41 protein-coding genes, 3 tRNA genes and 1 pseudogene (1 of these 45 running past the window's edge) are annotated in these 57,671 nt (G+C 53.9%); 31 read left to right on the top strand and 14 right to left on the bottom strand.

Annotated features, from left to right (window positions below; genetic code table 11):
- The first annotated feature begins 358 nt into the window (after positions 1-358).
- Positions 359-1,646 (top strand): annotated as a pseudogene (locus BMX66_RS14160) (IS110 family transposase).
- 36 nt (positions 1,647-1,682) lie between these two features.
- Here BMX66_RS14160 and BMX66_RS14165 read toward each other — a convergent pair.
- The 7 genes from BMX66_RS14165 to BMX66_RS14195 form a co-directional block, all read right to left on the bottom strand.
- A complete protein-coding gene (locus BMX66_RS14165) occupies positions 1,683-1,889 on the bottom strand; it encodes a hypothetical protein (protein WP_090883340.1) in 207 nt (68 codons plus the stop codon).
- Between the two features lie 174 nt (positions 1,890-2,063).
- On the bottom strand, positions 2,064-3,242 hold the full coding sequence (locus BMX66_RS14170) for an HAF repeat-containing PEP-CTERM protein (RefSeq protein WP_090883341.1): 1,179 nt from the start codon (positions 3,240-3,242) through the stop codon (positions 2,064-2,066).
- Positions 3,243-3,492: 250 nt separating this feature from the next.
- Positions 3,493-3,909 carry a hypothetical protein gene (locus BMX66_RS14175; protein WP_090883343.1) on the bottom strand — a complete coding sequence of 139 codons (417 nt, stop codon included), beginning with the start codon at positions 3,907-3,909 and terminating at the stop codon, positions 3,493-3,495.
- A gap of 515 nt (positions 3,910-4,424) precedes the next feature.
- Positions 4,425-4,604, bottom strand: coding sequence for a hypothetical protein (locus BMX66_RS14180; RefSeq protein WP_143058249.1), 180 nt, complete (start codon positions 4,602-4,604; stop codon positions 4,425-4,427).
- A gap of 343 nt (positions 4,605-4,947) precedes the next feature.
- Positions 4,948-5,883, bottom strand: a complete 936-nt coding sequence (locus tag BMX66_RS14185) for a pyridoxal-phosphate dependent enzyme (RefSeq protein ID WP_090883347.1) — start codon at positions 5,881-5,883, stop codon at positions 4,948-4,950.
- A gap of 116 nt (positions 5,884-5,999) precedes the next feature.
- Complete coding sequence (locus tag BMX66_RS14190; protein ID WP_255398973.1) at positions 6,000-6,398, bottom strand: hypothetical protein; 399 nt, start codon at positions 6,396-6,398, stop codon at positions 6,000-6,002.
- A 387-nt stretch (positions 6,399-6,785) separates the two neighbouring features.
- Positions 6,786-7,886 carry an ADP-ribosylglycohydrolase family protein gene (locus BMX66_RS14195; protein WP_090883350.1) on the bottom strand — a complete coding sequence of 367 codons (1,101 nt, stop codon included), beginning with the start codon at positions 7,884-7,886 and terminating at the stop codon, positions 6,786-6,788.
- A gap of 855 nt (positions 7,887-8,741) precedes the next feature.
- On the opposite strand from BMX66_RS14195, the gene BMX66_RS14200 reads away from it, so the two are divergent.
- Positions 8,742-12,848, top strand: coding sequence for a chemotaxis protein CheB (locus tag BMX66_RS14200; protein ID WP_158593429.1), 4,107 nt, complete (start codon positions 8,742-8,744; stop codon positions 12,846-12,848).
- A gap of 165 nt (positions 12,849-13,013) precedes the next feature.
- Here the strand turns inward: BMX66_RS14200 and BMX66_RS14205 are convergent, their stop codons facing one another.
- The 3 genes from BMX66_RS14205 to BMX66_RS16080 all read right to left on the bottom strand — a co-directional run bounded on the left by BMX66_RS14205 (position 13,014) and on the right by BMX66_RS16080 (position 16,710).
- Positions 13,014-13,556 (bottom strand): hypothetical protein, encoded by a 543-nt coding sequence (locus BMX66_RS14205; protein WP_090883354.1) that lies wholly within the window; start codon positions 13,554-13,556, stop codon positions 13,014-13,016.
- A gap of 481 nt (positions 13,557-14,037) precedes the next feature.
- Positions 14,038-14,859, bottom strand: coding sequence for a methane monooxygenase/ammonia monooxygenase subunit C (locus BMX66_RS14210; RefSeq protein WP_090883356.1), 822 nt, complete (start codon positions 14,857-14,859; stop codon positions 14,038-14,040).
- Between the two features lie 918 nt (positions 14,860-15,777).
- The gene (locus tag BMX66_RS16080) at positions 15,778-16,710 is read right to left on the bottom strand and encodes a PEP-CTERM sorting domain-containing protein (protein ID WP_090883358.1); all 933 of its coding nucleotides are present in this window, start codon (positions 16,708-16,710) and stop codon (positions 15,778-15,780) included.
- 721 nt (positions 16,711-17,431) lie between these two features.
- Here BMX66_RS16080 and purL point away from each other — a divergent pair.
- The 12 genes from purL to der all read left to right on the top strand — a co-directional run bounded on the left by purL (position 17,432) and on the right by der (position 34,192).
- Positions 17,432-21,469, top strand: a complete 4,038-nt coding sequence (gene purL, locus BMX66_RS14220) for a phosphoribosylformylglycinamidine synthase (protein WP_090883360.1) — start codon at positions 17,432-17,434, stop codon at positions 21,467-21,469.
- A complete protein-coding gene (locus tag BMX66_RS14225) occupies positions 21,466-21,735 on the top strand; it encodes a hypothetical protein (RefSeq protein ID WP_090883362.1) in 270 nt (89 codons plus the stop codon). The genes purL and BMX66_RS14225 overlap by 4 nt, the downstream gene beginning before the upstream one ends.
- A gap of 28 nt (positions 21,736-21,763) precedes the next feature.
- Positions 21,764-23,020: a ChaN family lipoprotein gene (locus BMX66_RS14230; protein ID WP_255398975.1), complete on the top strand. Its 1,257-nt coding sequence runs from the start codon at positions 21,764-21,766 to the stop codon at positions 23,018-23,020.
- A 26-nt stretch (positions 23,021-23,046) separates the two neighbouring features.
- The gene (locus BMX66_RS14235; RefSeq protein WP_255398976.1) at positions 23,047-25,101 is read left to right on the top strand and encodes a M1 family metallopeptidase; all 2,055 of its coding nucleotides are present in this window, start codon (positions 23,047-23,049) and stop codon (positions 25,099-25,101) included.
- Between the two features lie 201 nt (positions 25,102-25,302).
- Positions 25,303-25,728 (top strand): nucleoside-diphosphate kinase, encoded by a 426-nt coding sequence (gene ndk / locus BMX66_RS14240; RefSeq protein ID WP_090883366.1) that lies wholly within the window; start codon positions 25,303-25,305, stop codon positions 25,726-25,728.
- 21 nt (positions 25,729-25,749) lie between these two features.
- The gene (gene rlmN, locus BMX66_RS14245; RefSeq protein ID WP_090883369.1) at positions 25,750-26,847 is read left to right on the top strand and encodes a dual-specificity RNA methyltransferase RlmN; all 1,098 of its coding nucleotides are present in this window, start codon (positions 25,750-25,752) and stop codon (positions 26,845-26,847) included.
- Between the two features lie 123 nt (positions 26,848-26,970).
- Positions 26,971-27,933: a RodZ domain-containing protein gene (locus BMX66_RS14250; RefSeq protein WP_090883370.1), complete on the top strand. Its 963-nt coding sequence runs from the start codon at positions 26,971-26,973 to the stop codon at positions 27,931-27,933.
- A 39-nt stretch (positions 27,934-27,972) separates the two neighbouring features.
- Positions 27,973-29,217, top strand: a complete 1,245-nt coding sequence (gene ispG, locus BMX66_RS14255; RefSeq protein ID WP_090883372.1) for a flavodoxin-dependent (E)-4-hydroxy-3-methylbut-2-enyl-diphosphate synthase — start codon at positions 27,973-27,975, stop codon at positions 29,215-29,217.
- Complete coding sequence (gene hisS / locus BMX66_RS14260) at positions 29,207-30,508, top strand: histidine--tRNA ligase (protein ID WP_090883374.1); 1,302 nt, start codon at positions 29,207-29,209, stop codon at positions 30,506-30,508. Before ispG ends, hisS begins: the two co-directional genes overlap by 11 nt.
- 13 nt (positions 30,509-30,521) lie before the next feature.
- Complete coding sequence (locus BMX66_RS14265; RefSeq protein WP_090883376.1) at positions 30,522-31,148, top strand: tetratricopeptide repeat protein; 627 nt, start codon at positions 30,522-30,524, stop codon at positions 31,146-31,148.
- 55 nt (positions 31,149-31,203) lie between these two features.
- Complete coding sequence (bamB, locus tag BMX66_RS14270; protein ID WP_255398977.1) at positions 31,204-32,655, top strand: outer membrane protein assembly factor BamB; 1,452 nt, start codon at positions 31,204-31,206, stop codon at positions 32,653-32,655.
- Positions 32,656-32,791: 136 nt separating this feature from the next.
- Positions 32,792-34,192 (top strand): ribosome biogenesis GTPase Der, encoded by a 1,401-nt coding sequence (gene der / locus BMX66_RS14275; protein ID WP_090883378.1) that lies wholly within the window; start codon positions 32,792-32,794, stop codon positions 34,190-34,192.
- A 127-nt stretch (positions 34,193-34,319) separates the two neighbouring features.
- Here der and apaG read toward each other — a convergent pair whose 3' ends face one another.
- Positions 34,320-34,703: a Co2+/Mg2+ efflux protein ApaG gene (apaG, locus tag BMX66_RS14280; protein WP_090883427.1), complete on the bottom strand. Its 384-nt coding sequence runs from the start codon at positions 34,701-34,703 to the stop codon at positions 34,320-34,322.
- 168 nt (positions 34,704-34,871) lie between these two features.
- Here apaG and rpe point away from each other — a divergent pair, with 168 nt between their 5' ends.
- From rpe to trpE, 3 genes are all read left to right on the top strand, one after another.
- Positions 34,872-35,555 carry a ribulose-phosphate 3-epimerase gene (rpe, locus tag BMX66_RS14285; RefSeq protein WP_090883380.1) on the top strand — a complete coding sequence of 228 codons (684 nt, stop codon included), beginning with the start codon at positions 34,872-34,874 and terminating at the stop codon, positions 35,553-35,555.
- Between the two features lie 159 nt (positions 35,556-35,714).
- The gene (locus tag BMX66_RS14290; RefSeq protein WP_090883429.1) at positions 35,715-36,398 is read left to right on the top strand and encodes a phosphoglycolate phosphatase; all 684 of its coding nucleotides are present in this window, start codon (positions 35,715-35,717) and stop codon (positions 36,396-36,398) included.
- A gap of 141 nt (positions 36,399-36,539) precedes the next feature.
- Positions 36,540-38,018, top strand: coding sequence for an anthranilate synthase component I (gene trpE, locus BMX66_RS14295; RefSeq protein ID WP_090883382.1), 1,479 nt, complete (start codon positions 36,540-36,542; stop codon positions 38,016-38,018).
- Between the two features lie 243 nt (positions 38,019-38,261).
- Here the strand turns inward: trpE and dacB are convergent, their stop codons facing one another.
- Positions 38,262-39,866 carry a D-alanyl-D-alanine carboxypeptidase/D-alanyl-D-alanine endopeptidase gene (dacB, locus tag BMX66_RS14300; RefSeq protein ID WP_177168800.1) on the bottom strand — a complete coding sequence of 535 codons (1,605 nt, stop codon included), beginning with the start codon at positions 39,864-39,866 and terminating at the stop codon, positions 38,262-38,264.
- Between the two features lie 126 nt (positions 39,867-39,992).
- Positions 39,993-41,303 carry an adenosylmethionine--8-amino-7-oxononanoate transaminase gene (bioA, locus tag BMX66_RS14305; RefSeq protein ID WP_090883384.1) on the bottom strand — a complete coding sequence of 437 codons (1,311 nt, stop codon included), beginning with the start codon at positions 41,301-41,303 and terminating at the stop codon, positions 39,993-39,995.
- Positions 41,304-41,460: 157 nt separating this feature from the next.
- Here bioA and groES point away from each other — a divergent pair, with 157 nt between their 5' ends.
- From groES to BMX66_RS14370, 13 genes are all read left to right on the top strand, one after another.
- Complete coding sequence (gene groES, locus BMX66_RS14310) at positions 41,461-41,751, top strand: co-chaperone GroES (RefSeq protein WP_090883385.1); 291 nt, start codon at positions 41,461-41,463, stop codon at positions 41,749-41,751.
- A 50-nt stretch (positions 41,752-41,801) separates the two neighbouring features.
- Positions 41,802-43,460, top strand: coding sequence for a chaperonin GroEL (groL, locus tag BMX66_RS14315; protein ID WP_090883387.1), 1,659 nt, complete (start codon positions 41,802-41,804; stop codon positions 43,458-43,460).
- Positions 43,461-43,831: 371 nt separating this feature from the next.
- Positions 43,832-44,677, top strand: a complete 846-nt coding sequence (hpnD, locus tag BMX66_RS14320) for a presqualene diphosphate synthase HpnD (protein ID WP_090883389.1) — start codon at positions 43,832-43,834, stop codon at positions 44,675-44,677.
- A gap of 250 nt (positions 44,678-44,927) precedes the next feature.
- Entirely contained in the window at positions 44,928-45,674 is a 747-nt protein-coding gene (locus BMX66_RS14325; protein WP_090883391.1) for a YciK family oxidoreductase, read from the top strand.
- 129 nt (positions 45,675-45,803) lie between these two features.
- A tRNA-Leu gene (locus BMX66_RS14330) sits at positions 45,804-45,888 on the top strand.
- Between the two features lie 96 nt (positions 45,889-45,984).
- The gene (tig, locus tag BMX66_RS14335) at positions 45,985-47,289 is read left to right on the top strand and encodes a trigger factor (protein ID WP_090883394.1); all 1,305 of its coding nucleotides are present in this window, start codon (positions 45,985-45,987) and stop codon (positions 47,287-47,289) included.
- Position 47,290: 1 nt separating this feature from the next.
- Positions 47,291-47,935, top strand: a complete 645-nt coding sequence (clpP, locus tag BMX66_RS14340; RefSeq protein WP_218142103.1) for an ATP-dependent Clp endopeptidase proteolytic subunit ClpP — start codon at positions 47,291-47,293, stop codon at positions 47,933-47,935.
- A 71-nt stretch (positions 47,936-48,006) separates the two neighbouring features.
- Complete coding sequence (gene clpX / locus BMX66_RS14345; RefSeq protein WP_177168801.1) at positions 48,007-49,284, top strand: ATP-dependent Clp protease ATP-binding subunit ClpX; 1,278 nt, start codon at positions 48,007-48,009, stop codon at positions 49,282-49,284.
- Positions 49,285-49,374: 90 nt separating this feature from the next.
- Positions 49,375-51,798: an endopeptidase La gene (gene lon, locus BMX66_RS14350; protein ID WP_090883399.1), complete on the top strand. Its 2,424-nt coding sequence runs from the start codon at positions 49,375-49,377 to the stop codon at positions 51,796-51,798.
- A 226-nt stretch (positions 51,799-52,024) separates the two neighbouring features.
- On the top strand, positions 52,025-52,297 hold the full coding sequence (locus tag BMX66_RS14355) for an HU family DNA-binding protein (RefSeq protein ID WP_090883401.1): 273 nt from the start codon (positions 52,025-52,027) through the stop codon (positions 52,295-52,297).
- A 14-nt stretch (positions 52,298-52,311) separates the two neighbouring features.
- Positions 52,312-52,387, top strand: a tRNA-Val gene (locus BMX66_RS14360).
- 15 nt (positions 52,388-52,402) lie between these two features.
- Positions 52,403-52,479, top strand: a tRNA-Asp gene (locus BMX66_RS14365).
- A gap of 25 nt (positions 52,480-52,504) precedes the next feature.
- On the top strand, positions 52,505-54,427 hold the full coding sequence (locus BMX66_RS14370) for a SurA N-terminal domain-containing protein (protein ID WP_369826996.1): 1,923 nt from the start codon (positions 52,505-52,507) through the stop codon (positions 54,425-54,427).
- Positions 54,428-54,614: 187 nt separating this feature from the next.
- On the opposite strand, the gene BMX66_RS14375 is transcribed toward BMX66_RS14370, so the two are convergent.
- The gene (locus tag BMX66_RS14375; RefSeq protein WP_090883405.1) at positions 54,615-55,403 is read right to left on the bottom strand and encodes an enoyl-ACP reductase FabI; all 789 of its coding nucleotides are present in this window, start codon (positions 55,401-55,403) and stop codon (positions 54,615-54,617) included.
- Positions 55,404-55,685: 282 nt separating this feature from the next.
- On the opposite strand from BMX66_RS14375, the gene BMX66_RS14380 reads away from it, so the two are divergent.
- On the top strand, positions 55,686-57,671 hold the 5' portion of the coding sequence (locus BMX66_RS14380) for an ABC transporter substrate-binding protein (RefSeq protein ID WP_090883406.1). It continues 177 nt past the right edge of the window; 1,986 of the gene's 2,163 nt are visible here — the first part of the coding sequence; the start codon lies at positions 55,686-55,688; its stop codon lies beyond the right edge, outside the window.

Genomic DNA, 57,671 nt, shown 5'->3' on the forward strand with positions numbered 1-57,671 from the left:
TGTCCTCACGGGCAAGGGTTGGGAATGGGTGGGGTAGGTGGACGATGAAGCAACAGGCCGCTGTTTCCTGCCCGTTGCGTTCTGGTTATCCCCCCACAATATAGTTACTCCGTCTCGTTTTCCTTGATACTGAAATGGCTGACAGGTAGCTGTCGGTGAAGGCGGGACATGCATTCGAGGATTACGAATACCCCCCACTAAACATTCGATGTTTTGGGACTTAGCTTCGAATCCGCGGATGCGCTTGCGTTCGTCAACGAATACTCAGGGCATGCCGATCGATCGACTCACTATATTGCCTTCGCAGAACTCAAGCATGCACGTCTCCTCCATTAATTTTTCGCTTCGGGAGAATGGGATGAATTCTTTAACAAGCACATCATTCACAGCCTTCATCGGCATTGATTGGGCAGACACCAAACATGATGTCTGCTTGCAGGCTTCGAACAGCGACAAAAGGGAGTTTGCTGTTATCCCTCACCAGGTTGATCGTATCGAGCAATGGGCGCACGCGATGCACCAACGTTTTGGCGGAACCATTGCCATAGCGGTTGAATTAGCGAAAGGTCCGATCGTCTATGCTTTGCAGAAGTATGATTTTTTTGTGTTATTTCCAATCAATCCGTCGACGCTGGCAAAATATCGAGAAACCTTTAAACCAAGTCGGGCCAAAAATGATCCGACCGATGCTGAACTCGCACTGGATCTGATCATGCGCCATCCAGAACGATTTAAACCGCTCAAGCCGCAGAGTGTTGCGATGCGCACATTGGCCGCCCTGGTTGAGCAGCGCCGTGCTTTGACAGACGACAAGACGCGATTTACCAATCGCCTGGGCGACACGCTTAAGCAATACTATCCGCAAGCGCTTGAGTGGTTCGATCATCGGGATACGATCTTATTTTGCGATTTCGTGACACGTTGGCCAACGCAAAATGCATGCAAGGAAAGCCCGCAGGTCTGTGCTGGAAGCCTTTTTCAAGGCGCATAACCTGCGTTCCGCCACGCTCATTGCCACGCGAATCGAAGCGATCAAAGCGTCAAAACCCTTGACCCAGGACGTTGCCGTTATCACGCCGCATCGTTTACTGGCGCTGGTGCTGGTCGAGCAGATACGCATTACGTTGCAGGCAATTGATCGGTTTGACCAGGAGATTGCGGCGCTCGCGCCGACACTACCGGACTATATGCTTTTCATTAATTTGCCTAGCGCCGGCCAGGCTCTGGCGCCACGCCTGCTTGCCGCCTTTGGTGAACAGCGTGAACGCTATGCAACTGCCGGTGAATTGCAAATGTATTCGGGCATTGCGCCGGTCCTTGAAAGAAGCGGTCAAAAAAGCTGGGTACATTGGCGGTTGCGGTGTCCAAAGTTTGTACGGCAAACGTTTGTTGAATGGGCTGCGCAAACCGTTAATAAATCTTTTTGGGCAGGCGCTTTTTACCAGCAGCAGCGGAGAAAAGGTAGCTCTCATCAAGCTGCCTTGCGCGCACTGGCATTCAAGTGGATTCGGATCCTTTTCCGTTGCTGGAAAAATCGCACACCTTATGATGAATCCACGTACCTGAATGCGCTGAAAAAACGCAGCTCACCGTTACTCGCGATACTCGGCACGAAGAACACGGAACCAAAATTGGCAAAAGCGTGAAAGGGAGAATCCGTGAACATTCACGGCCTTGACGGATCAACTCAGGGAGTTCCCCTCGCGAAACGTTGGGGGCATTGTGGGGGATTGCGCGGGGGAGCTAGTAGGGCCCCCCATGCCATCAGGGGTGTTGAGGTCGACAAGGTATTGGCGTTCTTGTGCGGTAGCATGGGTAACAAGGCCGAGGCTGCTAATCAGGACTGCGGCCAGAATGAAGCTGCGGGCTTTGAAGCAGTTGGGTGTCATAAGGTACCTCCCGTGCGGGGTTATCCATTGCCTCAATTAGAAGGAATGGAGATGGAACCTGCCCCATGCTTAAAGCTGCGATCAGGAGTAATCCAGGAGCTGGGAATCTTCCCACCCTGTCCTTCAGCAAGAGGGTGTTTAGCAACGCTATTCCTTCAAAGTAGGCGATGGAATTTACGCTGTCAAAGGCAGGCTTTTATTCCTCCATCCTGGATTTTCCGCCTTCTTACGATGCGCAATGAATCCAACCAGCGTCAACCCAACGAGCATTAAGGCATAGGTTTCAGGTTCGGGAACAACGCCCATGACAACGAGTTGTCCATTGTTATTGATGTCTATGGCTTCCGTCAGAATTACCGCCTCGGGCAGGTCAATCAGCGAATTAAGATCTTTCATGTCCTCACCGTTGGGACCGGTGATGAAGGCGTGCCAATGGCCGTCGGCTATAGTCGAACTACCCACTACCTGCCCCACATCATTGATGGCGGAAGCCCGACTCAAATCGCCGCCTAAAGTGCCAAGGTCCTTCATGGCCCCGCCATTGGAGACAGTAATGAAGGCACGCGAAGTATCGACGTCAAACACGGATTCCCCCACCGCCTGTCCAATATCGTTGATGTCATGAGCGTAAGTGTAATCACCACCTAAAGAACCAAGATCCCTCATGTCAACGCCATCGGGGCCGGTAATGAAAGCACTCTTATAGCCTGTAAACGAGTCGGAGTAAACTCCCACCACCTGTCCCGCATTGTTTATGGCAGAAGCATAGCTGTAATCTCTGCCCAAAGCACCAAGATCCCTCATCCCCATGCCATTGGGACCAGTGATGAAAGCATGGTATGCTCCTTCTCCAAAAGGCTCGGTAGAAGAGCCTCCCACCACCTGTCCTGTATCGTTGATGCCATAAGCAACGCTGTCATCACCGCCTAAAGCACCAAGATCCCTCATGCCCGTGCCGTTGGCGCCGGTAATAAAAGCATGCCTAGAGAACGTAGGCGCGTGGGCTTCTCCCACCACCTGCCCGGCATCGTTGATGTCGTAGGCCCAACTGCCACTCACACCCAGCGTGTCCAGTTCTGTCATGCCTCTGCCATCGGGACCGGTGATGAAAGCGTGGCCATTATAATCCTCAGGCAGGTAGAAGAATCCCACCACGTGCCCTGCATCATTTATGCCATTAGCATATGTGTACTGGGCGCCCAAAGGGCCAAGATCGGTCACGGTCCTGGTGTTGAGATCGACAAGGAGTGCGCGTTGTTCTTGGGCAGCAGCATGAGTAACGAGGCCTAGACCGCTAATCAGGGCTGCGGCCAGGATGAGGCTGCGGACTTTGAAGCAATGGTTGAGTGTCATGATAACCTCCGGCAAGGTAGCGTTTAGCATCTATTACTTCAAATTAGGTGATGGAATTCAAGCTGTCAAAGGTCATTCGGAGGTAATGGATGCTCCCTGAGATATGGCAGGGCTTTATCCTTGACGGTGCGGTAGCCGGGCTTGAGAATTGGAACAGCAAATAGCCCGCATCCGCGTCAAGGGATAGTTGATGCGCCTGGGATGCCTGTGATAGGCAAACGGGAAGGCACCCGATAACGTCTTTCAGACGCTATCTTGTTTGCGGCAGGCTCCATCCGTAAATTCCTTCATTGGGGACGCTGTGCACGTAGCAATTGCCGTTTTGGACTACCCATCCCTTGCCCTGACAGCGGGCCAACCTTTGCAACTCGCCTGATTGCGCAAACCGATAAGCCATCAGCCATCTGCCCTTCTGGCGTGTTGGCCCATGCAGTTGCTGCTTTCTCGTCCTGGGCTTCGCCATATCCAGCGCCATAGCCTGCCTCGTATCCGGCGTGGGACCGGTTGCATACCAGCCAATCCAGCTAATGCAAACCAATGCGACAACAATGCACATAGCCATCCATTTCCACTTCTGTCTGGCGGACGTGTTGTCGGAGGCATCTTGGGCGATGGAGCCCACCGCCCGGGCAAGCTCTGCCCAGGTTGCTTCCGCTGGCGCTTTCACAGTTGCATCCGCTGCCGTCCTGAAGTGAAGCGGTGAAGGGTCTCAGTCGCGGATTGCGCTATCGCCCGTGAACATTCATGGCCTTGACGGACCAACTCAGGGGCGTGAGTCCCCCCTCACAAAGGGATGGGGCGCTTGCTGGGGGATTCGTGCGGGCCGGGCTTTCGGCCTGTGACGTCAGGGGTTGGGGTTCAAGGGGCGCTGCGGCCGCAGGCAGGGCTTGCGGATCACAGGGCATGACAGGTGAAGCACACCGCCATCAGGCGGCTGGCGTGGCCTGTGATAGCGGCAAACGGGATGGGAGAAATTTTCGCGGACGCGAAAATCTATTCTGCCTTGGGGATGGATGAGTTCATAGGGGTTGCCTGGTCTGAATGGACGAGGCCGCTAATCGAGTTGTTGCAAAAGGGATCGTTACCAGATGGCCGGTACTAAAGGCCCGGTGCGCGCAGCCCATAGAGCCCTTCCCGCGGCCAGCATGGAGGCGGGTTTGCCAAAGAGCTAATGGAAGGGAATCAGGTCAACAAGAGATATCCACCGAGACTCATAAGGGCCACCGCCACTGGCCACATCATCAAGCCGTCTTCGGTGAAGAAGAACGCATATATCACTCCAATTATGAGTATCAACAGCATCATCGAGCTTACAAAAGCTGTGCCATCATTATCCATCCCCAGCCGAAGAAGTCGAGCCATGCCGTCGTCAGTCATCGTTTTGAGGTCCATCAGAGGCGTCCATACCTATTCTCGCAAAATGTTATAGATTATTATATGTTCAGTTAGCTTCATGAATTAATGCACTTTCCAGGGCTTCATATGTGAGAACAACCATTACCGGCAAAGAGTCTCCTTTATTCACCTAAGCGCAACTGTATTACGTAATAAGAATGGGTAGCGATAATCACCAGCAGCGCACAAAAGGTGGAGGTGGCAAGGTTAAAATCCCAATAATTGAGGCGGTGCGCCGATGAACCAAGAAAAAACATAAGCGCAAACGTTTTCTCCCTTGTCCCCCTTGGGAATGAGGCACACTGGATACTTAACATTTTGCTACGGCACATTCCACACGTGCCAACTCGACTAAGTCATCCGCAGTAGAACCAACGCCGCCGCATACGATAACTAATACCGTTTTATACCCTGATAACGCTGCAACTCTTTCGTACACCGCAGCGAGCGCAACGCCGCAAGCGGGCTCAACGACAGTTCCATGATCTTGCAGAAACTGCAAAGAAGCAGAAACGGCCAACTTGTCCGGCAACACAACGCTTTGGATACGGTGATTTTTGGAGTACGCCAATGCTTGTTCACAAACAATGCGCGCTCCTAACGTCGTCGCAATACTCGATATGTATGCAAGCTCGACAAGGAATCCCGCGGTTAGCGATTTCCCATAGGAGTCGGCACCTTCAGTTTCAACAGCGATGATGGGCACGTCGGCCCCTCCATTCCGCTTCAATCCTTCTATAACACCGCATAGGAGGCCGCCACCGCCGACTGACAGAACGATTGCGTCAGGCTTTAGACCAGCACGGAATATTTCATCAATTAGACTGGCATGACCCCTCCAAACCAGAGGGTCATCGAAAGGATGTATATATGCATCGGTAGATTGCATGATTGACAGCGCAAATCGGTGTGCTTCGTCCAAAGACTTCCCATGGACTATCACTTCCGCACTCTCTAAACGCATCAAGTTCACCGCCCGCTTTGAAGCTGTCTCAGGTACCACGATGATCACAGGTACCGAAAGGCAACGTCCAGCAAACGCAACTGCTAGCCCGGCATTACCGCCCGATGATGCAATGAAACGTTTTGCTCCTCGTTTTAGATATTCTTCGCATGCGTAGCCGATCCCTCGGGTTTTGAAAGAGCCGGATGGTTGCTCGGACTCCATTTTCAGCCAAATGGATTGGCCCACTTTATGGCTGATCGAATGGGATTCAATTAGCGGTGTTTCAATATATAGCGGCATTCCGAAGATATCTCCATGTAATGCGAACAGCTAATCTGCGGGCCAGTGCACAGAATCAATCCTACTGTTTCACCCCGTCCAGCCGGGTTCACCGCTGAGCTTTTGGGCAATCCAAATCAATGTGACGCCCTCGAAGCAATATAATCGCGTTTCGCGAGCTGCGACACCATCCTGTGGTGAAAAGCAGATTCGGCGGCTTTCTCTGCCGCCCGCTTGTATTTTTGCACCAGGGCGATGGCATTCGCTTGTGAATCCTGCCCGTGTCTCCCGTAGCGGTAGCTTTTGTCCTCGTAATACTGGAGCCGTTTCTCATGTTCCGCTGCTATTTTCAATAGTGTCCTGGCCCGGTTTTCATACCGCCTGGCGAGGCCGTCGTGGTCGACAAAAGGCCTGATATTTTGTGCGGACACACTCGTGTCGTCCTTCTTTGCTTCGATTGCACCGGTCTCCGAGCAGCCTGCGAGCAGGCCCAGCGTGGATATAGCCGCTACAAACTTCCTTATTTCTCTTTGCATGATAGGTACACTCCAATGAAATGGGTGAAGTGAAAGCCGCTTCATCCTATGCGGCCCATGCTTCAGAATTGTACCCAGTATTACTATAAATAAAAGTCACTTGTTTTGATTGTAAATATAATGTTTTGTTTATATATTATCGGACCTTAAATCCTAACTGGAATACCCCGGAATATGCCAAAAATTGGTATCCCTGCTCACTTTTGCTGCTCGAGCTTTACGAAGGCAGGGTGTGAGAGATCGTTTAAACCTCTCAAAATCCTCTCAATAGACACCGATCTGATTTTTGATTGATCATCTATCACAGCATTATTAAACCTGTGAGGACCGATATTCCATTTCAGCCACGCGCTCGTTGCCTACCTCTCCGATCGTTCTCCGGGCTTTTTACTCTCCCCGGCGTACGGGCGGTGTGCCTACCTGCGTGGCCAAATCCATTGCAAGCTGTCTGAGCGTTTCGCCTTCTTCCAGACCGTCGAGGAAGCGCTGGGGGATGCCCCGCAGCCCGGCTTGGGCTCCGGCTAGCGCCCCGGTCAAAATTGCACGCGCCTGGTTTTGCCCTCCACCATTCACGGCGTGCAACACAGCCGATTCGAAGTCCTGAGGAAAGCGGGCGGCCAGGTAGTAGGCTGCTGGAAGCTGGTGATAGATGGCACAAGGCATGCCGTATACGAGGGACACCTTCCAGGGGGGCTCTATCGGGATCCCCGGATCCGTGGCCGCGGTGGAAACATACGAAGGTGTCAGCAGGGCGTCAGGTGATGCAAACCGCCCGGCGAGGGGCGGGTCAGGGTCACCGGGACGCGGCGGTTGCAGATCTGAATGCGTTACCGCATGAAAAGGCAGTTCGCCGGTCTTCACCAAATGCATCAGCTTGCCAGACAGGTTTTTGTCGAGCTCGTGCCCTTGCACCAGGAGGCTCAGCACTGCCCCGTAAGCAACCGTCATCGAAAGCACGATATCGTCGACCTGGGTAAGCCGGGTATTATTGGAAATAGCTGTCGCCAACTCGTGGGGCTGAGTCGCGTAGCGGACGGCTAAGGCAAGTGTGCGTTCGATGGCTTCGGTAGTATCGGCGTGGCCACCCGTCTGTCCCCAGGGCCGTTTCTGCTGGACGCGCTTGCGCCAGGTGTTGCGGATGGATTGGCTTGTATACCCGCCCGGTCCGTTCGCTGGAGTGCCATCAAGCAAAGGAAACAGTTCTTCATCCATGCGCCTGCAGAAATCCGCTTCGTCATAGCCGCCTCGCTCGACGAGCGAACGGAGCATAAGCCTGAGAATAATGCCTGCCTGCGACAACTGGCCTGCCTTGAGGCCGTCATGGTAACGACCCGGTTTGGGGTCGGTATAAGTTGTGATCCAGTCGCCGTAGTCGCGGCGAAGCTCCTCCAGGTCATAGTACCAGTGAGGGCCCAGGCCCAGGGCGTCTCCGATAAAGGCGCCCATGATGGCGCCGGCAGCACGGTCTTGAATGGTGGATTCGGACATGACTCTGATCCTCCTCGTTAGACTGGATTTATGAACAAATAGGTCAAATAGGTTGGAAACGTACGTTTGTGCCAGACTGCACCGGTCCACTTCCGTGGAGATGGCTATCCGCGAGTAGGCTACTATCAATTGCGCTAGAGCAAGCCTATTTTCGTGCGTGAGCTTCTCCTTGGTGCTAAATCCCTCGCCGTGAGTGGTACTGTCAAAAAAGAGCGACTCCCGCGTCGGATGGTCGTGGGGCGAGACTCCGCTGCAGGAAGATCCTCGGCGCCATTCCCGACAGATGCTCTTTTACCTTCTTTTTCCTCTCTTTCCTCTTTAGTTTCAGCACTGATCGAAACCCGGTTACCATCTATTTGTACCCTGACATCCTCTTTCCTTCCCGGAATTCTCGGCTCGAACAGTATTAGGCCATATCATTTTCAGTCAAATCCACTTTAGTAAAGCTGGTATTTACCATTTCCGTCAATTATGATGGCTTTCCGAAGTTTTGGAGTAGATCTTCTATGTTGTAAAAGGGATCAAAGCGAGCAACATAGCCGAAGCGAGAGAGCCGCGGAATAATATTTGCCATGATATTTCCTCTCTTTAAAGTTATGAAGTTTATGCTTGACAACATTATCATTTCACCTGAACGTCCTTAATAGCTACCCTGGCTCAGCCTTTCCGCTTCATGACATGACCCCCTGGGTTTGTTGCAGACGCATCGACAGCGCTAGCTGGAAGGCCAAAATTAATTTTTCACGCTTTCTTAGAGAAGCCTTCTGTTCGGTCGCGAATATTAAATCAACCACCTACACCTCAGTTCATATTCCGCATCCTTCAAGGCGCAGCTTTTAGATGGAGGCACAGGCAATGGAAAAATCCACATCACCGATCAAGGTGAAAAAATCCGATCCTGGTTCGCCAAAACCAGACAATTTCCCGCCCACGGAAAGCAATCTTCCAGATGCTAAATTGGACGATTGCTTGAGGGACAATGAGGCGGCACTGTTTCCAATAATAGGAATCGGCGCCTCGGCGGGAGGGGTGGAAGCGCTGCAAAGATTATTTAAATCCCTGCCTCCGGATAGTGGAAATGCATACGCAGTTGCCGTGCATCTCGCGGCGGACCATCCAAGTCGGCTCGCCGAGGTTCTGGCAAACACTACCTCCATGCCGGTTGTACAGATCCTGGAGGATACTGCTGTCAAGCCTGATACTGCTTATGTAATCCCGCCCAATCATTATATGGTTTTCGATGCCGGGTTATTGCGCCTTCAAAAATTACCTCAACCGCGCTCAATGCCCAAGGCGATAGATCGTTTGTTCATATCGCTTGCAGAAGATCAGCAGGAAAGGGCAATTTGTATCATTTTGACCGGAGCCGACCACGACGGCACGGTCGGCCTCAAAGCCATCAAGGCGGCCGGCGGGATGGTCATGGCGCAATTACCCGAAACGGCACAGCATCCGTCGATGCCGGAAAGTGCCATTGATACGGGTCTGGTTGATTATGTATTACCGATTGAAGAGATGGGGAGCGCGCTCGCGCAATATATTGCCCGCTCGGATCTATGGCAGCGCAAGAACGAGATACCGAAAGCCGATGACATCGAGGTATTGAACGAAATCATTTCACTCCTGCGCATGGGGGGTGGGGGAGACTTCCGGGGGTATAAGGAAGGCATGCTCATTCGCCGTGCAAAGCGGAGAATGGCATTAAAAGGAATAACGATTCTGGGCGATTATGCCGCTTTCCTTCGTGGCAATCCTCAGGAGATTCTCGCGCTCGGCCAGGATTTTTTAATCAAGGTCACCGAATTTTTTCGTGAGCCCCCGGCATGGAAAGCGCTTGGGGAAGAGGTTTTGCCAAAAATAGTTAAAACGCTGGCTCCCGAAGAACCATTACGCGTCTGGGTAGCGGCGTGCTCGACAGGTGAAGAAGCTTACAGCGTTGGCATTGCCCTGCTGGAGTTGATAAGCAGGGGCGGCCTGGACTTGAAACTCAATATCATCGGTTCTGACCTCGATCGCGCCGCGCTTGAGTTTGCCCGCGCTGGAAGCTATCCAGAAAGCATTTTGACGGTGTTAAAGCCGGAATTGCTGGCTCGCTACTTCATTAGAGCCGATGATGGTCGATTTGTAGTCCGAAAGCGGCTTCGTGAGTCAGTCATGTTTTCACAGCATAATCTGATTGCCGACCCCCCGTTTTCGCACATGCACCTGATCAGTTGCCGCAACCTTCTGATCTATCTAAAGCCCGAAGTGCAAGATAAATTGCTCCGTATGTTCCACTTTGCGCTCAATCCTGAAGGGTATCTTTTTCTCGGAAAATCCGAAACGGTGGGGGAGAGCAGTGAACTCTTCATTCCCGTTGACAAGCAGCACCGCATCTACCGGTCGTTGCCTGTCATACGCAAGACCCCAGTCAAACTCCCGCTGGTACCCGATACCTCTACAACGAGGCTCGTCGGAAGCATTATGGGGGGTGAGCAGCGCCGTGCGACTTATGCCGAACTGGTGCGCGAACTTCTGCTGAAACAACGCTCGGCGACCGCCGTTTTAATTGATCGCGATGGGCAGGCGCTGTATTTTTACGGCCCCACCCGCAACCTCCTATGGCAGCCCGAAGGAGCGGCAACCCAGAACCTTTTATCCATGGTATCAGACGAGGTACGCGCCGCCTTGCGGGCGGTAATTCATTCTGCCCGGCAGGAAGGCAAAACAGGCGAAATGATACTCTCGCCACGGCCGGGCGGCGAGGAGGCCAATCGTCAGTTGCGGATAAGAGCCATCAGGGCGGGTGGAGAAAACAGTGGGCTTTTGCTGATAACATTCGAATACGAGGCACTCAGCAAAGCCCCCGACCAGGCGACGTACGATGCCGCGTCCTGGGCAAGACGGCAGCTCGAGGATGACCTTCGTACGACACGGGAGGACCTCGAAGCCTCGATTCAGGCACTCGAAGCGAACAATGTGGAGCTTCGCATCGCACATGAGGAGGCGTTGTCGATGAACGAGGAGCTTCAGTCCGCCAATGAAGAACTGGAGACTTCGAAAGAAGAGCTGCAATCCGTTAATGAAGAGCTGAATAGCGTCAACGGTGATCTGGAACAAGCCGTCGGTCAACTTCAGACCGCCAACGACGATCTGGCGAATCTGTTGGCAAGTAGTGAATTGCCCATCCTGTTTCTCGATCAGGAACTCAGAGTCAAGCGCTTTACTCCTGCTTCTCGCGGATTATTCAACCTTATCCCATCCGATATCGGCCGCCCTATCAGCGATCTTGCCTCGCCGCTTGAGTCCAGGGATATCGTAGGCGTTGCACGGGAGGTGCAAAGTTCCCGCGCTATCAATGAAACCGAGGTTCGCACTGCCGATGGACATTTTTACCTGCGCCGTGTTTTGCCGTACCTTGTTGAAGACCGTGCCGAAGGAACAGTAATTTCCTTTACGCCTATGGATGGGATCAAGCGCGCGGAGGATGAGTTGCGGGAAAGCGAGAAACGCTTTCGCACGCTTGCCGATAGCGCACCTGTCTTTATCTGGATCAGCGGCTTGGGCGCGAAGCTCGAATTCGCAAACCGGCGATTTGTCAACGATACCGGATGGCCTGTAGAAAACCTGCTCGGCACAAGATGGCATGGCCTTGTTCATGAAAACGACCTGACGGGTTATCTCGCGGCATGTTCGGGTGCAGAAGTGGCAGGGAGGGGCTACGACCAGGAATTAAGGATGCGCCAGGCAAATGGCACCTATCGCTGGATGCGTTTTGTAGGTGAACCGCGGTGGGACGGACAGCGGCTTGTGGGCTTTGTAGGTTCAAGTATCGATATTCAGCATCACAAGGATGCAGAGGACAAACTGCGTAACGCTGATAGACGGAAGGATCAATTTCTTGCCATACTGGGACACGAACTGCGTAATCCTCTCTCGCCCATACGCAATGCGGCTCAGGCTTTGCAGTTCGTGGAGTCTGGCGACCCGCGCCTCACCTGGGCGCAGGAAACGATCAGCCGTCAGGTCGGTCATATCACTCGTCTGGTGGACGACCTGCTTGATATCTCGAGACTCACGAGTGGCAAGCTGGCGCTGCAGAAAGAAACGGTAAATATGGCAGATATTGTTCGTCAGTCGGTGGAATCAACCAAGGCGCTTGTCGACGCACGGAAGCATCAACTGGCCATAGCAATCAGGGATGAGCCTCTTTTAGTCAGAGGCGACCCGGTTCGCCTCATCCAGATCGTTGAGAATCTCCTGGCAAATTCGTTCAAATTCACTGAACCAGGCGGCAAGATTTCATTGGAGGCCCACCGTGAAGATCAGGAGTTGGTGCTATCCGTGGAGGATAACGGAATCGGCATACCCCCGCACGCGCTGCCGAAGATTTTCGAACTATTTATGCAGGAGGAACGTGATGTCAGGAAGTCGAGCAACGGACTCGGCATTGGCCTCGCGCTGGTGTCTCAGCTCACTTCCCTCCATGGCGGCTCTGTTAAGGCATCGAGCCAGGGACCTGGTAAGGGCAGCAGGTTTGAAGTTCGGCTCCCTCTGGCTGATACTGAAACCTCGGCGACCCCGGCTGAGGCCACGGTGGCAGAGGCTGGTAAAGAACGTGTGCTGATCGTGGATGACAACGTCGACAGTGCTGATTCACTCGCAATGCTGCTGGCTATTTTTGGGTATCAGGTACGTGCAGCCTATGACTTTGAATCCGCTATTCGAGAGGCAGTTTCATTTGTTCCGCACGTCGCACTGCTTGATTTAAGCAAGCCTCAACCCGACGGACTCGAGTTGGCGAAGAGGTTTCAGGAAATGACTGAAACCCAAAATACTATACTAATTGCGTTCACCGGCTACGGACAGCCTGATGATCTTGCGCGAAGCAGGAATGCGGGATTCATGCATCATCTGGTGAAGCCGGTGGATGCTGACGCGGTCCACAAGCTAATAAAATCGATGAGACTTGTTGATGGTTAGCATGTCTACCTTTGACCCGCCCCTGAAATCAGTCCCGGTCTAAAGGACAATTCCGGCTCCATAGGCCTGCCTCCAAGGTTTTTCCCTTGCTTTGGCGGGCAAATTTACCGAGGCCAACCGCAATGCAGGGTGGGGACGCATCTCATCATAGTACTGCCGCCTTCATCAGCTCATCGGTATTGATGGTGGGGTATTGTCCGGCGGCGGGGGCGGCGGAGATGAAGTGCCTGGCAGAGGTTGGGATGGGTCTCCTTGTGGCTGATTGCCAGAGTCATCCAAGCGGCCTGATATGGGAATACGATGGCCCTTGCCGTACATGCATTGCGTATAATTCATGTCATAACGTCGCTGCTCAATATTACCTGAAGCCTCGGCAGTGCTCCTTCCCGCCAACCCTCCGGCCAGCAGGCCGCCACCTGCGCCAATAGCGGCACCGCGTCCTCCTCCAAAAATGGCGCCTGCCGCTGCACCCAGCGCTGTTGTAATGGCGGCGATTCCTAATCCGCTTTGTATTGAGGCTCTATTCGGTGTCTGTCCTTTGACTTGTTCGTTGGCATACTGCTTACAGTAGGCGTCATCTTCACGAAACTGATCGAATGTTTTGCCGGAACCAGGCAAGGCCATTACACTCGGTCCGCTGGGGATGCTTGCACATCCCGCTAATAAAGCTGCCAGCAGGAGAGGAGTCGATCTATAAGGGAACGTCATGGGGCTTCGATGCGTGCTAACGCTCAAGGGAGCTATAATTATTCCAGGCAGATTGCTGTATTGAGATGATACGCCCGTTCCTGGGTTGTTCTGTACGTTTCCACACGAACGCAAAACAAGCCAGGCAAGGTGGAACATTTTTTTCAATGCCTGGCTGAAGCTATCAATTTGAAATTTAAGCAGGGCCGGGATTCTGCTATGTGTAAATTCATTCCGTTCCTGGCACGACCAAGCCAGGCAGGTAGTTGACGCTCAGTTGCCTAATGCCCGGTTCAAGTGCTTTACATACCACTCGATTAATGGCTGGGAAACTTTTTGAAGTCGGCGCATCGAGTGCCTGAATTAAGGGCGCTCCATAGGAAGGGAAATTGCGGCATGCATTTGGAGGAATGCCTGACGCTGGTTAACTGGGCTTTACAAAAAACCCCATCCCCCACTAGGAAAGGGGATGGGGTTGTACAACAACGGTTACCGTCTGGACTTATATAACGTTATCCAGAATCGCTCTACTCTGTTTGTTCCATTGCACGTCCATGAGGTTGGAGAAGCGTGCAATGACCTGAATGGCAACTCCGCCGGAAAACAGGGCCGCCCATGCCAGCACCACGAAGCCCCAATGCAACGGCGCGCTGAAGAGCTCTTCCATGAACCAGAAGGCGTGACCCCATTCATTGAGGCCAACATTCGGCAGGCTCATCAGCGGACCGGCGATAGCCATCACCAGGGGAAACGAAGTTCCCTTGTTGTAGAGCGGCAACCGCGTCCTTGCATACAGGAAGGTTGATACGCCCATAATGATATACATCGGGAACGCCCCATAGAACAGCGGAATATGGCTGGGCGTGAAACTGGTGTCGCGAATAATCACCTGGTGCCAGGAAGCATCCTGTTCGGTGAAGAAGCTCGACCCCCAGTAGACGGCAAACATGTAAACGCCAAGCCACATCAGGAAATAGAAGTACCGCTTGATTTCCTTTTTCACCGGCAGGCTTGCCAGTTGTTCCCTGGTGTCGCCTGTCTTCCATACCCAGCCCCAGACCGTCAGGGCCAGGATCGGCCAGAGCATCATCTGAAAACGCCACAGGCCCATCCAGATTTTCTCAAATTCCGGTTCCATGGAGTCCATCCCATGGGAGTAGGCGTAGGTCTGCTGAAACCAGACCCAGAAAACGGCTATTCCCAGTATAGGCAGAAGACCCAGCTTGTAGTACCTGGAGTCATACCACTCCGACATGTCGAAGGCAGGACTGCCCGCCTTCGCGGCTTTATCTGCCGCTCTGTTTCCAAGTATCGTTGTAGACATCTAACTAGCTCCTTTTTGCAAATAATCAAAAATTCCGAAAGGAATTAAGAATTAAGAACAAAAACCAAAACTACCGCGGTTGCCACGATGCCGAGGAAATATGAAATGGCAAGAAGTTTTCCTGTTGTCATCATCGTCTCCTTTTGTCAGCTTGAGTCCACCTACAGCAAAAAGATCACAGTGTGAAGTTTTTGTGAAGTTTATGTGATCTATATGTGAAGACTCTTTCTCAGCGGACAAGTTCCCTTCAAAGGAACCTTCCTGATGAGCCAGAGCTTCAAGTCTCAGAGGGGGCGTACTGATGGCACAGATCCTTCCACTCTAGCGAGAGGACCTGCCTTTGCAATCTGCACGGTGATTATTCTGCTTTATCAGAGGGGCAAAGGAAGCAACAAGGAGGGGTAAGTACAATATGGATGAGGCTACGGAAGCAAATGATGTCGAATTTAGACAGCGATCAAAATGATTGACGATCAATTCAAACAGGTCTTTTTATTGCATCTGCTGCTCTTGCGGCACCGGTTTGGAGTTATGGCGGATTTGCTGAGGGATTGACACGAGGCATACAGTAAGGGATGCGGTTGCGGTTAACGACTTCGGGTGGCAACGCCCTTTCTCCGTTCCGCCTGGAAAAACTGGCGCAGGCCTTCAGAACCGGCGCTCCCCGGATACCCCGCATTTACGCGGGATATTGGTATTTTTTGCGCGGTTGCACGCGATAGCAGGTAAGCGAAGTTGCCGTTCTTGTTCAATATTCCCTTGCTATGCCTGCGAGTGTAGACGCCACTTCAGTTTTTGGAAGTTGATCAGTTTGGGGATGAATCTACCTTGCATAAAAATTATTGGCTTAGTGCTGAACGGGGCGCTTGAGCAAACCCAAGCACCCCGGGGGCGCACCTCAGCAGACTTTCTATATTTCTATTTCAGCTTTTCCTTTCTGCGGTTTACCATGAAACCCATCAGGCCGAGCCCCGCCAACAGCATTGCATATGTATCGGCTTCCGGAACTGCCGAAACCGCAGCATCTGCCGTGACTGACAGTTGGACGGGAAGCACGTTGTCGATTCCCGCTGTTGCACTCAAATCAAAGTTGCCAGTTGATTGAGCAGCTATATCAGCACCTGCATTTGCGATATCTGTACCGAGCACGGCAGATATTCCAGTGTTGGTAGTTGCAGTTGCCGCTGAGGCCCACATGCTGGCCGCGGTAGAGGTTGAGGTATCTGCGTCAGCAGTGAGGCCAAGCGTTGGAGCCGTGACTTCACCCTTGGTGATCGCGGCGACAGCAGGTGCGCCTACGGTGATCGTGCTTGTGCTATTTACCGCTTGTGCGGCGACGACTTCGCTCGTGACGTCAAGCGCGGGTGAGGCCAAAGTTATCTTGGTTGTCGCCGGCGCCGGAACGGTGGCTGCCAAACCGGCGTTGACATCAAGCGCGGTTAGACGGGATTTGCTGGCTAAAACTCCGGTTCCTGCGGAAATCCCTAAGTCAGTAGAGACTCCTAGATCATTAGAAACTCCCAAGTCTATGTCGGAGTTGGTAGAAGTTCCTACGTCCGAGGAAATTCCTAGGCTGTCAAAGGTTCCTATGTTAGTGGAAGTTCCTACGCCGGTAGAAGTTCCTGCGCCGGTGGAAGTTCCTACACTGGTGGAAGTTCCTAAGCTTCTAGAGGTATCTAAGTTCGTAGAAACGTCCGACCCGGCAGAAGCGCCTGAGCCTGTGGAAACGCCAAGTCCCGTAGATGTTCCCAATCCTGCAGAAACTCCTAATCCGCCAGATGCTGACGATTCTGCCACGAGCCCAAATATTGCAAGCAGGGCGAGTACAACCTTTTTTTTGTTCATTTTCATAATGCTTATTCTCCAGGTTTTAATATTATTTTAAAAAATTGAAGTTACAGCCGGCCAAATGGCGTTTAATCGAACAAACACAGCAATAACACGGCTATAGGCGGTAAAGCAATTTGTATGCCAGAAAATATCCAACACAAAGCTGAGGCATTACGTCGATTTTTGCCAGTTTTAACCAGAATTTTGTCCCCCACGGGTGACGCGTGTTCTTGCGCTTCAATTAACCACATGAACTGGAAGAGTTTTTCCTGTCGTTATATCAAGACAAATTTCCCCTTCCTGTGCTTGGGAGCATAAGCGCCACTTTCAGTTTTTTAGAAGTTGAATCAGTTTGAGAGAGGGAACTTATCTTTCACCTCGGCAAAAGGCGCCGCGTGACGCGCCTTCGGGTCTTGCCGCGGCTGATTTGATTTTTTTTAAAGGCTTCTTCTGCCTTTAACCACGAGCTCCAACAAGGGAGTACCGCCAGACAATGTGCGAAATAACGCCTGGTCGCTCAAAATCCCGTACAGCTCCTGCCAGTGCGTATAGCCAAAAGCAGGGCGGTCGAAGCCCCATACCGCGCAGCTTGCTATAGAGAACCCACCGTCGTTCCAATCCCGCAATGGTTAACGCGGTCGGTTCGTCTATCCTCGGGCACCAGAAACAGCCGGGCGCTACGGATGGAATGCCTTCTCGTGTAAAATCCCGTGTTTCAACTTGCCGACTAACTAGGTAGCCGATGCTTCGACTTCGGGGTGGCAACGCCCTTTCTCCGTTCCGCCTGGAAAAACTGGCGAACGTCCTCAGAACCGACGCTCCCCAGATATCCCGCATTTATGCGGAATATTGGTATTTCTGCGCGGTTGCACGCGATCTGCAGGTAAGTGAAGTTGCCGTTCTTGAGAAGCTGCTCAAGTGCTCCCCCAAGGGGCAGGCGGCCGGGCAGGCAGGACATGCCGATGAACTGCTGTTGGTCATACCCCGACCCGGAACCATTTCCCCATGGTCCACCAAAGCCACCGATATTGTCCACCATTGCGGGCTGGACGCAGTGGAACGGGTGGAGCGCGGCGTAGCATTTTATATTCGGACGGGGGACGGAGTTTCCGTCGAGTTATCCCAAAGCGCCAGGATTGCCCTGCTTGCGCTGATACACGACCGCATGACCGAGGCGGTGTTTGGCTCGTTCGATGATGCGGAAAAACTGTTCACGCATTTCAGCCCCCAGCCACTGAAAACGGTGGATGTGCTGATCGGTGGAAAAGATGCGTTGCAAAAGGCTGATACCGAAATGGGCCTCGCGTTGTCGCCGGATGAAATCGACTATTTCGCGGCATATTTCATCCACATCCAGCGCAATCCCACAGATGTGGAATTGATGATGTTTGCCCAGGCCAACTCGGAGCACTGCCGACACAAGATTTTCAACGCAGACTGGGTGATAGACGGCAAGCCCCGTACACAATCGCTGTTTTCAATGATCCGCAACACGCATCAGCAGCATCCGCAGGGTACCGTGGTGGCGTACGCCGATAATTCCTCCATTATCGAAGGGGCGAAGGTCGCGCGCTTCTATCCCGGCAAGGACAATGCCTATGGCTATGCCGACGAACAGACGCACATCCTGATGAAAGTGGAAACCCATAATCATCCGACAGCGATTTCCCCTTATCCGGGCGCTGCAACCGGGGTGGGTGGCGAGATTCGCGACGAAGGCGCCACAGGCCGGGGAGCCAAACCCAGGGCTGGCCTCAGCGGCTTCTCTGTTTCCAATCTGAATATTCCCGAATTTGTTCAGCCTTGGGAAGTGCAGTCACAGGGGCAGTTGCAGGGCGGAGCCAATCATTCTCCTTCCTATGGCAAACCGGCGCGTATCGCATCAGCATTGCAGATCATGCTGGAAGGCCCTATTGGCGGCGCCGCGTTCAACAACGAGTTCGGGCGGCCCAATCTGGCGGGTTATTTCCGCACGTTTGAGGAAAGCGTTGCCGGCGAGATGCGCGGGTATCACAAGCCCATCATGCTGGCTGGCGGTATAGGCCATATTGCCGAGCGCCATTCTTTCAAGGAAGAGTTTTCTGCCGATGCCCTGCTGATTCAATTGGGCGGGCCGGGAATGTTGATCGGTCTGGGCGGCGGCGCCGCTTCCAGCATGGATACGGGAAAGAATGTGGAAAGCCTGGACTTCGATTCAGTGCAGCGCGGCAACCCGGAAATGGAGCGGCGGGCACAGGAAGTCATCGACGGCTGCTGGCAGATGGAGAGACGCGGCGAGCCTAACCCGATTCTTTCGATTCACGATGTCGGCGCTGGTGGTTTATCGAATGCGCTACCTGAACTGTTGCATGGTTCAGGACGAGGAGGCTCATTCAATTTGCGCGATATTCCCTCGGAAGAGCCAGGCATGTCGCCGATGCAGATCTGGAGTAACGAGGCGCAGGAGCGTTACGTGCTTGCCATCAGGCCGGAGTCGCTGGAATTGTTCCGCGCGATCTGCGAGCGCGAACGTTGCCCGTTCACGATGGTGGGCACGGCAACGGCGGACGGTCGGCTCATTGTGAGCGATCCTCTGTTCGATAATCGGCCGGTTGATATGGACCTCTCTGTACTGCTGGGCAAGCCGCCGAAAATGACGCGCGAGGTAGCGCATGTCAAAAAAATGCTGACATCATTTGATACAGCGGGATTGAATCTGCGAGAATCGGCGTATCGTGTGCTTCGGTTGCCCGCGGTTGCAGACAAGACCTTTCTCATCAGCATCGGCGACCGCAGCGTTGGCGGTATGACCGCGCGCGACCAGATGGTAGGGCCCTGGCAGATTCCCGTTGCGGATGTGGCGGTAACACTGATGGGTTACCGCACGAATCTGGGCGAGGCCTTCGCCGTGGGCGAGCGCACCCCGGTGGCGTTGGTTGATCCCGCTGCTTCGGCACGCATGGCGGTTGGCGAAGCCATTACCAATATCGCCGCCGCGCTGGTTGAAGATATCGGAGAGATCAAGCTTTCCGCCAACTGGATGGCTGCGGCGGGGCACCCTGGCGAAGATGCAGCGCTGTTCGATGCAGTGCACGCGGTAGGCATGGAATTGTGCCCCTGGCTTGGAATCAGCATTCCCGTGGGTAAAGATTCGATGTCCATGAAAACCGTCTGGGAAGCGGACACTGGTCAAGGCGCTGCTGCAGCCCGAAAAGAAGTCATTGCACCTCTGTCCCTGATCGTTTCCGCGTTTGCAAGAGTAGCGGACGCGCGCAAAACGCTTACCCCGCAATTGCGCATGGATTGTGGCGCGACAGAACTCATTCTGATCGATCTTGGAGTTGGGAAAAACCGGTTGGGCGGTTCGGCGCTTGCCCAGGTTTACAAGCAGGTAGGGGATGAAGCGCCGGACATAGATGGTCTGGAAGGAGCTGACCGACTCAAGGGCTTTTTCGCAGCCATACAGCGTCTGAATCGCGAAAACAGGATAATCGCATATCACGACCGCTCCGACGGCGGCGTGTTTTCGACCTTGTGCGAAATGGCTTTTGCGGGACACGCAGGCCTGAGCGTCAACCTGGATCAGTTGTGTTTCGATGCGCTGGCGACCGACATCGATGGCAGCGAACGGGAACCGGAAGCACTGGGCGGAAGATTCGTGGAGCGCATCCTGTCTGTTCTGTTTAATGAAGAACTGGGCGCAGTGATCCAGGTAAAGACCGATGATCGCTGGGATGTGCTCGGTGTATTGTCGGAAGAAGGTTTGCGCGACTTGAGTTTCGTCATTGGCAGCGTTGATGGCGAGGATGAAATCCGGTTTCTGCGCAACAACAAGCCGGTATTCGCAGAGAAGCGCGTCGACCTGCACCGCGCCTGGTCGGAAACCACTTACCGGATGCAGAAGCTGCGCGACAATCCGGAATGCGCGCAACAGGAGTACGACCGCATACTCGATGTCGGCGATCCAGGCCTGCATGCACAACTGACCTTCGACGTGGATTGCGATATCGCCGCACCTTACATTCACAACGGGACGAGGCCGCGAATCGCAATTTTGCGCGAGCAAGGCGTGAATGGTCACGTCGAAATGGCCGCGGCTTTCCACCGGGCGGGATTTGAGGCGACCGACGTGCATATGAGCGATATCATTGCGGGGCGCGTCTCTCTCAGGGATTACAAGGGCTTTGCAGCATGCGGCGGATTTTCATACGGGGACGTGCTGGGCGCAGGGGAAGGCTGGGCAAACTCCATTCTGTTTAATCCGCGAGCTCGCGACGAATTTGAAACATTTTTCGCGCAGAGCGATACCTTTGCGCTGGGAGTATGCAACGGCTGCCAGATGATGAGCAATTTGCACGAAATCATTCCTGGGGCCGGGCATTGGCCAAAATTTATACGAAATAAATCGGAACAGTTCGAGGCGCGCTTTGTCATGGCGGAGGTTCAGCAAAGCCCGTCACTGTTTTTCGATGGCATGGCCGGGAGCCGGATGCCTGTTGCGGTTGCGCACGGTGAAGGTTATGCGGAATTTACCGATGAAAGCGGGGTCTCAGTAATCTCGCCTCTGGTCGCGCTGCGTTTCGTGGATAATCGGGGAAAACACACCGAGATTTATCCGCTTAATCCCAACGGCTCTCCTCAGGGTATTGCCGGTGTGACCACTGCAGATGGACGTTTCAGCATCCTGATGCCTCATCCGGAACGCGGGGTCCGAGCCGCGCAGAACTCCTGGCATCCGGACTGGCGCGAGGATGCGCCCTGGATGCGGATATTCAGGAATGCGCGTAAGTGGGTGGGATGAGCAATCGAACTGGGCGAGGTGGCAGCAAGATAGGTGGCAGCAAGATATCCGGCGAGAATATTATCGTAGACTTCGTCACCGGGCTTGACTCGGAATCCAGTCCAGATCAGAAATGGCATGCTTGGAGCGTCTCTTATACCTTCGTCATTCCGGGCTTGACCCGGAACCGTCCAAACCAGCAATGGTGTGCCTTGAACGCCCCTGATACCGGCTATCGACGGCACGACGTTATACTGTTTGTACTGTTTTTTCATCGAATCAGATAATTTGGATAAGAGTAAAGGAGTATCCAGCTTGAAAATTTTCCAAAGCGCTTTTTTTGCCTCCTCTGCCTCCTTTGGCGCGTTCCTCGTCTTTACTGTAGTTGCGTCCAGCGTTTTCCTTGATAATGCATTGGCGCAGACGAAGCCCACGGCCAGCAAGGAGAAAGAACAGCAAAGCGCGGACTGTGTCCCGGTCGGGAACTGGATCGTGCCCGGCAACGGGAAGATTTCCAGCACCGAGGCAATTTCTCAGGCCGCCAAGCGCTCAGTAGTGCTATTGGGTGAAATGCACGATAATCCCGAACACCACCGTTGGCAACTGCAGACGCTGGCGGGGCTGCATACGCTGCACCCCGACATGGTGATCGGTTTCGAAATGTTTCCGCGCCGTGTGCAGAAGGCGCTAGACCAGTGGGTGGCGGGGGAACTCACGGAATCGGAGTTTCTCGCAGCCGCCGACTGGAACGGTGTCTGGAGCACCGACGTCAATCTCTACATGCCACTGTTCCATTTTGCGCGCATGAACCGTGTGCCGATGGTCGCCCTCAATATCGATTCGCGCTTGAGACGGGCGGTTGCGGCGAAGGGTTTTGGAGGCGTTCCGGAAAATGAACGCGAAGGCGTGATGCCTCCCGCCGCGCCGAGCGAAGCTTATCTTGGTTACCTCCTGCCGATCTATGGCGAGCACGAGCGCGGCGGCAAGAAGCGGGCGAATGCGGGTCGCGATGATCCCGACTTTGTGCGCTTTGTCGAGGGACAACAGCTCTGGGACCGGGCAATGGCACAGGCGATACAATCCGCGGCGAATCGGCCGGGACATCCTCTTGTTGTCGGGATCATGGGGTCGGGACATATAAAGTATGGTTATGGGGTCCCTCACCAACTGAAAGACCTCGGTATAACCGACATCGGCACGCTGCTGCCCTGGAACAGCGGCGCAGGGTGCGGAAAAATCAGCGCAGGAATGGCTGACGCAATATTCGGTACCGCGTCGCTAGCCGGTGTGTCGCATGAGCCCCAGCGGCAGCGTCTCGGTATACGGTTCGAAATGGCCCAGGATGGGGGGGCTCGGGTGCTGCAGGTGGAAAAGGGCAGCATTGCGGAGAAATCGGGTCTCCGCGACAGCGACATAATTATTGAAGCCGCGGGTGTCCCGGTCAAGCGAATGGAGGATATCGTGGAAACAGTCAAGCGTCAGGCGCCCGGCACCTGGTTGCCGCTCAAGGTGAAGCGCGGCGGCGATACGATCGAGATTATGGCCAAATTTCCGGCGCTGCCCGGGCGATGATGATGAGGTGGATGATGAGGCTTACGATGGGCTCGCGTACTCTGGATATATGGAGAGGCATCGCTTGTGTCTTGTTCCCGATTCTTGCGACAACGGGTGCATACGCGGCGTCCAGGGGTACCGACACCCCCGATATCCACTATGACATTACCGTGAATATTGACCCGGTAGCACGTAGCATCGAAGGACGCAGTGTTATTACGGCAAATACACCGGAAGAGTTGACCCTTGTGCTTGGGCGCCGTTTTGGAGTGATGCATGCGCGTGTTGATGGCACCAGTCTGGGGCCTGCCGCAAGCATGGGCAAGATGCGGGCCTGGGGGATTTCAGGGATTGCGGGCGAGGGGCAGTTGCCACGCCGTATCGAGGTTCACTGGCAAGGAGACCTTTCTGCGCTTGATGCGTCGCTCGATCATTCCCAGACGCTGGGACGGGACGAGCCGGCAAGCGGCGAGGCCGGTACTTTTCTGCCTGATTCAAGCGGCTGGTATCCGTACATCGCGGGAAAGCTTGCCAGCTATCAGGTGAATATCGAGCTTCCAGCCGGGCAGCGCGGCATCGTCCCAGGCCGATTAATGGAGGAATCCGACTCCGACAAGGGATACCGTGCACGTTTTGAGTTCCCGTCCCCTACGGGTGGGATTGATCTCATGGCCGGTCCCTACACTGTCGAGACAGGCGCCATGCGTGGCGCGGGTGGTAAACCGATCCGGTTGAGAACCTATTTCCACCCGCAGATTGCCGACCTTGCGCCAGCCTATCTCGATTCGGTAAAAGGATATATCGAGCTCTACGAATCCTGGATCGGCGAATACCCGTTCACGGAGTTCAGTGTCGTATCGAGTCCGACGCCGACAGGTTTTGGCATGCCAACCCTCACCTACCTTGGAATAGAGGTGTTGCGGCTACCGTTCATCCGTTCCACCTCGCTGGGCCATGAGGTGCTGCATAACTGGTGGGGAAATGGGGTATATCCCGATTATGCGAAAGGCAACTGGTCGGAGGGGCTGACCACTTTCATGGCGGATTACGCTTACAAAGAGCGCGGAAGCTCCGAAGCAGCCCTGGATATGCGGCGGGGCTGGCTGCGCGACTTTGCCGCGCTTTCCCCTGGACAGGACGCATCCCTTGCAAGTTTCACTTCACGCACGCACGGAGCCACACAGATCGTCGGCTATAACAAGGCAGCAATGATTTTCCTCATGCTGCGCGATTTGCTCGGGCGCGAAACCTTCGATCGCGCACTCCAGACATTCTGGCGCGAGCAGCGCTTCCGGGTTGCCTCATGGGCGGATTTGCAGCGTGCGTTCGAAGCAGCATCCGGACAGGACCTGAGCGTATTCTTCGATCAGTGGCTCACCCGTGCGGGTGCCCCGGTTCTGCGCATTGCGGAAGCCGAACCTGTGAAGTCAGACTCTGGTCCTCACCGTGTTACAGTCACGCTTGAACAAGGGGACCCCGCGTACCGTCTGCGTGTTCCGGTAGCGATCCATACCGCAGAGGGCGAGGAGCTTCGTACGCTTGACCTTGAGAAGCCTCGTCAGACATTCATACTTGATATAGGCGCGCAGCCACTACAGGTGACCCTTGATCCTGACCTCCGGTTGTTCCGGCGCCTGATGCCGGAAGAGGCGCCGCCGATTCTGCGGCAAGTAATGGTAGACCGGACAGCGGCCACCATTTTACTTCCGGAGAACGGTGAAACGCGAGGGGCAGCCGAAACGCTCGCGACAAAAATTCAAAATCGTGCGCCCAAACTCGTCTCGGCGGCGGACACTCCGCCGGTTGCGCCAACACTGGTGATTGGCCTGCAAGACCAGGTCAACGCCTGGCTTGCGCGGCATCAGTTGCCTGCGCGGCCTGAGATTGTGGGAAATAAAGGCTCCGCGCAGGCCTGGACGGTAAGCCGAGCCGATGGCGGCACGCTGGCAATCGTATCCGCACGTGACCCCGCGTCTCTCGTCGCGCTGATGCGGCCGTTGCCGCATTATGGCCGCCAGAGCTATGTTGTTTTTGAGGGCGCGAAGATGATCGGGCGCGGCTCATGGCCGACACGTTCACAGGTGGTAAAACTGGACTGACGGCTCAGGGCGGAAGCGGCAGACACCGCATTTGAATTGAATAACCCCTCAACGGGTCTCCCGGGGGCCTTTTCAGATGTTATTTGTCATATTATTTCATAGACCGGAATCAGTCGCCGGCCAACCGTTCCGATTTCCCGACTTCGAAGCGGGTATTTTTGGTAAAATGGAGTTTAATTTATTAATTTTGTGGAGTATTTGATGGCCGTCGAGAGAACTCTATCTATCATCAAGCCGGATGCGGTGGCAAAAAATGTGATAGGAGAAATCTATTCCCGCTTTGAAAGCAATGGATTGAAAATAATCGCAGCACGGATGTTATGGCTGTCGCAGGCGGATGCCGAGGGTTTTTACGCGGTGCATCGCAGTAGGCCATTTTTTAACGATCTGGTGAAATTCATGATTTCCGGACCAGTCATGGTGCAGGTTCTGGAGGGCGAAGGCGCGATCGGGAAGAACAGGGAACTGATGGGCGCGACAGATCCCCAAAAGGCCGAGAAAGGAACTATCCGCGCGGATTTCGCGGACAGCATCGACGCCAACGCGGTGCACGGCTCCGACGCACCCGAAACCGCGGCGGTTGAGATTGCTTATTATTTTCCCGAATTGAACATTTATTCTCGATAAGACTGTCCACGACTCAACATTATGAGCGTTAATCTACTCGATTTCGATGCAAAAGGCCTTGCGGGTTTCTGTACGGAAATCGGCGAGAAGCCTTTTCGCGCCAGGCAATTGCTGCGCTGGATCCATCGGTCCGGCGAGGCGGATTTCGCCGCGATGAGCGATCTGGCGAAAGGGTTGCGGGACAAGCTCTCCACAACGGCCGTGATCGAATCCCCACGGGTGATCAGCGATCATGCCGCTGCCGACGGCACCCGTAAATGGCTATTGTCAGTGGGCGCCGGTAACGGTATAGAGACGGTTTTCATACCTGAAACAAACCGTGGGACCTTGTGTATTTCCAGTCAGGTCGGTTGCGCGCTGGCATGCACTTTTTGCTCTACCGGCAGGCAGGGGTTTAACCGGAACCTGACGGTAGCGGAAATCATCGGCCAGTTATGGTGGGCGAATAAAGCGCTGGCTGAAGCGTCGGATGAGGTGTCCGGACACGATCGCGCCATCACGAATGTAGTGATGATGGGCATGGGCGAGCCGCTGGCCAATTTCGAGAATGTGGTGACGGCGCTCGATCTGATGCTGGACGATAATGCCTATGGCCTGTCTCGGCGACGCGTGACGGTTAGTACCTCGGGTCTCGTACCCGCCATGGACCGCCTGCGGCAGCGCTGCCCAGTCGCGCTGGCGGTATCGTTGCATGCACCCAACGATGGGTTGCGCGACCAACTGGTGCCGATCAACAGGAAATACCCGATCAGGGAATTGTTGGCGGCATGCGAACGCTATCTGGAATCGGCGCCGCGAGACTTCATTACTTTTGAGTATGTCATGCTGGATGGTGTCAACGACAGCGTGGCTCATGCGCATGAATTGGTAAAACTGGTACACCGCGTCCCTTGCAAATTCAACCTGATCCCCTTTAATCCGTTTCCCGATTCCGGTTACCGGCGTTCGTCGGCAGGCGCTGTACGCTGCTTTCGAGACGTGCTGATGCAGGCTGGACTGATTACAACGGTACGCAAGACGCGGGGGGACGATATTGACGCCGCTTGCGGTCAGCTTGCCGGAAAAGTGCATGATAAGACCCGGCGGGCAAGCCGCGGGCTTATGGAAATGGCAAGATGAGACACATGCAGATGCAGATGGATTTCTTCAGGCGCAGCGCGCACCTCGCGCACTCCATGGTGATAGCGACGATTCTTCGATACCACGCGGGCGCCAGGTGTTGCGCAACGGCGGATTCGAGTCATGGACGCCCCTGATAACAACGACATCGGTCGTGGAGCAGAAGCAGCGCCAGTCCGCAAAGAACGTGGGCCGGGCAGGTTGCTGCAGGATGCGCGGCTGGAGCGCGGTTTAAGTATCGAGGATGTCGCGCGGCAGCTGCGATTATCGGTACGCCAGGTCGTTGCGCTGGAGGAGGATGACTACGACAAGGTGGCGACCGGAACATTTTTGCGCGGATTTGTACGGAATTACGCCAAACTGTTGCAGATCGACTCGGCGCCGTTGCTGCGGCAGTTGGAGGACGCGCTTCCGCCGCCTCCCGCTCCAACCATTTCCTATCCGAGCGAAGGTATTCCCTTCCCCTCGAATCAGAAAATGGGAAAGCGCAACCTGATTATTGGGGGAGCCGTAGTTCTGGCGCTGCTTTTGCTGATTTATGAAATCTATCGTGGCAGTGAGGCCAATGTCGAAAAGCAGCCAAGCGTGCAGGCCGAAACCGGAATTGAGGGCGGGCAAGCAGATGCATTGCCGCAACTTCAATCGTCAGACGCAATGTCGAACGGTAAGCCCGATGCAACGTCGCCCGACAGGGAAGACGGCGCGCCTGAGCAGCAGGGTATTCCCTTCCCTGTCCCACCCCCGGTGCAGCAGATTACGCCTGAATCGCGGGGCGCGGTTTCTCCCGGATCCGCGAATCCCGGATCGGCAAATATTGCCGGGACGCCTGGCCGTGTCATTGGAGAAAACGGTGTTCATTTGATATTTGAAGGAGAATCGTGGACGGAAATCAAGGACGGCAGCGGAAGGCTGCTTCTTTCCAAAATTAACCCTCGCGGTACCGAGCAAGTCGTGCACGGTATGCCACCAATTTCCCTGACAATCGGTAACGCCGCCGAAGTCAAGCTGGTCTACAATAACAAGCCGGTGGATCTGGCGCCTTTCACCAATGCCTATGGCGGAACGGCACGCCTGTCGCTCAAATAGAATTTAAACATTTACAAGTTTTTTATACCTGATATGACTATGTCCCCCAATACTTTCCCTCAACGCCGAAACAGCGTGGGCGTTCGCGTAGATGCCATCAACATCGGCGGCGGTGCGCCGGTGGTGGTGCAATCCATGACCAATACCGATACGGAAAACGAAGTTGCCACTGCGATACAGGTGGCGCAACTTGCGCGTGCGGGATCGGAACTGGTGCGCATTACCGTTAATACCGCCGCAGCGGCGCAAGCAGTGCCGGGTATCCGGGCGCGCCTTGACGACATGGGGTGCGACGTGCCGCTGATAGGTGATTTTCATTTCAATGGTCACAAGCTCGTGACCGACTACCCCGATTGCGCGAAGGCGCTGGCCAAATACCGCATCAATCCGGGTAATGTCGGGCATGGCAGGAAACGCGACGAACAATTTTCGATTCTCATCGAAACGGCCTGTAAATATGGCAAGCCGGTGCGTATCGGCGTTAACTGGGGCAGCCTCGATCCCGAACTGCTGGCGCGGGTAATGGATGAGAATGCGCGTTCCAGCGACCCGAAGGATGCGGCCCATGTAATGCGTGAGGCGCTGATTACCTCGGCGCTGGAAAGTGCGGCAAGAGCGGAAGAGATCGGATTGGCCCGCGACCGGATCATATTGTCGTGCAAGGTAAGCGGCGTGCGTGACCTGATTTCGGTCTACCGTGACCTGGCGGCCCGGTGCGATTATGCACTCCATCTGGGACTGACCGAAGCGGGCATGGGCTCCAAGGGAATCGTTGCCTCTACCGCTGCATTGTCAGTGCTGCTTCTGGAAGGCATCGGCGACACCATACGCATATCGCTTACACCTGAGCCGGGTGGTGACCGCTCGCGTGAAGTGATCGTGGCGCAGGAAATTCTTCAAACGACGGGATTGCGCGCATTTGTGCCGCTGGTCGCGGCATGTCCGGGCTGCGGCCGCACAACCAGCACCTATTTCCAGGAACTGGCGGAGAGCATTCAGGGTTACGTTCGCAGTCAGATGCTGGTTTGGCGCGAAGAATACGATGGCGTGGAAAACATGACGCTGGCGGTGATGGGGTGCGTGGTCAACGGCCCCGGCGAAAGCAAGCATGCCAATATCGGTATCAGTCTGCCTGGCTCGGGAGAAAGACCTGTTGCGCCGGTTTATGTGGATGGGCAGAAGTCTGTAACTTTGAAAGGCGATAATATTGCCGGTGAGTTCCGGCAGATCGTCGATGAATATGTACAGGCGAAATACCCGAAGAAAGCTGTCAATGCCCACTAGAGGGATACAAGCCATTCGCGGGATGAACGACATCCTGCCTGAACAGATATACCTTTGGGAATTCTTCGAGCAGGTGGTACGTGATTGGATGGCGGCTTATGGTTACCATAACATCCGCATGCCAATTGTCGAGCAGACTGACTTGTTCGTGCGTTCCATCGGTGCGGTAACAGACATCGTCGAGAAGGAGATGTATACCTTTCTCGATCATCTCAACGGCGACAGCCTTACCTTGCGCCCTGAGGGAACCGCTTCCTGCGTGCGCGCAGTACTGGAACACAATCTTCTCTACGCAGGCCCGCAAAGACTGTATTATTCCGGTCCCATGTTCCGTCATGAGCGTCCGCAGAAAGGACGTTACCGGCAATTCCACCAGGTGGGCGTGGAAGCACTCGGGTACGTGGGTCCGGATATCGATGCCGAGCTCATCATTATGTGCGCGGAATTGTGGAAGAGATTGGGCATTTCCGGTGTGCGCCTGGAAATCGGCACACTTGGCAGCACCGAATCGCGGGTCGTACACAGGGCACGGTTGATCGGGTATCTGGAGCGGCATCTGGGTAGACTGGATGATGACGCTTCGCGCCGATTGCACAGTAATCCGTTGCGAATACTCGACAGCAAGAACGCCGAGATGAAGGAAATCATTGAAGGCGCGCCGCGGTTGATGGACGACCTGGACGAGGATTCACTAGCCCACTTCGAGAAGCTCCAGCATATCCTGCGCGGGCAGGGAATAGACTTCGAGATCAATCCGCGACTGGTGAGAGGGCTGGATTATTACAACCGCACCGTATTCGAATGGATAACCGACAGGCTTGGCGCGCAGGGCACAATATGCGCGGGCGGACGCTATGACGGACTGGTGGAACAGATCGGCGGAAAGGCTGCCCCGGCATGCGGTTTTGCCCTGGGTGTGGAGCGCGTGCTGGCTCTGATGGTGGAAAGTGCCAGCAAAGTAAAGCGTCCCGTACCGGACGCCTACGTGATACATCAGGGCGACGCTGCCCATGGCTTGGCCTGGAAAACGGCAAGGCATTTGCGGGACAATGGGCTCAAGGCAATTTTGCATTGCGGGGAGGGCAGCTTCAAGGCACAAATGAGGAAAGCTGACACCAGCGGTGCGCGCTTTGCCATCATCATCGGCGACGATGAAGCGAGAGCCGGCGAGATAAGCATCAAGCCTTTGCGAGAGGCGGCAGAGCAGGTGAGAGTCGGACTCGCGGAAGCAGCGGATCTGCTTAAAAGTACCAGTATGAACTTGAACGAACTTGAACCAGAAAATTCTTAATTCGGGAAGCTAAATGGCAGCCTATAATCCGGAAGAGCAGGAAAACATAGAGGAACTCAAATCCTGGTGGAACACGTATGGCACGTTGGTGATTGTCGTTGTAGCGGCCTTTGTCACCGGTATAGGGGGCACCCAGGCGTGGAATTACTACCAGAGACAGCAGGTTGAACAGGCGGCGGAGTTGTATGACTCCCTGCTGCAGGTCCAGGGGAGTGGAGATCCCAAGAAGATCGGTGACGCCGCCGGTTTGCTGATGGAAGGGTTTTCCGGTAGCGGCTACGCCTCGCGTGCAGCCCTGATTTCGGCAAAAGCCAGCCTTGACGGAGGCGACTTGCAAACCGCAAAAGGCCGTTTGCAGTGGGTGCTGGATAATTCGAAGGAAGACGAGCTGAAAGATCTTGTTCGTCTGCATCTGGCCAGCATATTGCTGGATGAAAAAAAATACGATGAAGCGCTGCGTCTGCTGGAAACCGGACACGGCGAATCTTTTGATGGCCTGTATGCCGATCTCAAGGGCGATGTACTCACCGCGGCGGGCAAAGCGACAGAGGCACGCGCTGCCTATCAAATGGCACTCGCCAAGATGGGCGGAAAAGGCACCTATCACAGTATCGTTCAAATAAAGCTGGACGCCTTGTGAAACGCCGGATAACGAATTTGCAATAGAGGGGCGAACCGGACCTCGTGCCACTGCAATGCACTGGAACACCCCGAGGGCGACGCGTCGGGCGGGACATTCCGATCTGCTCAGGCCTGAATGGCTGAAATGGTCATTATCCGCAATAATCTTTCTCAGTAACCTCCTTCACGTGAACTGGAACATGCCTGCAGGCAAGCCCGCGTCTCCGACTAAGTTCTTCCTTCCGCGTGAGACCGCGGTTCCCTGCGCCAAATCCCATGGCGGATCGACTCAGGGAATTCACGGGAATGCCGGCGCCGGCGCAATGTGGCGGCATGCGTTGCTGCTGGCGTCGTCGTTGATACTTTCCGGGTGTGTAGGTATGGTAGACATGGTGCGCGATGTGGCACGCGACCTGGCCGATATCGACGTGTCAGGCATCACCGAGATGTTCGGTGGCGGAGGTGTTGAGTTGACTCCGGACCAGATTGCTCAATTGGGGGTGATTCCTCAGGCCCGCCTACTGTGGCAGAACAAGGTTGAAGAAGGGCAGGCTGCAGTATTTGTGCCGGTGCTGGGCGCGGATGCGGTATATGCGGCAGGCATGGATGGGCGTTTGGTGCGTTTTGATCCCGCTTCAGGCAAGGAATTCGGCATTATCGATACCAAGCACAGGCTGTCGGGCGGCATTGGCAGGGGTGAGGGCATGCTGCTGGTTGGAACCTTCAGAGGCGAGGTTCTGGCGTTTGATGAGAAAACCGGCAACCCCTTATGGACGGCACTGGTATCCAGCGAGGTATTAAGCCCGCCGCAGGCTGCAAACGGCATGGTGGTGGTTCGCAGTGGAGACGGCAGAATTTTTTGCCTGGATGCGAAAGACGGCAAGCGCAAGTGGATCTATCAGGGCGCCACTCCATCGCTTACGGTGCGGAGCTTTGCCGGTGTTTTGATCGCGGACGATAAGGTGTACGCTGGTTTTCCCGGGGGAAAGCTGGTAGCGATAAACATGTCCAATGGCAATGCCGCCTGGGAGGCGGCGGTAGCGCGGCCGCGAGGTCCGACGGAACTGGAGCGGCTCGCAGATATTACCAGTTTACCGGTGATGGATGAACAGCAGGTATGCACTGTAGCTTATCAGGGACGCGTGGCCTGCTTTGAAATTGCTACCGGTAACCAGATATGGGCACGCGAGGTATCAAGCAATGCCGGCCTGGCCATGGATAAAAATTACCTTTACGTAAGCGCGGATCGGGGCGCGATACTGGCTTACGATAAAAAGGATGGAAGCAGCATCTGGACGCAGGAACTGCTCAACGGACTCAGACTGTCTCCGCCACTTATTCAGGATGCCCGCATAGTGGTGGGGGATTCCCAAGGGTATGTCAATATCATCCGGAACGATAACGGCGCCATTATTGCCCGATCCCCCACCGACGAGAGCGCGATCGTTACCCGTCCGGTGCCTCTTCCCAGCGGTTTCGCGGTGGTGCAAACCAGAAAGGGTGGAGTTTATGCGTTCAGCATGTAACCGGCAAAATTCGGGAAATTCATCCACTGCTGCAAAAAATCGGCAATACTCCATTTGCTGCTGCAAAAAATCGGCAAGGTATTACTTTTCTCCTTCCGTGTCGAAGGATTGACGTTTTAAAAAAGAACCCAAGACCATGAAACCCACCCTCGTACTGGTAGGGCGGCCAAATGTCGGCAAATCGACGCTTTTCAACCGTTTGACCCGCAGCCGCGATGCGATCGTGGCGGATATTCCCGGGCTAACGCGAGATCGCCATTACGGGCACGGCAGACTGGGGGATAAGCCTTACCTGGTGGTGGATACAGGCGGTTTCGAGCCAACGGTGACGGAAGGTATTCTGCACGAGATGGCCAGGCAGACGCGACAGGCGGTCGACGAGGCTGACATGGTGCTTTTCATCGTTGACGGCAGAACGGGTTTGGCGTCGCAAGACAAGATCATCGCGGAACAACTGCGCAAGACCGGCCGCAAAATCATACTGGTGGTAAACAAGACCGAAGGCATGGCGTCTTCCGTCGTTACCGCCGAATTTCACGAACTGGGGTTGGGCGAGCCTTGCGCGATTTCCGCAGTGCATGGCGACAACGTGAATGAATTGGCGGAGTTGGCGTTACAGGATTTTCCTCAACCGCAGGAAGACGAAACAAAAGACAAGCACCCAAAAATTGCGATCGTGGGACGCCCCAACGTCGGTAAATCGACGCTGGTAAACACGCTGCTCGGAGAGGAGCGCGTAATCGCCTTTGATCAGCCAGGCACCACCCGCAACAGCATCTATATTGATTTCGACCGCAACGGCCGCAGGTATACGCTGATCGACACAGCCGGGTTGCGCCGTCGCGGCAAGGTGCTGGAGACGGTGGAAAAGTTTTCCGTAGTGAAGACTCTGCAAGCGGTGGAGGACGCCAATGTGGTCGTACTGGTGCTGGATGCGAGCAGCGAAATTTCGGACCAGGATGCGCACATCGCCGGCTTCATCCTGGAAGCGGGACGTGCACTCGTGCTGGCGGTAAACAAGTGGGACGGCCTGGATGACTATCAGCGCGATATCATAAAAAGGGAGATCGCCCGGAAGCTGCCTTTTCTACTCAATTTCGCCAAATTCCACTACATATCGGCCCTTCGCGGTACTGGCATAAAAGGGTTGCTTCCGTCGATTGATGGCGCCTATGCGGCCGCGACGGCAAATCTCTCCACCCCCAAACTCACGCGGACCCTGATGGCGGCAGTGGAGAAGCAGCAGCCGCCGCGTTCAGGTATGTCCCGTCCCAAACTGCGGTATGCTCACCAGGGCGGCACCAACCCGCCTTTGATCGTGATTCATGGCAGCGCCCTTGACCATGTGCCTCCAACCTATCGGCGTTATCTCGAAAATACATTTCGCGAAACCTTCCAGCTCGAGGGCACGCCATTACGGGTCGAATTCAGGACGGGACGCAACCCTTACGCGGGGAAAAGCCCTGCACCGCTCAGCGAAGCTGAAGCAAAACGGGCTCACCGGCGCCGCCGATACGGCCGGAAAAAGTACGGCTAACCGTAAACCACCGAAAACAAGTCTCGAAGAGGTAGGGGTTGAAGAAGTAGCGTAGTCCTGATTTCCGCGCGATTCGCGCCTCTGCACAAAAGTACTGTCAAGATAAGCGAGCGGAATCCACGGGTTTTTAATGCAATATCCTCGGCACGCTCAAAATAAATTCCGGAATCGCGGCATCGAAGCGAAGACCGTCTTCAGCCACCATCTGGTAACTGCCTTTCATTGACCCCACTGGGGTGGAAATGGCGGTGCCGCTTGTATATTCAAAGCTGTCGCCAGGTTTTAGCAGCGGCTGCTCACCTACTACTCCCAAGCCCCGCACTTCCTGTATACCGCCCCCCCCATCCGCAATAATCCAATGGCGGCTGATAAGCTGTGCCGTAACGGTGCCTACATTGGAGAGGACGATGGTATAAGCGAATACATAACGATCAAGCGCTTCGTCCGACTGATCCGGAAGATAGGTCGTATGCACCTTTACAGAAATCTCGTATTTTTTTTCTTCAGGCATAGTCAACATTGCACACTATTTTCCAGTTCACGGCAAGGGTGGGTATTCATAATTAGCAATCATAAGTTCAAAAAATGGAGGAAAGGTATCTCTTTCATAGCAAAGCTGTTGGCGCGAAGTCCTGAATTACGGTTAAAATCGAGTTTTTTGATCACAAGGAAGCCCTTCATGGCTAATTATCGCATCGCTCCGAGCATTCTTTCCGCAAACTTTGCCAAGCTGGGGGAGGAAATTACTGCAGTTATCGATTCCGGTGCCGATTTTATTCACTTTGATGTGATGGATAATCACTACGTGCCCAATCTCACTATTGGTCCGCTGGTGTGCGATGCGATCCGGCCCCTGACGGACGCTGTTATCGACGTGCATCTGATGGTTGAGCCAGTGGACCGTATTATTCCAGACTTCGCCAAGGCTGGCGCCAACATCATTTCCTTTCATCCGGAGGCATCCCGGCATATCGATCGCACCATCGGACTCATCAAGGAGCAAGGCTGCAAAGCCGGCCTGGTGTTCAACCCTGGGACACCCTTGAATTATCTCGACCATGTGCTGGAAAAGCTGGATCTGGTACTGATAATGTCAGTGAATCCCGGTTTTGGAGGACAGCAGTTTATTCCTGAAGCGTTGGAAAAACTCAAGGCAGTTCGCAAGCGTATTGACGAAACCGGGAAGAATATCCTGCTGGAAATCGATGGAGGCGTGAAAGTGGATAATATCGCGGAAATCGCTCGCGCAGGAGCCGATACTTTCGTTGCGGGTTCCGCTATTTATGGGGCGGGTAAGGATAGCGATCCGCATCGCTACGATACAATACTGGCAGCTTTGCGCTTGGAGTTGGGAAAGGTTTGAACCGTTTGAGACCAACTGAACCAATGACGCCAGTAAAGCCGGATTTGCGAGCATTCATTCATTATCACGGCTTTATTCCATTCCAACCACATCCCCTATAAGGGACAATACGACGTGAATAAAAGTCTTTCCCCGGTCACGGATGCCTCCGCAACCGAAATGGAATTTCCCCTGCTGATCAAAGCCGTGATGATCGACCTGGACGGTACGCTTCTTGATACGGCGCATGATCTGGCGGCAGCTGCGAATATGATGTTAAGAGAACTGGGAAGGGCGGAGCTTCCGCCGGAAACCATTCAATCCTACATCGGCAAGGGCATAGAGAGAATGGTCAAGCGCTCGCTTACAGGCAGTATGGATGGCGAGCCCGATGCGGAATTGTTCAATAGAGCGATGCCAATATATGAGCGCGATTACGCGAAAACGCTGTGTATTGATACGCGGCCCTATCCAGGAGTACTGGAGGGCTTGAAGGCACTGCGCGAAAACGGTTTCCGCTTGGCATGCGTTACCAACAAGGCAGAGGCCTTTACCCTGCCGCTGCTTCGTGCTACAGGGTTGCTGGGCTTTTTCGATGTTGTCCTTTCGGGCGACAGCCTGCCCAAGAAGAAACCCGATCCTATGCCTTTGCTCCATGCCTGCAAACAGTTCGGGATTGAGCCCAGCGAAATGCTGCTGATCGGCGACTCCTTGAACGATGCCCAGGCAGCACGCGCTGCGGGTTGCCGCGTCTTTTGCGTACCATATGGGTACAACGAGGGGCGGGATGTGCGGGAACTTGATTGTGACGCCATCGTTTCATCGCTTTACGAGGCAACAAAGCTGATCCGAAAACTGTCATGATCAATAAAAAAACGAAAATTGGAAGATGTACAGCCAAAACCTGCCGCCTCCGGCGTCAGGGCTCTGGATGTTGGCGTGGCTAATACTTAAGCTCGCCGCGCTGTTGCCTTCTTCTTTTTTTTGTTTTTTCGGAGTTAAATCATGACCGATGCCGAGTTCAACGCCCTTGCGGCACAGGGATACAATCGTATCCCTCTGGTTCTGGAAACCTTTGCCGATCTCGATACCCCTCTATCGGTTTATCTGAAGCTTGCCAACCAGCCTTATTCGTATTTGCTGGAATCCGTGCAGGGCGGCGAACGCTTCGGGCGCTACTCGTTTATCGGCTTGCCCGCGATGGCCCGCATCGAGGGACGTGGCACCCATATCAGTCTTAACGATGGCGGGGAACGGCAAGAGATCGAAGCCGCTGATCCGCTTTCTTTTATCGAATCCTATCTGTCGCGTTTCAAGGCGGCGCCATATCCTGGCTTACCACGCTTCTGCGGCGGCCTTGCAGGGTACTTCGCCTATGACACCGTTCGATACATCGAACGCAAGCTGGCTACCCGTCAATATCGCCATCCCGATAAGCTCGACACGCCGGACATACTGCTGTTGCTAACCGAAGAGCTGGCAGTGGTAGATAACCTTTCCGGCAAACTCTACCTCATAGTGTATGCCGATCCAGGCAAAGCGGGTGCATACCTCACCGCCAAGGCCCGCTTGAAAGAACTGCTTGCCAACTTGCGCAGACCTGTGGAGATCCCGGTTGAGATACCTTGTAAATCGGGTGAGGCTGTTTCGGAATTCAACCAGGCAGATTTTATTGCGGCGGTGGAGCGTGCCAAGCAATATATTTTTGATGGCGACATCATGCAGGTAGTGCTGTCGCAGCGCACCAGCAAGCCTTATAACGCCTCGTCATTGGCGCTGTACCGTGCGCTGCGCAGCCTCAATCCTTCTCCCTACATGTTTTATTACGACCTCGGCGGTTTTCACGTCGTCGGTGCCTCGCCCGAGATACTGGTGCGGCTTGAGAGCGAGACCGTGACGGTGAGACCCATCGCAGGCACTCGCCCGCGCGGAAAAACCGTACCGAAAGACATAGCGCTGGCAGCCGATCTGCTGGCCGATCCGAAAGAACGCGCGGAGCATGTCATGCTAATGGACCTGGGGCGCAACGATGTGGGGCGCGTTGCCCAGACCGGTACGGTGAAAGTCACCGAGAACATGCAGATCGAACGCTATTCTCATGTCATGCATATTGTTTCCAATGTGGAGGGCAAACTCAAACCCGGCCTGAATGCGATGGATGTGCTTCGGGCTACCTTTCCCGCAGGCACCGTCAGCGGTGCACCCAAAGTACGGGCGATGGAAATTATCGATGAACTGGAAGTCTCCAAGCGCGGCGTTTATGCCGGCGCAGTCGGCTATTTGGGATTCAATGGGGACATGGACCTGGCCATCGCCATTCGCACGGGTATCATCAAGGACGGTACGTTACACGTACAGGCGGGCGCCGGTATTGTTGCCGATTCCGTGCCGCAAAGCGAATGGACAGAGACACAAAACAAGGCTAAAGCGTTGTTGCGGGCGGCGGAAATAGCGGAAAGCGGACTGGACAGCAGGATCGAGTAGAGCGCCATCCATCAGGCGCACGTTATCCGCGGGGTAGTTGTATATGTTCGCCTACCGAATCTAATCAAAGCGGTTGCCATCGGGTGGCGGTTGCTATATAAAAATCGTGTGGCTGATGCTAATCTCGGCGACTATTGAATCGGCTTGTGCGTTTGCGTCTATGCCATTGCAATCACGGTAGCAGAGGGTAAAGAGCAGCCGGGTGAGCCGCCTGTTCGCCTCAATCGGAAATTCATCCGGGTCCTATCGTGGCCTTTCATAAACCCAATCCAGCAATGCGTCCATTGCGGTCTGTGCGTTTCCCGCTTTCGGATGATTGACGAAGAAAATCACGACCATGCGCCTCCCGGATTTATCAAGCACATATCCCGCCATGGTTTTGACGCCCTCCAGCAAACCGGTTTTAATATGCGCCTGCCCCGCGGTAGCGCTGCCGTTTAGCCGTTTCTTCATGGTTCCGTCCACCGCGGCGATCGGCAGGGAGGATATGAACTCTGGCATGACCGGGCTTTGAAATGCGGCGAGTAAAAGCGCTCCCAAATGGTGAGTGCTGATGCGCTCGTTGCGCGATAAGCCTGAGCCGTTTTCGATGATGAGTTCAGGGAAGCTCAGCCCTCGGGACGCGAGCCATGTTCGGACCGCGATATCCGATTGGGCAAGCGTGGCGCGCGGCTTGCTTTCACTATCAGCCGTACCATTGGCTGCCCTGATAATTCGGCCCGTAGCATTGGCAGCGGCGATGCCGTTAGTGAGGCCCAATGCAAGGTATAGCTGCCGCGCCGCAGTGTTGTTACTGAATTTATTGATATCGCGAACAATGTCCGAAAGCGGAGGGGATTGATGAATTTCCAGCGGAGCTAGTCCTTCGGGCGCTGTCCCACTGCGTACGTTGCCGTGAAATATTCCACCTTGTTCTTCCCACAGTTGCCTGAACAGCCGGGCGGTATAGTTGGACGCATCATGCACGCTGAGAAATAGAGTTTTTTCGCCGCAATCGGTGGAATAACTGCCTTTGAGCAGAACTGAAGCCCGGCCATTGTTCCCGCTACCAGTGCGAATGACGGGGGCGAGCGTATCGCGCCATTCGCTGCACAGGCCGTTGGTAAGCGTCAGGCTGTTCTTGAGGTCTAGTGACGAAGGCAGCGGATCGACCACGATTCGAACCGTTTTGCTTTCAGGTTGAGGAAGGAGCCGTAGCGCCAGAGTCCGATAGTTCACCAGCAATGCTTCGGGAGGCACATTGTAGGAACGGTGGGGCTTACCGTCGAAAGCAGCCGGGTCGACGGTTGGCAGATCAAAATGGCTGCTATCCAGCACGAGGTCTCCGGCAATTTCGCGCAATCCGGTTTGACGCAGGCGCCGCGTCAGCAACCAGAAGTTTTCCAGGTTCAGCCTGGGATCGCCATAGCCCTTGATTACCAGGTTACCTTGCAGCGTATCGTCCCGCATCATGCCGTCAGCGTATACTTCCGTTTTCCATGTGTATGCCGGTCCCAGCAGTTCCAAGCCCGCAAACGTCGTGACGAGCTTCATAACAGATGCCGGATTCATCGCTACCCCGGCATTGATGGCAAGCAGGGGTGGGGTTGCACCGATCTCATGAACATAAATGCTGGTAGAAGACTCGGGAATGCGCGCCTGCTTGAGCGCCTCGCGCACTGCCGTGGGCAAATCATGTGAAAACGCAGGTATCGGCAAGAAGACAAGTGCACAACATAGAGCAACGCCCAGAGCGATGGCCAATTTTTGGTTGAGCAATTGAAAATTTAAAGCCTGCGGGTTTCGTTCGGCCTGTTCGGCCTGTTCGACCCGTTTGACCCGTTTGACCTTAGGGCCAGCTTGGAACATGCCGAAATCCATCAAAAAGCGAACATGGAGTATTCGTAGATAGCACTGCGGTGACTTGATGCAGCGTCGGAAAAGTGTCCCGCTGTAACCATTGCAGCCGCGGAGGCTTAATCAGCGGATTCCTTTTCAGCATGAGTCCACCACCCGCAAGGTTCCTGATATCAGCAAATCGATTTCCTGCTCATCAATGGTATATGGCGGCATGAAATAGACCGTGTTTCCCAGCGGGCGCAACGACAACTCCTGTTTGAGAGCAGCCTGGAAGAAGTTTCCGGAAAAAGCGGGATCGGAGGTTTCGACCTCGAATGCCCAGATCATTCCGCAGTTACGAAAGTCTCTTACTTTGGGATGAGATGCGATCGGATGTGCCGCCTCGCTGATATAACTTGCCTTGATGCGATTGGCAACAAGGATGTTATCTTGTTCAAAAATATCCAGCGTTGCGAGTGCAGCCCGGCACGCCAGTGCATTGCCCGCATGGGTGTGCGAATGCAGAAAAGCGCGTGCGGCTTCATCATCATAAAAAGCCGAAAATACCGCATCCGTGGTCATTACCACGGAAAGGGGGAGGTAGCCGGCAGTCAAACCTTTACCGAGGCATAGAAAATCCGGAATCATGTCCGCCTGCTCGCAGGCAAACATGGTTCCGGTTCTGCCAAAACCAACCGCGATTTCATCCGCGATCAGATGTACCTGGTACTTGTCGCACAGCTCCCTGGCGCGCTTGAGATAATCGGCGTGGTACATGCCCATCCCCGCAGCGCCCTGAATGAGCGGTTCCACGATGAACGCCGCGGTTACCGAATGATTTTCCTGGAGATAGCCTTCGAGTGCGTTAGCGGCACGAAGCGCATAATCCCTGTCGGATTCTCCCTCGGACGCATAACGCCAGTCGGGAGTGAGAACGTGCGCGCCGGATCGCAGTAGCGGGGCGTAGATATCCTTGAACAGCGGCACATCGGTAACCGAAAGCGCGCCCAGGGTTTCTCCGTGGTAGTCATGCTGCAAACTGATAAACCGATTCTTTTCTGGCCGGCCGCTGTTGTGCCAGTACTGAAAGCTCATTTTCAGCGCGGTTTCCACTGCGGACGCGCCGTCGCTGCTATACGAGCAATGGCCGAGCCTGTTCGATAGCAGCTTGCTCAGGCGTTCGGATAGCTCTACCACCGGCTCATGCGTAAACCCAGCCAGCATGACATGTTCAAACCTGTCAAGCTGATCGCGGATGGCCGCATTGATCCTCGGATTGGCGTGACCGAACAGGTTGACCCACCAGGACCCGATAGCGTCGAGGTAGCGCCGGTCGTCGAGGTCGTAAAGCCATACGCCTTTGCCCCGGACGATTGTAATGAGCGGCTGCAACTCATGCTGCTTCATCTGGGTGCATGGATGCCAGACTGATTTTAAGCTTCGTTCAGATAAGTATTTATTGCCCATCTACTTGAAATTCCCTGCAACAGACCCTATTATTAGCACTCGTTAGCACTCGTCAGTGTTGAGTGCTAATAATTTTGTAGAAAATCCAGAGAGCCGCATTTAAATGGGTTCCTACTGGGGTTTCATCGTTTTGATTTTTTAAAACAGGAGAAAGAATATGCAGATTCGTCCCTTACACGACCGCGTTATTGTCAGGCGGCTGGAAGAAGAACGCAAGACCGCATCCGGTATTGTCATCCCCGACAGTGCTGCGGAGAAGCCCGATCAAGGCGAAATTATTGCCGTGGGCAAGGGCAAGGTCGGCGACGATGGCAATGTCCGCGCGCTGGAAGTGAAAGTCGGCGATAAAGTTCTGTTCGGCAAATATTCCGGACAGGCCGTGAAGGTGTCTGGAGAAGAGCTTCTCGTAATGCGCGAAGAAGACATTATGGGCGTTATCGAAGGGTAGTTTTAACGACACCTTACACAACATTTTCTGGAAATTAGGAGAAAAAGATTATGGCAGCGAAAGAAGTGAAATTTGGCGATTCCGCTCGCCACAAAATGGTGAACGGGGTCAACATATTGGCCGATGCAGTCAAGGTTACCCTGGGCCCTAAAGGCCGCAACGTCGTGCTGGAGCGTTCCTACGGGGCCCCCACCATTACCAAGGACGGTGTTTCAGTAGCGAAAGAGATTGAACTGAAAGACAAGTTCGAGAATATGGGTGCACAAATGGTTAAGGAAGTGGCCAGCAAAACTTCCGATGTAGCCGGCGACGGAACAACCACCGCCACGGTGCTGGCGCAATCCATCGTAAAAGAAGGCATGAAGTACGTTGCCGCCGGAATGAACCCGATGGACCTCAAGCGGGGTATCGACAAAGCGGTTACCGCGACCGTTGAGGAACTCAAGAAATTTTCCAAACCCTGCACTACCGGCAAGGAAATCGCACAGGTAGGAAGCATCTCCGCCAATTCCGATCCTGAAATAGGCAAGATTATTGCAGACGCAATGGAAAAGGTGGGCAAGGAAGGCGTGATCACCGTGGAAGACGGCTCCGGCCTGCAAAACGAATTGGAAGTGGTCGAAGGCATGCAGTTCGATCGCGGGTACCTTTCGCCTTACTTCATTAACAACGCTGACAGGCAAATCGCTTTGCTGGAGAACCCTTTTATCCTGCTGCACGATAAAAAGATTTCCAATATCCGTGAATTGCTCCCTGTACTGGAACTGGTAGCCAAAGCTGGCAAGCCGCTGCTGATTATTGCTGAAGATGTGGACGGCGAGGCGCTCGCAACACTGGTGGTGAACAATATCCGTGGTATCCTCAAAACCTGTGCGGTCAAAGCGCCCGGGTTTGGTGATCGCCGTAAAGCAATGCTGGAAGATATCGCCATTCTTACGGGCGGCACCGTAATTGCCGAGGAAGTCGGGTTGTCACTGGAAAAGGCGACGCTGAAGGAACTGGGTCAGGCCAAGCGCATTGAAATCGGCAAGGAAGAAACCACCGTTATCGATGGCGCTGGCGACACGCAAAACATCGAATCGCGCGTAAAGCAGGTTCGCAATCAGATCGAAGAAGCGACCAGCGACTACGACAAGGAGAAATTGCAAGAGCGTGTGGCAAAGCTTGCTGGCGGGGTGGCGCTGATTAAAGTCGGCGCGGCTACCGAGGTCGAAATGAAAGAGAAGAAAGCGCGTGTCGAAGATGCGCTTCATGCGACCCGGGCGGCGGTAGAAGAAGGTATCGTTCCCGGCGGCGGAGTTGCCTTGTTGCGCAGCCGTGCTGCACTGGCAAGCATCAAAGGCGACAATGCAGATCAGGATGCAGGCATCAAGATTGTGCTGCGGGCGTTGGAAGAGCCACTGCGCCAGATTGTAGCCAACTGCGGCGACGAACCTTCGGTGGTAATCAACAAGGTGCTGGAAGGTCAGGGTAACTTTGGTTACAACGCTGCCAGCAGCGAATACGGCGACATGGTGGAAATGGGTGTCCTCGATCCTACCAAGGTCACGCGTTATGCACTGCAGCACGCTGCCTCGGTGGCGAGCCTGATGCTCACCACTGATGCTCTGGTCGCAGAAATGCCGAAGGAAGAATCCAACGGAGGCGGCATGGGTGGCGGAATGGGCGGCATGGGCGGCATGGGTGGCATGGGTGGCATGGATATGTAGGTTGCCGTCCCTGCTGTCAGCATGCAGCGCAATAGAAAACCCCGCTACGGTGGGGTTTTTTATTGGAAAACGGAACGGATAAAATTTGTCGTTATTCTCGCTGCTCATACCCCTATACCCAACAGTTCCGGAAGACTCCATAAAATCGGATTTGGAATTGGCTGAGGCGCTGAAAAAATTAATCACTCTGCCATTTGACGTTTATTATTGATATCGACGCCCTGACATTATGGAATTTAATTTATTCACAGTTTTGTCGATGCCCCGCCGGAGCAGAGGCACTTGAATACGATAATGAGTACTCAACGTAATTGCGTTGGGTGGGGGTAGTGGGCGGCCAAATGTTATTTTCATAATCATAATTATTCCTCATGACACCAGACCAATATTGTCAGGAAAAAGCCGTTCAAAGCGGCTCCAGCTTCTATTACAGCTTTCTTTATCTGCCGTTGGAAAAACGGCGTGCCATTACAGCACTTTACGCTTTCTGCCGTGAAGTGGACGATGTGGTGGATGAATGCACGGATGCGTCGGTAGCGCGGGCGAAGCTCGCGTGGTGGCGCCAGGAAGTAGCTGCCATTCGCAATTCGGGAACTGGAGACAAGCCCAGCCACCCGGTGACGAAAGCGCTGGCCGATGTGTCGCAAACGTTCAACCTTACTGCTGAGCGATTGAACGAAATCATCGACGGGATGGAAATGGACCTCAACTATAATCGCTATGCCGATTTCGACACCCTGCGTCATTACTGTTATCACGTCGCCAGCGTGGTAGGATTATGTTCTGCAGAGATATTCGGCTATCGCAATCCGGAAACGTTGAAATATGCGGAAGATCTGGGACTCGCATTCCAGCTCACCAACATCATACGCGACGTCGGCGAGGATGCATGCCGCGACCGCATTTACCTTCCCCAGGATGAACTTCGGCGCTTCGGAGTGACCAGCGAGGATATAATCAATTCCCGCGAGACTGAGAGCTTCAGGCAGTTGATGGAGTTTCAGATCGAGCGGGCGGAAAGTTATTATGCCCGGGCTTTTGCAGCTCTGCCTGCCGACGATCGCAAAAGCCAGCGTCCCGGTATTATCATGGCGGCGATCTATCAAGCACTTTTGAAGGAGATCAAGGAGGACGGCTGTCACGTCCTGCGGCAGCGTGTGAGTCTTACGCCGATCCGCAAATTATGGATAGCCTGGACAACCTGGATGAGGGAATAAGCGCGCTTCCAGCCCGAATTTTGTTATATGCCGAATAATGAGTTCAAGCTGCGAAGGCAACAGGCGTTGATTGCGATTGCTGCGCTTGACTGACACAAGCGGCGGGTTGCGGTGCTTCCTGGTACTTCCTGCGTAATTGATTTTGAGGCATTGCTCCCCGGAAACCTTGCCGCGGGGCACAGACATCACTCATGTTTCTCCTGGTCCAATATCCCCTGTCATGATTTTCCAATCAGTAAATTAATTCCTTATGAATGAATTCGAGAACTATAGTGCGCCCAAGGATCTGCTCAAGGACCGCGTAATTCTGGTGACTGGCGCGGGGCAGGGCATAGGCCGCACCGTAGCGCTGGCCTATGCCGCGCACGGCGCAACTATTATCCTGCACGGACGTAATATCAAGAAACTGGAAAGCGTCTACGATGAAATAGAGACGGGAGGAGGGGCTCAGCCAGCAATTTTTCCGCTTGACCTGGAAAAGGCCGAAGACAAGGATTTTGCGGCTATTGCGCAAGCCATCAAATTACAGTTGGGCAGGTTGGACGGTATTTTACACAACGCGGCATTGCTATTCACCCTGACTCCACTTGAGACCCAGACAATGGAGCAATGGCTGGCACTGCTGCGCGTAAATCTTATCGCGCCATTTGCGCTGACACGCGCCTGTCTGCCGCTGCTGAAAGCTTCGTCTGATGCTAGCGTCATCATGACCTCAGATACGCATGGGCATGTTCCCGCCGCATATTGGGGCGGCTTCGCGGTGGCCAAGGCGGGGATAGAGGCACTGGTCAAGATTCAGGCCCAGGAATGGGAAATATTGCCGAGCCTGCGCATCAATACGCTAATCCCGGGACCTGTGCATACACCGCAAAGAACCAGAACGCATCCTGGCGAGGTCAAGCAAAGCTTACGTCAGCCTCAGGATTTGATGTCATGTTACCTGTATCTAATGGGACCCGACAGTAAGGCGGTCAGTGGCAAAACGGTATTTTGCTAGGGTTATGCAGGGAATTTGAGAATAAGTCCTCCACACAGGATTTTTCCGGGTTTCTATTATGGTGCTGTAACCGGGAGAAATAGGTATAATTGACCCGACGCCAACGAAGATAAATCGATAAAGCGGCACGCGAAAGTGGCGGAATTGGTAGACGCACCAGATTTAGGTTCTGGCGCCGAAAGGTGTGGGGGTTCGAGTCCCCCCTTTCGCACCAGGGAGTTATAAGCGTTCCGAGCGATGCTGTATGTGGGCCATCGCGTTCCCCTGGTCGCTAACGCTGCATATTGTTATCCACCAGTCAGGAAATACAATGCAAACGAATGTTGAAGACCTTGGCGCCCTGGAGCGCCGCCTTGACGTTTCAGTTCCCCAGCAGAAAATCGAGACGGAAGTTGAAAGTCGCCTCAGGAGACTGGCGCGTACGGCGAAATTGCACGGTTTCCGGCCAGGAAAAGTGCCGTTGAAAATCGTTACGCAGCAGTATGGCCCCCAGGTGAGGCAGGAAGTGATAGGCGATGTGCTGAAGAAAAATTTCAGTGACGCCGTGCGTGAGAAGAACCTGCGAGTTGCGGGTTATCCCCGTTTCGAACCAAAGACGCCGGAAGGCGATGCCACCCAATTTGAATTCAGCGCTACGTTTGAGGTCTATCCTGATGTGGTTCTGGGCGATTTGAGCACGGTCAGGGTTGAAAAGCCGGTGGTCAGCGTCACCAGTTCCGACGTGGATAAGACGGTAGAGGTTTTGCGTCGGCAGCGGATTCAGTTCGAGCCTGCCGGACGGCCAGCGCAGTCCGGCGATCGAATCAATATAGATTATCGCGGCGTTATCGACGGAGTAGAGTTTGCGGGTGGTCAAGCCGAGAATTTCACCCTGGTGCTCGGCGAAGGCAGGCTCCTCAAGGATTTCGAAGATCCGCTCATCGATATGAGTCCCGGGCAGAGCAAAACGTTTGAAGTTACCTTTCCGGCAGACTATCATGGGAAGGAGGTTGCCGGAAAGACTGCTACATTTGAAGTGAAGCTCAATGGAGTAGAAGCCTCCCGCTTACCGGAAGTCGATGAGGAATTTGCCGCATCGCTGGGTGTTGCCAGTGGCGATATCGAAAAAATGCGGGATGAGATTCGAGCCAACCTCGAGCGCGAGCTATCAAAGCGGGTAAACGCGAGACTCAAGGAACAGGTAATGCAGGCCCTGCTTGATACAACCACCATCCAGGCGCCAAAAGCCCTGGTGGAAGTTGAATTGGAGCGATTGATGCAGGATGCCCGCAGCGACCTTGTATCGCGCGGAATGAACGCGAAGAATGTGCCGCTGCCTCGGGATTTGCTTCAGGATCGGGCGCAACGGCGCGTCAGCCTGGGATTGATTTTGGGGGAACTGGTAAAGATTCACGGCTTGCACCCAAAACCGGAACAGGTGCGTGCGGTGGTTGAGGATCTGGCCCAGAGCTATGAAAATCCGGCCGAGGTGGTCAAATGGCACTATTCCTCACCGGATCGCCTCAATGAAGTTGAATCGGCCGCATTGGAAGACAACGTGGTAACGTGGGTGCTGGAAAATGTCACGGTGATGGATAAGCCGATGACTTTAGACGAGCTAATGGGAAGATCATGACATGATGCAACAACTGGACTGGAAACAGCGCAATCTCGAGCCGAGCGGTTTGGGTCTGATTCCCATGGTCATCGAAACCAGTGGGAGGGGAGAGCGCGCTTACGATATTTACTCTCGGTTATTGAAAGAGAGAGTCATATTTCTGGTTGGCCCCGTAACCGAGGCTTCCGCCAATCTGATCGTGGCGCAGCTTCTGTTTCTGGAGTCGGAAAACGCGGATAAGGATATTCATTTTTATATTAATTCTCCTGGCGGCCTGGTTTCGGCGGGGATGGCTGTTTACGATACCATGCAGTTTATCAAGCCGGATGTCAGTACGCTCTGCATAGGACAAGCGGCGAGCATGGGATCTTTGCTGCTGACAGCCGGCGCAAAGGGCAAGCGCTTTTGTCTCGCCAACTCGCGCGTCATGATCCATCAGCCGCTGGGCGGCTTCCAGGGACAGGCATCGGATATTGAAATACATGCCAAAGAAATTCTGTTTCTAAAAAACCGGTTGAATGAACTGCTGGCAAAGCACACCGGGCAGAGCATAGAGACTATTGAGCGAGACACCGATCGGGATAATTTTCTGAGCGCCGAGAAGTCAGTGGAATACGGACTGATCGATGCTGTGCTAACCTACAGAAACGAGAGTACGAGTTGAGATATATGGAGCCATGGGGGAGTTGATTATTAGCTACGGGCGCAACGGCTCGGATAATGCGGGATAAAACTATGTCAGAGAAAACTGGCGGGGAAAAACTGCTTTATTGTTCCTTTTGCGGCAAGAGTCAACACGAAGTCAAGAAGCTCATCGCGGGTCCATCGGTATTTATTTGCGACGAATGTATCGAGCTCTGCAACGATATCATTCGAGAGGAAATACAAGGCGCGGAAGCCGCCAAGCTTACCAAGTCCGATTTACCGGTACCTCACGAAATCCGTCAGATTCTCGATCACTACGTGATCGGGCAGGAGCAGGCCAAAAAAATTCTTTCGGTAGCGGTGTATAACCACTACAAGCGCTTGAGAAATCTGGCGAAATCCGGTGACTCCGACGACATTGAGCTTGCCAAGAGCAACATCCTCCTCATCGGTCCGACGGGTTCTGGCAAGACTTTGCTCGCCCAGACACTGGCGCGGCTGCTCGATGTGCCTTTTGTCATGGCCGATGCAACGACACTGACCGAAGCAGGCTATGTGGGCGAGGATGTTGAAAATATCATCCAGAAGCTGCTCCAGAAATGCAATTATGACGCAGAAAAGGCCCAGCAGGGGATAGTTTATATCGACGAAATCGACAAGATCTCGCGTAAGGCGGATAACCCGTCGATCACACGGGATGTGTCGGGTGAAGGCGTGCAACAGGCTTTGCTCAAGCTGATAGAGGGAACTATCGCCTCGGTGCCGCCTCAGGGAGGCAGAAAACATCCCAATCAGGAATTTGTCCAGGTCGACACTACAAACATCCTTTTCATTTGCGGGGGTGCTTTTGACGGACTCGACAAGGTAATACGCGCTCGTTCCGAAAAGGGTGGGATAGGTTTCAGCGCCAATGTGAGAAGCCAGGACAATCGCAAGGATTTCGGCGCGGTGTTGCGTGGCGTAGAGCCGGAAGATCTGGTCAAGTATGGGCTGATCCCGGAGTTTGTCGGCCGCCTGCCGGTGGTTGCAACCCTAGAAGAACTGGATGAGTCAGCGTTGATTCAGATTTTGACCGAACCAAAGAACGCGCTTATCAAACAGTATCAGAAAATGTTTCACATGGAAGGAGGCGTCGATCTCGAATTTCGGGAGCAGGCGCTCAAAGCGATAGCCAAGAAGGCGCTTGCGCGCAAGACCGGTGCCCGGGGTTTGCGCTCCATTCTGGAAAATGCCTTGCTCGATACCATGTTCGATCTGCCATCTTTGGAAAATGTCGCCAAGGTGGTGATTGATCACGGCTCAGTCAATGGCGATATCAAGCCTATTCTGATTTATTCGGATAAACCAAAGGTAGCCAAGAGCTGTTAGTCCGAGTTCTGTAGCTTGTCTGGTCCGTTGCCTTGAATTTTCTCTGCGGCGTCCCCATAACTCTTGTTTGTTTCTTATAGGTGAGCCGATATGTCTTCTCCACTGAACGATCCCGATCAAATTTCGCTACCGCTATTGCCATTACGCGACGTCGTTGTCTTTCCGCATATGGTGATTCCTCTTTTCGTCGGACGGCCTAAATCCATAAAGGCACTGGAAGTCGCGATGGAGGCCGGCAAGAGTATTCTGCTGGTGGCCCAGAAATTCGCGGCCAAGGACGAGCCGGCGCCGGAAGATCTCTACGGCGTATGTACTGTGGCAAACCTGCTGCAGATGCTTAAATTGCCTGATGGTACTGTCAAGGTGCTTGTGGAAGGCGGCCGCCGCGCGCGCATCATGAAGGTGACCGATGATGGCGCGTATTTTTCGGGCGAAGCGGCATTACTGCCTCCGGATGCCGTAGACAACCATGAAGTTGAAGCCATGCGGCGGGCGATGCTGGCGCAGTTCGACCAGTATGTGAAGCTCAACAAGAAGATTCCGCCCGAAATACTGACTTCGCTCAGCGGGATAGATGAAGCAGGGCGCCTGGCCGATACAATCGCCGCTCATTTGCCTTTGAAACTCGAGCAGAAACAGGAAGTGCTGGAAATTTTTGATGTACCGAAGCGCCTGGAACATCTTCTGGGGCTACTTGAAACCGAACTCGACATCCTTCAGGTGGAAAAGCGCATTCGTGGACGTGTCAAACGCCAGATGGAGAAAAGCCAGCGCGACTACTACCTCAACGAGCAGGTCAAGGCCATCCAGAAGGAGCTGGGCGAAGGCGAAGACGGCGCAGATCTGGAAGAAATCGACAAGAAAATACAATCGGCCCAGATGTCCAAAGAGGCACGTTCAAAGGCAGAGGCAGAGTTGAAAAAACTGCGCTTGATGTCGCCCATGTCGGCCGAGGCCACGGTGGTTCGTAATTACATCGATGCCCTGGTAGCGCTCCCCTGGAAGAAAAAAAGCAAAATCAGCAAAAACCTGGGCGCCGCCGAAGTGGTGCTCGAGCAGGATCATTACGGCCTCGAAAAGGTCAAGGAACGAATTGTCGAGTATCTGGCTGTGCAGCAGCGCGTGGATAAGTTGAAGGCGCCTATTCTCTGCCTTGTTGGTCCGCCCGGAGTAGGGAAGACTTCATTGGGACAGTCCATAGCGCGTGCCACTAACCGCAAATTCGTGCGTATGTCCCTGGGCGGCGTGCGCGACGAGGCCGAGGTACGCGGCCACCGCCGTACTTATATCGGTTCAATGCCTGGCAAGATTCTGCAAAACATGACCAAGGTAGGCGTCAAAAACCCGTTATTCCTGCTCGATGAAGTGGATAAGATGGGTATGGATTTTCGTGGCGATCCGTCATCGGCGCTGCTGGAAGTGCTCGATCCAGAGCAGAACAATTCGTTTGTGGATCATTATATCGAGGTTGAGTACGATTTATCCGATGTCATGTTCGTCGCCACTGCGAACACGCTGAATATACCGCCGGCGTTGCTCGATAGAATGGAGGTGATCAGGCTGTCGGGCTATACCGAGGATGAGAAACTCAATATTGCAATGCGGTACTTGCTGCCCAAACAGATAAAAAACCATGGCTTGAAAGAAAATGAACTGGCAGTGTCAGAATCCGCCTTGCGTGACATTACGCGCTATTACACCCGCGAGGCGGGGGTACGTGCCATGGAACGGGAAATCTCCAAAATATGCCGCAAAGTGGTAAAAGCATTGTTGCTGAAAAGTGATCAGAAAAAGATTACTGTCAGCGGCAGAAACCTGGATAAGTACCTGGGTGTGCGGCGCTACACATATGGTGTTGCGGAAGAAAAAAATCAGGTCGGACAGGTTACCGGTCTCGCATGGACCGAGGTTGGGGGTGAACTGTTGACTATCGAGGCGGTGGTATTGCCCGGGAAGGGAAAAACCATCACAACCGGAAAGCTGGGTGAAGTAATGCAGGAATCTGTCCAGGCAGCACTATCCGTGGTACGCAGCCGTTCAAGAACGTTGGGTATTGTCGATGATTTTTACCAGAAGAACGACATCCATATCCACTTGCCGGAGGGCGCGACGCCCAAGGATGGTCCAAGCGCGGGGATCGGTATCTGCATTGCGATGGTATCGGCTCTGACAGGCATTCCAGCCCGGGCAACTGTGGCAATGACGGGGGAAATCACGTTGCGCGGCGAAGTGCTCCCTATTGGGGGGCTCAAGGAAAAACTGCTGGCAGCGCATCGCGGCGGCATAAAAACGGTACTGATCCCCGAGGACAACGTCAAAGACCTGACAGAGATTCCCGAGAACATTAAAAATAGATTGGATATTCATCCCGTCAAATGGATAGATGAGGTGCTGGATCTGGCCCTGGAGCGCAAGCCGGACGCGCTTCCCTCTGCAGCCTCGCCGGTGCCCGGTCCTGGTCCTGGTCCTGTTGCGGTAGAGGGAGATGCGAGAAGCACGGTTATCAAGCATTGAATTATCAAACTGTTCTTTTGCATTTTATTGCTTGACTCCGTCGGACTACTCACCAATATGGATGAATTTACTTTCAGTCATTTTAGATGAGATTTTCGCGGCAAATCGGTGCATGAAAGGTTTTCTGAAATATTTTCACAATTGCTTGACCAAGCACAAGCGGCTTGATATAAAACCGATTGCAGGGTTTTTGTAACTCTTTTAACAATAACGAAAGGGGAATCACGTGAACAAATCTGAGCTCATCGATGCCATCGCCAAATCGTCCGACATTTCCAAGGCCTCTGCGGGAAATGCTCTGGACGGTGCATTATCGGCTATTAAAGTCGCCCTTAAAAAAGGCCAAAGCGTCACCCTGGTGGGATTTGGAACTTTCAAAGTAGGTACGCGGGCCGCCCGCACCGGCCGGAATCCGCGCACCGGCGCGGCTATCAAAATCGAGGCCACAAAGGTTCCAAAATTCACTGCTGGCAAGGCGCTCAAGGATGCAGTAAACTAGCGTTTTTTCGGACGGGGTGCTTAGCTCAGTTGGTAGAGCGTCGCCCTTACAAGGCGAATGTCGGCGGTTCGACCCCGTCAGCACCCACCAGCGGTTGTTATTGTTGGAGTGGTAGTTCAGTTGGTTAGAATACCGGCCTGTCACGCCGGGGGTCGCGGGTTCGAGTCCCGTCCACTCCGCCAGATTTTGCGCTAAACCAAGGCGAACGTGAGTTCGCCTTTTTTATTCGTTTTCCACCCATTAATGTTTGATTTCGTCCATAAAAAACAACGAATAGTCCAGATCATCCTGGCACTTGCTTTACTGCCATTTTTGTTCTGGGGACTTGAGTCGTATCAGGGTAGTGACGGCGGCGACCATGTTGCGCAAGCGGCGGGAGAAAAAATTTCCCGGGAGGAATTTGCTCAGGCGCTGCGCAACCAGCAGGAAAATCTGCGGGCTACCATGGGAGAAAACGTTAACGATACCATGCTGGACTCCCCGGAGGTGCGATCCGCGGTATTGGAAGGGCTGATTCAACAGCGATTACTGAGGCATGAGGCATCGCGTGTCGGATTGATTGTGCCGGATTCCCAACTGGTGGAGATGATACAAAATATTTCCGCGTTTCAGGAAGATGGAAAATTCTCCAAGCAGCGCTACGAAGAATTGCTGCGTGGCCAGGGAATGAACCCCCGAACATTTGAAGCGCGCGTGCGTCAGGAGTTGATGCGGCAGCAACTGATTGCTCCCTATAGCGAAAATGGCTTCATTTCCCATTCAGTAGCGGAAAGAGTTATACGACTGAGCGAAGAGAAACGTGAAATCAGCCTGGCTGAAATACAGCCGGAGCAATTCCTGCAGCAGATCAAACCGGACGATGCAGCCATCAAAACCTATTACGACACCCATCAGGCCGAGTTTCAGTTGCCGGAGCAGGTGCGGGTCGAATATTTAGTGGTATCACTGGATGAGCTGATTAAACAGTCGCACGTCAGCGATGAGGAAGCAACCAGGTATTTCAACGAACACAGGGACGAATTTGGGCAGCAGGAAGAACGCCAGGCAAGTCACATTCTCATTAGTGCCCCTGCCACAGCGTCAGATGCGGAAAAGCAGGCCGCGCGCGCCAAAGCCGAGCAATTGCTGCTCGAAGTCAGAAAGTCTCCCCAGCGTTTTGCGGATCTCGCCAAGGAGCATTCGCAGGACCCGGGCTCAGCGGCCAAAGGGGGCGACCTTGGTTTTTTCGCGCGCAACATGATGGTCAAGACTTTTGAAGATGCGGTTTTCGAGATGAAATTGGATGAAATCAGCGACGTGATCGAGACAGAACACGGTTTTCATATTATCAAGCTTGCCGGGATAAAGGGCGCAAAACCAGTGGGTCTTGATGAAGTAAGGGGTCGCGTTGAGCAGGAAGTAAAAAGACAAAAAGCGGAAAAGATGTTTGGTGAGATGGCGGAAGACTTCGGCAATACGGTATATGAGCAGAGCGATAGTCTGCAGCCAGCCTCGGAGAAGTTCAACCTGCCCATCCAGCAGAGTGACTGGATCCCGAAAAACGGCGGCAAGCCTCCATACTTCACGGACGAACGACTGCTGCAGGCGATATTTTCGGACGACGCAGTCAAGGACAAACGTAATACCGAAGCAATCGAAGTTTCGCCGAACACGCTGGTTTCAGCGAGAGTGCTGGGCCACAGGCCTGCGACAACGCCTCCTGTTACAGAATTAAGAGATAAAATTGCCGAGACCATAGCGCGGCAGGAAGCAGCCAAGGCGGCTGTAAACGAGGGAAGAGAGAAACTTGCCAGGTTGCAGGACGGCAAGGATGCGATGGTCAAGTGGAGTGCTTCCCGGCAAATTTCCCGAAAGAATCCCCAAGGCCTTGACAACGAAACCGTGCGGGCAGTTTTCAAGACCGAAACCGAAAAACTGCCGTCTTATACCGGATTGGCCAATTCCCAAGGCGGTTTTACCTTGATCCGCGTCGAGCAGGTAATTGAACCTGAACCGGCGGATATGGCTGAAACCAAAGCGTTTGCCGGACAGCTACAACAGCTGCTTGCCCAGCAGGAACTCTCATCTTATTTGGCCGAAGTGAGGAAGCGGTATGACGTCTCCGTGAGCGGCGAAAATCTGGAGAAGTAGCGCAGGAATCCTGAAGGCAACTTTCGAATAAATTCCACTTCCTTCCGATGCGGAAATCAGGCACTCGTCGCCATTGTGCTTCTCGCGTCGAATCGAGTTGGGGTCTCCTTCCTCTTATCTCGTCATCATCCCGATTCTGCAACCCGGTTGGCAAATGAGCGCGCCGGGGAGGACTTTCAGAGATTGCTCAAGAATCAATCAGGTCAAACGCAACCGTGTTAAACCCTGCATCGACGTGAGTAATTTCGCCGGTAATACCGCTAGCCAGATCACTGCACAGAAAAGCAGCAACATTACCGACCTCCATGATCGAAACGTTACGCCGTAGCGGCGCGACTTTTTCGGTATAGCTCAACAGTTTTCCAAAGTTGCCAATTCCCGCCGCTGCCAGTGTCTTGATGGGTCCGGCAGAGATGGCATTGACCCGTATCCCCTTGGGGCCGAGGCTGGATGCCATGAAGCGCACATTCGCCTCAAGACTTGCTTTGGCCAGTCCCATGACGTTGTAATTCGGCATAACCCTTGTCGAGCCAAGGTAGCTGAGTGTAAGGAGTGCACCGTTCCTGCCTTGCATGAGCGGCATCCCCGCCTTGGCCAGTGCCGTAAAGCTGTAGGAACTGACATCGTGGGCTATGCGGAACGCCTCGCGGTCTACGCTTTCGATATAGTCTCCGCTCAATGCCTCACGCGGGGCAAAGGCGATTGAATGAACGATGCCGTCAAGGCCGTCCCAACGTTTCGCCAAATCGTCGAAACAGCGGTCGATTTCCGTGTCGTTCGAAACATCACAGGGAAACAACAGGTCGCTACCGAATTCGGTAATTATTTTTCCCACTCGTTCACGCACTCCTTCCCCCTGATAAGTAAAGGCCAGTTGCGCACCTTCGCGATGCATTGCTTTAGCAATGCCGTAGGCAATGGACCGATTACTTAGCAGTCCGGCGATGAGAATGCGCTTATCGGCGAGAAGGGTCATGTCATATCCTTGCGATAGTTGAGTAATCTGCGGAATTATAGCTTCAAGTCCACGGTACTTGTAGAATCATCAGTTTTCGCCTGAGTTGCACTCAGGCTGTTTGCCCCACATTTACGCTACACTAACGCATCAATGAAGGCAGCAGTGTTTACCGAACCCTTGAAACCGTCTTCACTTTCGCCGTTAGCGAGGGCGACAGTACCTTTGCACGATCGGATACACGAAACAGGCCGAGCCATTCCCAGGTGCCTTGAGTATCTACTGGTAATACTTACAGCCCTGATGTGCGCGTGCAGCGGTCCCTGGAATAATCCCTATCCCGAAAGCGATACGGGGAAAAATATTCTTTATGGTGCGTTTGCCGAGCGTCCGAAGCATCTGGACCCCGTGCAGTCCTATAGCTCCAACGAAATCCTTATCACAGCACAGATTTACGAACCGCCATTGCAATACCATTACCTTAAACGTCCCTACGAGCTGATTCCGGCGTCGGCGGCAAAAATGCCGATAGTAGAGTATTTCGACGAGAAAGGAACGCGTTTGCCGGACAATGCCCGTGATGAGCAGATTGCTTACACGATTTATGAGATCTCGATCATGCCTGGCATTCGTTTCCAGCCTCATCCGGCATTCGCCAAAGACCAGCAGGGAGAGTTTCTTTATCATCGCCTACCAGAAAAGGAGTTGGCCGACATCCACAAACTGGGCGATTTTCCCCATACGGATTCCCGCGAACTGACTGCTGAAGATTACGTCTTCCAGATCAAACGGCTGGCACACCCCCGGCTGCATTCACCAATTTTTGGTTTGATGTCCGATTACATTGCTGGCCTCAAGGAATACGCTGAAACCCTGCGGGCAGCCGATGAGGCGCAACTCAAGGAGCAGGGCAGAGATGCGTATCTGGATTTGAACAACTATCCGCTGGCGGGCGCGGAGACGGTAGATCGCTATACCTACCGCGTCAAGATCAACGGCAAATATCCTCAGTTCAAGTACTGGCTGGCAATGCCTTTTTTCGCCCCTATCCCATGGGAGGCGGAACGTTTTTACAATCAGAAGGGATTGGCTGAAAAAAATATCAACCTTGACTGGTACCCGCTGGGAACCGGACCTTATATGCTGACGGAAAACGACCCCAACCGCGTGATGGTTCTGGAAAAAAACCCCAATTTTCATGGCGAGACTTATCCGTCCGAGGGAATGCCGGGCGATGGACAGGCCGGTTTGCTAGGGGATGCGGGAGCACCGCTGCCCTTTATTGACAAAGTCATATACAGCCGTGAGAGGGAGAGCATTCCTCGCTGGAACAAATTCCTGCAAGGCTACTATGACGCTTCGAATATCGGTTCGGACAGTTTCGATCAGGCAGTTCAACTGACGGGACAGGGTGAAGCAACCGTGACCGAAGCGATGCAGGAGCAAGGCATCCGCCTGGAGACAGCAGTGGCGACCTCCACGAATTACATGGGTTTCAACATGCTGGATCCGGTGGTGGGCGGTGTCGGTAAACAGGGGCGCGAAGCCGCCAGAAAATTGCGGCAGGCTATTTCGATCGCAGTGGATTACGAGGAGTATGTTTCCATATTTGCCAATGGACGCGGTGTTCCTGCCCAGGGACCCATCGCACCGGGTATCGCTGGTCACCGGGAAGGCAAGGAAGGAATCAATCCGGTGGTATACGACTGGGTAGACGGGCGCCCCCGCCGTAAACCAATCGAGGCTGCCAGAAAACTGCTGGCAGAAGCAGGTTATCCCGATGGTATGGACGCCAAAACAGGCGCGCCGCTCGTGCTTTATTTCGATGTCACCACTCGCGGAACCGAAGACAAATCCAGTCTCGACTGGATGCGCAAGCAATTCCGGAAACTCAATATCCAGCTAGTGGTCCGGAATACAGACTACAACCGCTTCCAGGACAAGATACGCAAGGGCAACGCACAAATTTTCGAGTGGGGCTGGAATGCGGATTATCCCGACCCGGAAAATTTTTTATTCCTGCTGTACGGTCCCCAGCGAAAAGTCGGAAACGAAGGCGAGAACGCCGCCAATTACTCCAACCCGGAGTATAACCGGCTGTTCGACCGAATGAAGAATATGGAAAACGGTCCCAAACGTCAGCAGATCATTGACCGGATGATAACTATTCTTCGTCACGACTCACCCTGGCTCTGGGGGTACCACCCCAAGGAATACGGGTTGTATCACGCCTGGTACGGCAATATTAAAGCGAACAGATTGTCAAATAACAATGTCAAATACTTCCGG

Source organism: Nitrosovibrio sp. Nv6 (genome assembly GCF_900110495.1).
Classification (GTDB): domain Bacteria; phylum Pseudomonadota; class Gammaproteobacteria; order Burkholderiales; family Nitrosomonadaceae; genus Nitrosospira.

Coding starts and splice junctions, on each gene's coding strand:
- BMX66_RS14165 (WP_090883340.1), bottom strand. CDS start 1,889: ATGACACCCAACTGCTTCAAAGCCCGCAGCTTCATTCTGGCCGCAGTC.
- BMX66_RS14170 (WP_090883341.1), bottom strand. CDS start 3,242: ATGACACTCAACCATTGCTTCAAAGTCCGCAGCCTCATCCTGGCCGCA.
- BMX66_RS14180 (WP_143058249.1), bottom strand. CDS start 4,604: ATGGCTCGACTTCTTCGGCTGGGGATGGATAATGATGGCACAGCTTTT.
- BMX66_RS14185 (WP_090883347.1), bottom strand. CDS start 5,883: ATGCCGCTATATATTGAAACACCGCTAATTGAATCCCATTCGATCAGC.
- BMX66_RS14190 (WP_255398973.1), bottom strand. CDS start 6,398: ATGCAAAGAGAAATAAGGAAGTTTGTAGCGGCTATATCCACGCTGGGC.
- BMX66_RS14195 (WP_090883350.1), bottom strand. CDS start 7,886: ATGTCCGAATCCACCATTCAAGACCGTGCTGCCGGCGCCATCATGGGC.
- BMX66_RS14200 (WP_158593429.1), top strand. CDS start 8,742: ATGGAAAAATCCACATCACCGATCAAGGTGAAAAAATCCGATCCTGGT.
- BMX66_RS14205 (WP_090883354.1), bottom strand. CDS start 13,556: ATGACGTTCCCTTATAGATCGACTCCTCTCCTGCTGGCAGCTTTATTA.
- BMX66_RS14210 (WP_090883356.1), bottom strand. CDS start 14,859: ATGTCTACAACGATACTTGGAAACAGAGCGGCAGATAAAGCCGCGAAG.
- BMX66_RS16080 (WP_090883358.1), bottom strand. CDS start 16,710: ATGAAAATGAACAAAAAAAAGGTTGTACTCGCCCTGCTTGCAATATTT.
- purL (WP_090883360.1), top strand. CDS start 17,432: ATGCTTCGACTTCGGGGTGGCAACGCCCTTTCTCCGTTCCGCCTGGAA.
- BMX66_RS14225 (WP_090883362.1), top strand. CDS start 21,466: ATGAGCAATCGAACTGGGCGAGGTGGCAGCAAGATAGGTGGCAGCAAG.
- BMX66_RS14235 (WP_255398976.1), top strand. CDS start 23,047: ATGGGCTCGCGTACTCTGGATATATGGAGAGGCATCGCTTGTGTCTTG.
- ndk (WP_090883366.1), top strand. CDS start 25,303: ATGGCCGTCGAGAGAACTCTATCTATCATCAAGCCGGATGCGGTGGCA.
- rlmN (WP_090883369.1), top strand. CDS start 25,750: ATGAGCGTTAATCTACTCGATTTCGATGCAAAAGGCCTTGCGGGTTTC.
- BMX66_RS14250 (WP_090883370.1), top strand. CDS start 26,971: ATGGACGCCCCTGATAACAACGACATCGGTCGTGGAGCAGAAGCAGCG.
- ispG (WP_090883372.1), top strand. CDS start 27,973: ATGTCCCCCAATACTTTCCCTCAACGCCGAAACAGCGTGGGCGTTCGC.
- hisS (WP_090883374.1), top strand. CDS start 29,207: ATGCCCACTAGAGGGATACAAGCCATTCGCGGGATGAACGACATCCTG.
- BMX66_RS14265 (WP_090883376.1), top strand. CDS start 30,522: ATGGCAGCCTATAATCCGGAAGAGCAGGAAAACATAGAGGAACTCAAA.
- bamB (WP_255398977.1), top strand. CDS start 31,204: ATGCACTGGAACACCCCGAGGGCGACGCGTCGGGCGGGACATTCCGAT.
- der (WP_090883378.1), top strand. CDS start 32,792: ATGAAACCCACCCTCGTACTGGTAGGGCGGCCAAATGTCGGCAAATCG.
- apaG (WP_090883427.1), bottom strand. CDS start 34,703: ATGCCTGAAGAAAAAAAATACGAGATTTCTGTAAAGGTGCATACGACC.
- rpe (WP_090883380.1), top strand. CDS start 34,872: ATGGCTAATTATCGCATCGCTCCGAGCATTCTTTCCGCAAACTTTGCC.
- BMX66_RS14290 (WP_090883429.1), top strand. CDS start 35,715: ATGGAATTTCCCCTGCTGATCAAAGCCGTGATGATCGACCTGGACGGT.
- trpE (WP_090883382.1), top strand. CDS start 36,540: ATGACCGATGCCGAGTTCAACGCCCTTGCGGCACAGGGATACAATCGT.
- dacB (WP_177168800.1), bottom strand. CDS start 39,866: ATGTTCCAAGCTGGCCCTAAGGTCAAACGGGTCAAACGGGTCGAACAG.
- bioA (WP_090883384.1), bottom strand. CDS start 41,303: ATGGGCAATAAATACTTATCTGAACGAAGCTTAAAATCAGTCTGGCAT.
- groES (WP_090883385.1), top strand. CDS start 41,461: ATGCAGATTCGTCCCTTACACGACCGCGTTATTGTCAGGCGGCTGGAA.
- groL (WP_090883387.1), top strand. CDS start 41,802: ATGGCAGCGAAAGAAGTGAAATTTGGCGATTCCGCTCGCCACAAAATG.
- hpnD (WP_090883389.1), top strand. CDS start 43,832: ATGACACCAGACCAATATTGTCAGGAAAAAGCCGTTCAAAGCGGCTCC.
- BMX66_RS14325 (WP_090883391.1), top strand. CDS start 44,928: ATGAATGAATTCGAGAACTATAGTGCGCCCAAGGATCTGCTCAAGGAC.
- tig (WP_090883394.1), top strand. CDS start 45,985: ATGCAAACGAATGTTGAAGACCTTGGCGCCCTGGAGCGCCGCCTTGAC.
- clpP (WP_218142103.1), top strand. CDS start 47,291: ATGATGCAACAACTGGACTGGAAACAGCGCAATCTCGAGCCGAGCGGT.
- clpX (WP_177168801.1), top strand. CDS start 48,007: ATGTCAGAGAAAACTGGCGGGGAAAAACTGCTTTATTGTTCCTTTTGC.
- lon (WP_090883399.1), top strand. CDS start 49,375: ATGTCTTCTCCACTGAACGATCCCGATCAAATTTCGCTACCGCTATTG.
- BMX66_RS14375 (WP_090883405.1), bottom strand. CDS start 55,403: ATGACCCTTCTCGCCGATAAGCGCATTCTCATCGCCGGACTGCTAAGT.